48 protein-coding genes, 1 tRNA gene and 5 pseudogenes (1 of these 54 cut by a window edge) are annotated in these 57671 nt (G+C 68.8%); 25 read left to right on the top strand and 29 right to left on the bottom strand.

Annotated features, from left to right (window positions below; genetic code table 11):
- On the top strand, positions 1 to 279 hold the 3' end of the coding sequence (locus tag BN4346_RS44115) for an MBL fold metallo-hydrolase (protein WP_067976564.1). Its footprint begins 498 nt before the window's first position; only the last 279 of its 777 coding nucleotides appear in the window; its start codon lies beyond the left edge, outside the window; the stop codon is at positions 277 to 279.
- Between the two features lie 89 nt (positions 280 to 368).
- Here the strand turns inward: BN4346_RS44115 and crp are convergent, their stop codons facing one another.
- Positions 369 to 1043, bottom strand: coding sequence for a cAMP-activated global transcriptional regulator CRP (gene crp / locus BN4346_RS44110; protein ID WP_013830875.1), 675 nt, complete (start codon positions 1041 to 1043; stop codon positions 369 to 371).
- Between the two features lie 104 nt (positions 1044 to 1147).
- Positions 1148 to 1288 (bottom strand): hypothetical protein, encoded by a 141-nt coding sequence (locus BN4346_RS48295; RefSeq protein WP_167666267.1) that lies wholly within the window; start codon positions 1286 to 1288, stop codon positions 1148 to 1150.
- 132 nt (positions 1289 to 1420) lie between these two features.
- On the opposite strand from BN4346_RS48295, the gene nth reads away from it, so the two are divergent.
- From nth to marP, 4 genes are read left to right on the top strand one after another with little or no spacing between them, the layout of a single operon-like run.
- Complete coding sequence (gene nth / locus BN4346_RS44105) at positions 1421 to 2101, top strand: endonuclease III (protein WP_096867763.1); 681 nt, start codon at positions 1421 to 1423, stop codon at positions 2099 to 2101.
- Positions 2102 to 2125: 24 nt separating this feature from the next.
- On the top strand, positions 2126 to 2749 hold the full coding sequence (locus tag BN4346_RS44100) for a TlpA family protein disulfide reductase (protein ID WP_067976560.1): 624 nt from the start codon (positions 2126 to 2128) through the stop codon (positions 2747 to 2749).
- Positions 2750 to 2787: 38 nt separating this feature from the next.
- Entirely contained in the window at positions 2788 to 3552 is a 765-nt protein-coding gene (locus tag BN4346_RS44095) for an NUDIX hydrolase (RefSeq protein WP_067976696.1), read from the top strand.
- Positions 3549 to 4742 carry an acid resistance serine protease MarP gene (gene marP / locus BN4346_RS44090; RefSeq protein ID WP_067976559.1) on the top strand — a complete coding sequence of 398 codons (1194 nt, stop codon included), beginning with the start codon at positions 3549 to 3551 and terminating at the stop codon, positions 4740 to 4742. Before BN4346_RS44095 ends, marP begins: the two co-directional genes overlap by 4 nt.
- A gap of 1 nt (position 4743) precedes the next feature.
- Here marP and BN4346_RS44085 read toward each other — a convergent pair whose 3' ends face one another.
- Positions 4744 to 5697 (bottom strand): alpha/beta fold hydrolase, encoded by a 954-nt coding sequence (locus BN4346_RS44085; protein ID WP_067976558.1) that lies wholly within the window; start codon positions 5695 to 5697, stop codon positions 4744 to 4746.
- The gene (locus tag BN4346_RS44080) at positions 5697 to 6239 is read right to left on the bottom strand and encodes a phage holin family protein (RefSeq protein ID WP_067976557.1); all 543 of its coding nucleotides are present in this window, start codon (positions 6237 to 6239) and stop codon (positions 5697 to 5699) included. Before BN4346_RS44080 ends, BN4346_RS44085 begins: the two co-directional genes overlap by 1 nt.
- Positions 6240 to 6439: 200 nt before the next feature.
- On the opposite strand from BN4346_RS44080, the gene BN4346_RS44075 reads away from it, so the two are divergent.
- Positions 6440 to 7156: a chymotrypsin family serine protease gene (locus BN4346_RS44075; protein WP_078058834.1), complete on the top strand. Its 717-nt coding sequence runs from the start codon at positions 6440 to 6442 to the stop codon at positions 7154 to 7156.
- Positions 7157 to 7189: 33 nt separating this feature from the next.
- On the opposite strand, the gene acs is transcribed toward BN4346_RS44075, so the two are convergent.
- The gene (gene acs, locus BN4346_RS44070; RefSeq protein ID WP_067976555.1) at positions 7190 to 9151 is read right to left on the bottom strand and encodes an acetate--CoA ligase; all 1962 of its coding nucleotides are present in this window, start codon (positions 9149 to 9151) and stop codon (positions 7190 to 7192) included.
- 41 nt (positions 9152 to 9192) lie between these two features.
- On the opposite strand from acs, the gene BN4346_RS44065 reads away from it, so the two are divergent.
- Positions 9193 to 9939 carry an oxidoreductase gene (locus tag BN4346_RS44065; protein WP_067976553.1) on the top strand — a complete coding sequence of 249 codons (747 nt, stop codon included), beginning with the start codon at positions 9193 to 9195 and terminating at the stop codon, positions 9937 to 9939.
- 436 nt (positions 9940 to 10375) lie between these two features.
- Here BN4346_RS44065 and BN4346_RS44055 read toward each other — a convergent pair whose 3' ends face one another.
- Positions 10376 to 11242: an HAD-IB family hydrolase gene (locus BN4346_RS44055; protein WP_067976694.1), complete on the bottom strand. Its 867-nt coding sequence runs from the start codon at positions 11240 to 11242 to the stop codon at positions 10376 to 10378.
- A gap of 427 nt (positions 11243 to 11669) precedes the next feature.
- Here BN4346_RS44055 and ssd point away from each other — a divergent pair, with 427 nt between their 5' ends.
- The 7 genes from ssd (at position 11670) to BN4346_RS49240 (ending at position 16309) form a co-directional block, all read left to right on the top strand.
- The gene (gene ssd / locus BN4346_RS44050; protein ID WP_067976551.1) at positions 11670 to 12752 is read left to right on the top strand and encodes a septum site-determining protein Ssd; all 1083 of its coding nucleotides are present in this window, start codon (positions 11670 to 11672) and stop codon (positions 12750 to 12752) included.
- Positions 12749 to 13945, top strand: a complete 1197-nt coding sequence (locus tag BN4346_RS44045) for a TadA family conjugal transfer-associated ATPase (protein WP_067976549.1) — start codon at positions 12749 to 12751, stop codon at positions 13943 to 13945. The genes ssd and BN4346_RS44045 overlap by 4 nt, the downstream gene beginning before the upstream one ends.
- Positions 13942 to 14754: a type II secretion system F family protein gene (locus tag BN4346_RS44040; protein ID WP_067976548.1), complete on the top strand. Its 813-nt coding sequence runs from the start codon at positions 13942 to 13944 to the stop codon at positions 14752 to 14754. Before BN4346_RS44045 ends, BN4346_RS44040 begins: the two co-directional genes overlap by 4 nt.
- Positions 14751 to 15341: a type II secretion system F family protein gene (locus BN4346_RS44035; RefSeq protein WP_167666266.1), complete on the top strand. Its 591-nt coding sequence runs from the start codon at positions 14751 to 14753 to the stop codon at positions 15339 to 15341. The genes BN4346_RS44040 and BN4346_RS44035 overlap by 4 nt, the downstream gene beginning before the upstream one ends.
- A gap of 94 nt (positions 15342 to 15435) precedes the next feature.
- The gene (locus BN4346_RS44030) at positions 15436 to 15627 is read left to right on the top strand and encodes a DUF4244 domain-containing protein (RefSeq protein WP_096867736.1); all 192 of its coding nucleotides are present in this window, start codon (positions 15436 to 15438) and stop codon (positions 15625 to 15627) included.
- A 6-nt stretch (positions 15628 to 15633) separates the two neighbouring features.
- Complete coding sequence (locus tag BN4346_RS49245) at positions 15634 to 15981, top strand: TadE family type IV pilus minor pilin (protein WP_067976692.1); 348 nt, start codon at positions 15634 to 15636, stop codon at positions 15979 to 15981.
- 16 nt (positions 15982 to 15997) lie between these two features.
- Positions 15998 to 16309, top strand: coding sequence for an Rv3654c family TadE-like protein (locus tag BN4346_RS49240; RefSeq protein ID WP_067976544.1), 312 nt, complete (start codon positions 15998 to 16000; stop codon positions 16307 to 16309).
- On the opposite strand, the gene BN4346_RS44020 is transcribed toward BN4346_RS49240, so the two are convergent.
- Positions 16306 to 17343: a PAS domain-containing protein gene (locus tag BN4346_RS44020; RefSeq protein WP_067976542.1), complete on the bottom strand. Its 1038-nt coding sequence runs from the start codon at positions 17341 to 17343 to the stop codon at positions 16306 to 16308. The two genes, BN4346_RS49240 and BN4346_RS44020, sit on opposite strands and share 4 nt — an antisense overlap.
- Before the next feature lie 296 nt (positions 17344 to 17639).
- A complete protein-coding gene (locus BN4346_RS44015; RefSeq protein ID WP_067976540.1) occupies positions 17640 to 20003 on the bottom strand; it encodes a DEAD/DEAH box helicase in 2364 nt (787 codons plus the stop codon).
- Between the two features lie 369 nt (positions 20004 to 20372).
- On the opposite strand from BN4346_RS44015, the gene BN4346_RS44010 reads away from it, so the two are divergent.
- From BN4346_RS44010 to topA, 3 genes are all read left to right on the top strand, one after another.
- Positions 20373 to 20576, top strand: coding sequence for a cold-shock protein (locus BN4346_RS44010; protein ID WP_005138711.1), 204 nt, complete (start codon positions 20373 to 20375; stop codon positions 20574 to 20576).
- A gap of 125 nt (positions 20577 to 20701) precedes the next feature.
- Entirely contained in the window at positions 20702 to 21313 is a 612-nt protein-coding gene (locus BN4346_RS44005; protein ID WP_067976691.1) for a hypothetical protein, read from the top strand.
- A 134-nt stretch (positions 21314 to 21447) separates the two neighbouring features.
- Positions 21448 to 24255: a type I DNA topoisomerase gene (gene topA / locus BN4346_RS44000; protein WP_407695155.1), complete on the top strand. Its 2808-nt coding sequence runs from the start codon at positions 21448 to 21450 to the stop codon at positions 24253 to 24255.
- A gap of 1 nt (position 24256) precedes the next feature.
- Here topA and BN4346_RS43995 read toward each other — a convergent pair whose 3' ends face one another.
- Positions 24257 to 25936, bottom strand: a complete 1680-nt coding sequence (locus tag BN4346_RS43995) for an adenylate/guanylate cyclase domain-containing protein (protein ID WP_096867735.1) — start codon at positions 25934 to 25936, stop codon at positions 24257 to 24259.
- Positions 25937 to 25966: 30 nt separating this feature from the next.
- Between BN4346_RS43995 and BN4346_RS43990 the strand changes: the two genes are divergently transcribed.
- On the top strand, positions 25967 to 27193 hold the full coding sequence (locus BN4346_RS43990; RefSeq protein WP_208863308.1) for a DNA polymerase III subunit delta': 1227 nt from the start codon (positions 25967 to 25969) through the stop codon (positions 27191 to 27193).
- 29 nt (positions 27194 to 27222) lie between these two features.
- A tRNA-Thr gene (locus BN4346_RS43985) sits at positions 27223 to 27298 on the top strand.
- 162 nt (positions 27299 to 27460) lie between these two features.
- Here BN4346_RS43985 and BN4346_RS43980 read toward each other — a convergent pair.
- Positions 27461 to 28228 carry a hypothetical protein gene (locus BN4346_RS43980; RefSeq protein ID WP_235653785.1) on the bottom strand — a complete coding sequence of 256 codons (768 nt, stop codon included), beginning with the start codon at positions 28226 to 28228 and terminating at the stop codon, positions 27461 to 27463.
- Complete coding sequence (locus BN4346_RS43975; RefSeq protein ID WP_067976687.1) at positions 28225 to 28926, bottom strand: hypothetical protein; 702 nt, start codon at positions 28924 to 28926, stop codon at positions 28225 to 28227. Before BN4346_RS43975 ends, BN4346_RS43980 begins: the two co-directional genes overlap by 4 nt.
- Positions 28927 to 29201: 275 nt before the next feature.
- On the opposite strand from BN4346_RS43975, the pseudogene BN4346_RS43970 reads away from it, so the two are divergent.
- Positions 29202 to 29963 (top strand): annotated as a pseudogene (locus tag BN4346_RS43970) (class I SAM-dependent methyltransferase); the annotation flags it as partial.
- Positions 29964 to 29969: 6 nt separating this feature from the next.
- On the opposite strand, the gene epsC reads toward BN4346_RS43970, so the two are convergent.
- From epsC to BN4346_RS43950, 4 genes are read right to left on the bottom strand one after another with little or no spacing between them, the layout of a single operon-like run.
- Positions 29970 to 30554: a serine O-acetyltransferase EpsC gene (gene epsC / locus BN4346_RS43965; protein WP_067976685.1), complete on the bottom strand. Its 585-nt coding sequence runs from the start codon at positions 30552 to 30554 to the stop codon at positions 29970 to 29972.
- Positions 30555 to 30562: 8 nt separating this feature from the next.
- A complete protein-coding gene (cysK, locus tag BN4346_RS43960) occupies positions 30563 to 31498 on the bottom strand; it encodes a cysteine synthase A (RefSeq protein ID WP_067976537.1) in 936 nt (311 codons plus the stop codon).
- The gene (locus BN4346_RS43955; RefSeq protein WP_067976535.1) at positions 31499 to 33127 is read right to left on the bottom strand and encodes a family 2A encapsulin nanocompartment cargo protein cysteine desulfurase; all 1629 of its coding nucleotides are present in this window, start codon (positions 33125 to 33127) and stop codon (positions 31499 to 31501) included.
- Positions 33114 to 33932: a hypothetical protein gene (locus tag BN4346_RS43950; RefSeq protein WP_067976533.1), complete on the bottom strand. Its 819-nt coding sequence runs from the start codon at positions 33930 to 33932 to the stop codon at positions 33114 to 33116. Before BN4346_RS43950 ends, BN4346_RS43955 begins: the two co-directional genes overlap by 14 nt.
- A 288-nt stretch (positions 33933 to 34220) precedes the next feature.
- Between BN4346_RS43950 and BN4346_RS43945 the strand changes: the two genes are divergently transcribed.
- Positions 34221 to 35519, top strand: coding sequence for a TQXA domain-containing protein (locus tag BN4346_RS43945; protein ID WP_078058832.1), 1299 nt, complete (start codon positions 34221 to 34223; stop codon positions 35517 to 35519).
- On the opposite strand, the gene BN4346_RS43940 is transcribed toward BN4346_RS43945, so the two are convergent.
- The 8 genes and pseudogenes from BN4346_RS43940 to BN4346_RS43905 form a co-directional block, all read right to left on the bottom strand.
- The gene (locus BN4346_RS43940) at positions 35460 to 36965 is read right to left on the bottom strand and encodes a sensor histidine kinase (protein ID WP_067976683.1); all 1506 of its coding nucleotides are present in this window, start codon (positions 36963 to 36965) and stop codon (positions 35460 to 35462) included. The genes BN4346_RS43945 and BN4346_RS43940 overlap by 60 nt on opposite strands.
- Positions 36962 to 37249, bottom strand: a pseudogene (locus BN4346_RS50105) (winged helix-turn-helix domain-containing protein); the annotation flags it as partial. The pseudogene BN4346_RS50105 and the gene BN4346_RS43940, both read right to left, overlap by 4 nt.
- Positions 37241 to 37945: pseudogene (locus BN4346_RS43930) on the bottom strand (response regulator transcription factor); the annotation flags it as partial. The pseudogenes BN4346_RS43930 and BN4346_RS50105, both read right to left, overlap by 9 nt.
- Positions 37946 to 37972: 27 nt before the next feature.
- The gene (locus tag BN4346_RS43925) at positions 37973 to 39184 is read right to left on the bottom strand and encodes a PPE family protein, SVP subgroup (RefSeq protein ID WP_067976532.1); all 1212 of its coding nucleotides are present in this window, start codon (positions 39182 to 39184) and stop codon (positions 37973 to 37975) included.
- Between the two features lie 106 nt (positions 39185 to 39290).
- Positions 39291 to 40646, bottom strand: a complete 1356-nt coding sequence (locus tag BN4346_RS43920) for a M1 family metallopeptidase (RefSeq protein ID WP_067976530.1) — start codon at positions 40644 to 40646, stop codon at positions 39291 to 39293.
- Positions 40643 to 44417, bottom strand: a pseudogene (locus BN4346_RS43915) (Pls/PosA family non-ribosomal peptide synthetase). The gene BN4346_RS43920 and the pseudogene BN4346_RS43915 overlap by 4 nt, the downstream one beginning before the upstream one ends.
- A gap of 95 nt (positions 44418 to 44512) precedes the next feature.
- Positions 44513 to 45223, bottom strand: a complete 711-nt coding sequence (locus BN4346_RS43910) for a VIT1/CCC1 transporter family protein (protein WP_067976682.1) — start codon at positions 45221 to 45223, stop codon at positions 44513 to 44515.
- Between the two features lie 72 nt (positions 45224 to 45295).
- Positions 45296 to 47089: a hypothetical protein gene (locus tag BN4346_RS43905; protein WP_067976529.1), complete on the bottom strand. Its 1794-nt coding sequence runs from the start codon at positions 47087 to 47089 to the stop codon at positions 45296 to 45298.
- A 32-nt stretch (positions 47090 to 47121) separates the two neighbouring features.
- Here BN4346_RS43905 and BN4346_RS43900 point away from each other — a divergent pair, with 32 nt between their 5' ends.
- Both BN4346_RS43900 and BN4346_RS43895 read left to right on the top strand, forming a co-directional pair.
- Positions 47122 to 48066: an NAD-dependent epimerase/dehydratase family protein gene (locus tag BN4346_RS43900; protein WP_067976527.1), complete on the top strand. Its 945-nt coding sequence runs from the start codon at positions 47122 to 47124 to the stop codon at positions 48064 to 48066.
- A 147-nt stretch (positions 48067 to 48213) separates the two neighbouring features.
- Positions 48214 to 52627, top strand: a pseudogene (locus BN4346_RS43895) (HAD-IC family P-type ATPase).
- A 10-nt stretch (positions 52628 to 52637) separates the two neighbouring features.
- On the opposite strand, the gene BN4346_RS48290 reads toward BN4346_RS43895, so the two are convergent.
- The 4 genes from BN4346_RS48290 to BN4346_RS43880 all read right to left on the bottom strand — a co-directional run bounded on the left by BN4346_RS48290 (position 52638) and on the right by BN4346_RS43880 (position 55188).
- The gene (locus BN4346_RS48290; protein WP_167666265.1) at positions 52638 to 52808 is read right to left on the bottom strand and encodes an Rv1535 domain-containing protein; all 171 of its coding nucleotides are present in this window, start codon (positions 52806 to 52808) and stop codon (positions 52638 to 52640) included.
- Positions 52809 to 52880: 72 nt separating this feature from the next.
- Positions 52881 to 53240 (bottom strand): DUF2304 domain-containing protein, encoded by a 360-nt coding sequence (locus tag BN4346_RS43890; protein ID WP_067976526.1) that lies wholly within the window; start codon positions 53238 to 53240, stop codon positions 52881 to 52883.
- Positions 53241 to 53253: 13 nt separating this feature from the next.
- Entirely contained in the window at positions 53254 to 53952 is a 699-nt protein-coding gene (locus BN4346_RS43885) for a glycosyltransferase family 2 protein (protein ID WP_067976525.1), read from the bottom strand.
- A 27-nt stretch (positions 53953 to 53979) separates the two neighbouring features.
- The gene (locus BN4346_RS43880) at positions 53980 to 55188 is read right to left on the bottom strand and encodes a hypothetical protein (RefSeq protein ID WP_067976681.1); all 1209 of its coding nucleotides are present in this window, start codon (positions 55186 to 55188) and stop codon (positions 53980 to 53982) included.
- Between the two features lie 148 nt (positions 55189 to 55336).
- Between BN4346_RS43880 and BN4346_RS43875 the strand changes: the two genes are divergently transcribed.
- A complete protein-coding gene (locus tag BN4346_RS43875; RefSeq protein WP_067976524.1) occupies positions 55337 to 56329 on the top strand; it encodes a TerC/Alx family metal homeostasis membrane protein in 993 nt (330 codons plus the stop codon).
- Here BN4346_RS43875 and BN4346_RS43870 read toward each other — a convergent pair.
- Positions 56318 to 56755, bottom strand: a complete 438-nt coding sequence (locus tag BN4346_RS43870) for a nitroreductase/quinone reductase family protein (RefSeq protein WP_067976523.1) — start codon at positions 56753 to 56755, stop codon at positions 56318 to 56320. The two genes, BN4346_RS43875 and BN4346_RS43870, sit on opposite strands and share 12 nt — an antisense overlap.
- 69 nt (positions 56756 to 56824) lie before the next feature.
- Between BN4346_RS43870 and BN4346_RS43865 the strand changes: the two genes are divergently transcribed.
- Positions 56825 to 57520 (top strand): TetR/AcrR family transcriptional regulator, encoded by a 696-nt coding sequence (locus tag BN4346_RS43865; RefSeq protein WP_067976522.1) that lies wholly within the window; start codon positions 56825 to 56827, stop codon positions 57518 to 57520.
- Here the strand turns inward: BN4346_RS43865 and BN4346_RS43860 are convergent.
- The coding region (locus BN4346_RS43860) for an inorganic diphosphatase (RefSeq protein ID WP_208863321.1) at positions 57501 to 57671 on the bottom strand (171 nt) is incomplete at its 5' end. The two genes, BN4346_RS43865 and BN4346_RS43860, sit on opposite strands and share 20 nt — an antisense overlap.

Raw genomic sequence — 57671 nt, 5'->3', positions numbered from 1 at the left:
ACGCGCTACCTGGACTCGCTGCGGCGGTTGCGCGGTCTGGGTGGGCGTACGGTGCTGCCCGGGCACGGACCGGAGCTGCCCAACATCGAGGCGGTGGCCAGCGGCTATCTGGAGCATCGCGAACAGCGGCTCGACCAGGTGCGTTCGGCGCTGGCCGTACTGGGTGAGGACGCCACCGCCCGGCAGGTCGTCGAACACGTCTACGCCGACGTGGACGAAGCACTCTGGGGCGCTGCCGAATGGTCAGTGCAGGCTCAGCTGAACTATCTGCGGAGCTGACGGTCGTAGGCCGCAATCTGTAGGCCACGCGAGATCTCGCTCACGCAGGTACCCACTCGCACTTTTCCTGCGTGAGCGGGATCTCGTGGCTACCGCGCGCGGCGGGCCAGCCGCTCGGAGTCGGAGATCAGCACGCTCTTGCCCTCCAGCCGGATCCAGCCGCGGTGGGCGAAGTCGGCCAGCGCCTTGTTCACCGTCTCCCGGGATGCCCCGACCAGCTGGGCGATCTCTTCCTGAGTCAGGTCGTGGGTGACCCGCAGGGCCCCGCCTTCCTGGGTGCCGAACCGTTGCGCCAGCTGCAGCAGCTGCTTGGCGACCCGGCCGGGAACGTCGGTGAAGATCAGGTCGGCCAGGTTGTTGTTGGTGCGGCGCAACCGACGGGCCAGCACCCGCAGCAGCTGCTCGGCGATCTCGGGCCGATCGGAGATCCACGACCGCAGGGCGTCACGGTCCATCGAGACGGCGCGCACCTCGGTGATGGTGGTCGCGCTCGAGGTCCGGGGACCGGGGTCGAAGATCGACAACTCACCGAACATGTCCGACGGACCCATGATGGTCAGGAGGTTCTCCCGGCCGTCCGGAGACCGCCGGCCGATCTTCACTTTCCCGGAGACGATGATGTACAGCCGGTCGCCGGGCTCTCCCTCGGCGAACACGGTGTGTCCACGCGGAAAGTCCACGGGCTGAAGCTGCTTGGTCAGCGCGGCTACGGCGCTGGGCTCAACTCCCTGGAAGATTCCGGCCCTCGCCAGGATCTCGTCCACGATGCCCCTTAAATGTTTTGGATGAAGGTTTGAAATCGTAAGCGCGGGCCGCTACCCGGCCAGCCAACTGAGTCTAGAGCCACGCGTCAAGCGAGGTTACAACGCTACACACGATTGGCATGCCGATTCGGAGGAAACTGCGGATTCCCCTGCTGCTCGCGGCTCAGCCCGGTTTCGATGCGTTCCAGCCCGACCGCTGACAGCATCAGCAGCATCGGGATGGCGGTGATCAGCAACCAGGACACAAGTCGTCAGTAAACATGGGCAAGGTCTCGTTGGGGTCACAAATTAGTACCCTGTCGGAGGTGACAGTGGACAAAGCCTCCCGCGCGGCACGGACGGAGACCCGGACCGGACTGGTCCGGCGCGCTCGCCGGATGAATCGGACACTGGCGCAGGCGTTTCCCGACGCCCACTGCGAGTTGGATTTCACCACGCCCCTGGAGCTCGCCGTCGCCACCGTGCTGTCGGCGCAATGCACCGACGTGCGGGTGAACCTGACGACGCCGGCGTTGTTCGCCCGCTACCCCACGGCGCTGGACTACGCCCAGGCCGACCGCACCGAGCTGGAGGAGCTCATCCGGCCCACCGGCTTCTACCGCAACAAGGCGGCTTCCCTGATCAACCTGGGGCAGATGCTGGTCGAGCGCTTCGACGGGGAACTGCCCCACACCATGGACGAGCTGGTGCGCCTGCCCGGGGTGGGACGCAAGACCGCCAACGTCATCCTGGGCAACGCGTTCGGGGTCCCGGGCATCACCGTCGACACCCACTTCGGCCGGCTGGTGCGACGCTGGGCCTGGACCAGCGAGGAAGACCCGGTCAAGGTCGAGCATGCGGTCGGTGAGCTCATCGAACGCAAGGAATGGACGCTGCTCAGTCACCGGGTGATTTTTCACGGCCGACGGGTCTGCCACGCCCGCAAGCCGGCCTGCGGGGTGTGCCTGCTCGCCAAGGACTGCCCGTCATTCGGGATCGGACCCACCTCCCCGATGGAGGCCGCCGCGCTGGTCAAAGGCCCCGAGACCGAGCACCTGCTGGCCCTGGCCGGGCTGTAGCGGGCCTTGAGCAGGTAAGCGCCGATGAGCCGATCGACCGGATGGACCCTGGCGGTACTGGCGGTGGTGGCCGCACTGCTCACCGGGTTGGTAACCGAACTGCGCCGCGAGCCGGCCACCATGGCGCCGGGACGAAGCGCGGCCGTGTCCGGTGCCGGAGCGGACCTGAGCGCCCTGCGACAGCGCGCCGATCTGCCGCCCTGCCAGGTGGGACCGGGCCAAACCGGGCCGAGCGCCCTGCGCGGCGTCACCGTCGAGTGCGCGGCCGACGGTTCGCCCGTCGACGTCGCGGCGATGTTCGCCGGCCGCAAGGTGGTGCTGAATCTGTGGGCGTACTGGTGTGGGCCGTGTCGGGACGAGCTGCGGGCGTTCGCCGAATACCAGCGCCGGGTGGGGCAGGCCGTGACGGTGGTGACGGTGCATCAAGACGACAATCAAGCCGCGGGATTGGCCCTGCTGGCCGAGTTGGGCGTGCGGCTGCCCACCCTGCAAGACGGCCGCCGGCAGCTTGCGGCGGCGCTGCGGGTGCCCAACGTGATGCCCGCGACGGTGGTGCTGGCCTGGGACGGTAGCGTTGCCCGTATCCTGCCGCAGCCCTTCGCCAATGCCGAAGAGATCGCCGCCGCCGTCGAGAACAGCGGCCGCTGATGTGGGGCGATCAGGATCCGGCATGCAAGGGAGGCGCGGTGAGTGCTGGCGAGTCCCAGCCCTGGGCCCCGTCGCGCGCCCCGTCCTGGTTGCGCCCACTGGTCGACAACGTCGAGAAGTTGCCGACGGCCTACCTGCACCGGTTGCCCGCCGATGTTCGCGCGATGATCACGGCGGCCAACACCAAGGCCAGCGTCACCGGACGGCGGCGCGATGCGGCCGTGCTGGTGCTGTTCTCCGGACCGCCCGGCGGCCCGCCGGAGGCGATATCGGAATCGGCTGACCTGCTGGTCACGGTGCGGGCCGCGACGCTGCGCCATCACGCCGGCCAGGCCGCATTCCCGGGCGGAGCGGTCGATCCCGACGACGACGGGCCGGTTGCCACCGCGTTGCGGGAGGCCAACGAGGAGACCGGGATCGACCCGGTCCGGGTGCACCCGTTGGTCACGTTGGAGAAGATCTTCATCGCCCCCTCGGGGTTCCAGGTGGTGCCGGTGCTGGCCTACTCCGAGGATCCCGGGCCGGTGAGCGCGGTGGACCCGGGCGAGACCGCAATCGTGGCCCGCGTTCCAGTCCGGGCATTCATCAACCCCGAGAACCGGTTGATGGTTTACCGTGATGCGCGCAGTCGGCGTTGGGCTATGCCGGCTTTCCGGCTCAACCAGATGCTGGTCTGGGGATTCACCGCCCAGGTGATCTCGGCGATGCTGGATGTGGCCGGCTGGGCACAGCCCTGGGACACCAGCGAGGTACTTGGCCTGGACGAGGCCATGGCGCAGGTTGGAAGAGAAGGCGGGATATGACGTCGTCGCAGTGGCTGGACATCGCCGTGCTGGCGATCGCCTTCGTTGCCGCAGTGTCCGGCTGGCGCTCCGGCGCGCTGGGCTCCCTGCTCTCTTTCGTCGGGGTCGCCTTAGGGGCGATGGCCGGGGTGCTGCTGGCCCCGCACCTGATCGAGAGCGTCTCCGGTGCTCGACTGAAACTGTTCGCCGCGCTGTTCCTGATCCTGGCCATGGTCGTCATCGGGGAGGTCGCCGGGGTGGTGCTGGGCCGGGCGGTGCGCGGCGCGATCCGCAACCCCGGTGTCCGGGGAGTGGACTCCGTCATCGGGGTGGTGCTGCAGCTCGGGGTGGTGCTGATCGCGGCCTGGCTGCTGGCCACCCCGCTGGCCGCATCCGATCAGCCGAACCTGGCCGCCGCCGTCAACGATTCGCGAGTGTTGCGTCAGGTCGACGATGTCGCGCCGCAGTGGCTCAAGAATGTGCCCCGGCGGCTCTCGGCGGTGCTCGACGATTCCGGGCTGCCCGCCGTGCTGGAGCCCTTCAGTCATGCCCCGATCGCCGCGGTGGATGCCCCGGATCCGGAACTGGCCGCCAGCCCGGTGGTGGAAGCCACCGCGCCCAGCGTGCTGCGGATCCGCGGCGTGGCGCCCAACTGCCAGAAAGTGTTGGAGGGCACCGGATTCGTCATCTCACCGAATCGGGTGATGACGAACGCGCACGTGGTGGCCGGCTCGGACAACGTCACCGTGGAGAGCGGCACCAAATCGTATGAGGCCACGGTGATCTCCTTCGACCCCAAGGAAGACATCTCCATTCTGGCGGTGCCCGATCTGCCGTTGCCGCCGTTGGCGTTCGCCTCCTCGCCGGCGGCGCCTGACACCGACGCACTGGTGCTGGGCTACCCCGGCGGCGGCGTTTTCGAGGCCACCCCGGCTCGAATCCGTGATGTCATCAATCTCGAGGGTCCCGACATTTACCGCAACGCGACTGTCACTCGCCGGGTGTACACCATCAGAGGCACTGTGCAGCAAGGTAATTCCGGTGGTCCCATGATCGACATGGACGGCCGGGTGATCGGCGTGGTGTTCGGTGCGGCGGTCGACGACGCTGACACCGGGTTTGTGATGACCGCCGAGGAGGTGGCGGGTCAGCTCGCCCGCATCGGCGACACCCAGCCGGTCTCGACGCAGACCTGCGTCGGGGGAGAGTGAGCTAGGCGAGAAACCGCATCAGGTGGTCGTTGACCACCTCGGGCGCCTCTTCGTGGGCGAAATGCCCCGCACCGGGCACCGACATGTACCGTCCGTGCGGCGCGTACTGGCGGGTCTTGTTGACCGGGTCGGCCAGCACGTAGGGGTCGTCCTCGCCGCGTAGGTGCAGCAGCGGAATGTTCAGCGTGCGCAGGTCCAGCGCCTTCATGAATCGTCGGCCCTCAGCCCGGAACTGACTGCGCACGGCCCAGCGCTGGTATTCCAGCGCGCAATGCGCCGCCGACGGAATCTGTACCGCGGTGCGCAGGTGCCCGATGGTTTCGGCGAAATCCTCCGTCGCCTGCCACTTCGCCCCGGCTCTACTACGCACCAAGCGCTCAAGCTCGGCTCCGTCGCGGCGGGTCAGGGAGCGCTCCGGCCAGAACGGCACCTGGTACCGCAGCAACCACGGCAACAGCGCTCCGCCCTGATCGGCGTGGGTCAGCGCCGAGCGGCGCAGCGCCGCCGGATGCGGCGAGCTGACCAGGGCGATGTCGCGCACCAAGCGGGGATGCAGGAGCGCGGTCGCCCAGCACACCAGGCCACCGTCGGCGTGGCCGACCAGGGTCGCCGAGGAGTGCCCGAGGGCCCGGATCAGCCCGGCGGTGTCGCCGGCCAGCGTCCAGCCGTCGTAGCCGCGGGGAGGCTTGTCACTGCCGCCGTAGCCGCGTAGATCGACTGCCACGACCCGGGCGTCGTGCAACCCACGCAACTGATGACGCCAGGTCCACCAGAACGAGCCGAACCCGTGCAGCAACATCACCAGCGGCCGCGAGGTCGGCGGGGCATCGGCGTTGGCCGTGTCTTTGCCGACCGTTGTCGCCTCGACGACATGGAAGCGAATGCCGTTGGCGTGGATGTCCCAGTGTCGCCACGGCCCGTCGATGCGGGTGATCGACGGATCCGGTGGCGGCACTACCAGCCCGAGGGATCGGTGGTCGGCCTACCGGGCGAGCCCGCCGACGAGCCGTGCAGGCGGTCCGGGTCGGGACGCAGCGCGTCGCGGGCCTCACGCACCGATTCGATCGTTTGGCGCGGCCCGCGGATACGACGCACCCGCAGGAAACCGAGCAGCGCCAGGGCCACGGTCACCACCAGCATGATCCCGAACACGATCAGGTAGGCGGCCCAATCCTGCAGCCACATGTTGAGCAGCTCGGCGACGAAGAAAAAGAAAAAGAAGGTGGAGTAGAACAGCACGACCAGGGCCGCGATGAAGAACACGCTGCCGGTCAGTCCCCGCTTGACGTCGCGAGTGATCTCGGCGCGGGCCAGTTCGACCTCCGCGCGCACCAGCGTCGACATCTGCGCCGTGGCGTCCTTGACCAGATCACCCAAGGACGGGTCGGCGGGCAGCGCATGCGGGTCGGCCAACGGGATGGTCGCCAAGGTGTTGGGCACGCCGTTGCGGTCCGCCCTGGCGGCGCGTGATGCATTCCTGCGATCGGCCTTGCTCACTGGCTGTCCTCCCGTTCGCCGTCGTCGCGGCTTAATGTTGCCATGCGGTGGCTGACCCCACGAGTGACCCCGGAAAAGCTGCGGCAGATCGCGGGGCCCGATGGCCGTAGTCCGCGGCGTGCCCAGCCCCACCGTGTCTCCCAGCGCGGCTAGGCTGTTTATTACCACCGGGGGTGGGGTTGATCGACGGGAGAACCGCAGTGCAGATCGCACACCACTGGTTGCTGCGTGCCTTACCGGCGCTGCTGGTCTGGGCGAGCTGTACCGCGTTGGCCACGGTCGCCGCACCGGCGGCTCGGGTAGCCGCCGATGACAAGGTGGTGATGGGCGGGGGAGCCGGAATCGTCGTCGACGACGACACGCTGTGCACGCTGACCTCGATCGGCCATGACAAGACCGGTGCGCTGATCGGTTTCACCTCAGCACACTGCGGTGGCCCGGGCGCCCTGGTGGCCGCCGAGGGCTCAGAAGGCAACGGCACGATCGGTCACATGGTGGCCGGCAATGACGGCCTGGACTATGCGGTGATCGAGTTCGACCCGAACAAGGTGACGCCGGTGCCCAACTTCGGCGGCTTCGTGATCGCCGGCATCGGGCCGGACCCCATGTTCGGTCAGATCGCCTGCAAGCAGGGCCGCACCACCGGCAACTCCTGCGGCATGACGTGGGGGCCGGGCCAAGACCCGGGCACCATCGTGATGCAGGTTTGCGGACGGCCCGGCGACTCCGGCGGGCCCGTCGTGGTGAACAACATGCTGGTCGGCATGATCCACGGGGCATTCAGCGACGCGCTGCCGACCTGCGTGATCAAGTACATCCCGCTGCACACCCCCGCGGTCGTGGTGTCGATCAACGCTGTGCTGGGCGACATCAACGCCAACGACCGGCCGGGCGCGGGCTTCGTCCCGATCGGCTAGGCGATCGCAAGTGCGGCGGGTCGCCGCAGTGGCTTAGTCGGCGGCCCGGATCGCGTCGAACACGCTGGGGTCCACCAGGGTTGAGGTGTCACCGAGTTCGCGACCGTCGGCGATGTCGCGCAGCAGCCGCCGCATGATCTTGCCGCTGCGGGTCTTGGGTAGCTCGGGGACGATATGGACGTTGCGCGGCTTGGCGATTGGCGAGATCTCCACGGCGACACGCTCGCGCAGGTGGTCGACGATCGTGCCGCCTACGTGACTGTGGGATGCCGCCAGCACCACGAACGCGCAGATCCGTTGGCCGGTCTGGTCATCGATGGCGCCCACGACGGCGGCCTCGGCCACCGCTTCGTGACCGACCAGCGCGGACTCCACCTCGGCGGTGGAGATGCGGTGTCCGGACACGTTCATCACGTCGTCGATCCGGCCCAGCACCCAGATGTCGCCGTCGGCGTCATAGCGGGCGCCGTCACCGGCGAAGTACCAGCCCTGCTCGGCAAAGCGCGACCAGTAGGTCTCGACGAAACGCTCTGAGTCGCCCCAGATCCCGCGAGTCATCGACGGCCACGGCTGATCAATGACCAGGTAGCCCGACACCGGTTCGCCGGCAGCATCATCCGGCGACAACAGATCGCCGTGATCGTCGACGATACGAGCGGAAATCCCGGGCAGGGGAGTCATCGCGGCACCCGGCTTGGCCGCGGCCACACCGGGCAGCGGGCTGATCATCGCCGCGCCGGTCTCGGTCTGCCACCAGGTGTCCACCACCGGGACCGCATCCGCGCCGATCACCCGCCGGTACCAGCGCCAGGCCTCCGGGTTGATCGGTTCGCCGACCGAACCCAACAGTCGCAGACTGGACAGATCATGGGCGTCGGGGACCTCACGGCCCCACTTCATGAACGTGCGGATCAAAGTGGGTGCGGTGTAATAGATTGTCACACCGTACTTTTCGATGATCTGGAAGTGCCGGTGGTGATCCGGGAAGTCCGGGGTGCCCTCATAGATCACCTCGGTGGCGCCGTTGGCCAGCGGCCCGTACACCGCGTAGGTGTGGCCGGTGACCCACCCGACGTCGGCAGTGCACCAGAAGACGTCGGAGGCGGCCTTGAGGTCGAAGACGTAGTGGTGGGTGTAGGCCGCCTGCGTCAGGTAGCCACCGCTGGTGTGCACGATGCCCTTCGGCTTGCCCGTGGTTCCCGAGGTGTACAGCAAAAACAGCGGCTGCTCGGCCTCGAACGCCTCGCACGTGTGCTGCGGTGACGCCGGATCCACCACGTCGTGCCACCACAGGTCGCGGTCCGGGGTCCAGGACACCTCGCTACCGGTGCGGCGCACCACCAGCACGTGCTCGACACTGCTTTCTTCGGGGGCTGTGCCTAAAGCCTCGTCGACCGCGGGCTTGAGCGGTGCCGGCTGGCCGCGGCGGAACTGCCCGTCGGAGGTGATGACCAGCTTCGCCTCGGCGTCATCGATGCGGGAGCGCAGCGCGTGCGCGGAGAAACCGGCGAACACCACGGTGTGCAAAACGCCCAACCGCGCGCACGCGAGCATCGCGATGACCGCCTCGGGGATCATCGGCAGGTAGATCGCCACCCGGTCGCCGGCGACCAGCCCGAGCCCGGTCAGCGCGTTGGCCGCCCGGGAGACCTCGGCCAGCAGGTCCGCGTAGGTCATGGTGCGGGTGTCACCGTCGGGCTCGCCCTCCCAGTGAATCGCCACCCGGTCGCCATGGCCCGCTTCGACGTGGCGGTCCACGCAGTTGTAGGCGACGTTGAGCTTGCCGTCGGCGAACCAGCGGGCGAACGGGGCGTCTGCGTAGTCGAGCACCTCGGTGAAAGGTGTTGCCCAGCTCAACCGCTTGGCCTGCTCGGCCCAGAATGCGAGTCGATCGGATTCGGCTGCACGGTACAGGTCGGGACCCGCGTTGGCCTGGGCGACGAACTCGGCGGCGGGCGGGTACGACGGCGCTGAAGCGGCTGGGGTTGCGGTCACGGTCTCCGAGCCTAACCACCGCGGCGGTAGTGTCACAGCCCGTGACCACCGCGGAGGATCCACTGGCCCCGTTAGTTCAGCTGCCCGGTGTCTCCGATGCCAGTGAGCAGGTGCGTGACGAGTTGGCGCGGGTGCATCGGCACAAGACCAACATGCGGGGCTGGCCGGTCAGCGCCGCAGAGGCTTCCCTGCGGGCGGCGCGGGCGTCGTCGGTGCTCGATGGGGGCCCCGCGGCCGTGGACGCCGACGCGACCTCCGACCCGGTGTTCGCCGGTGCCCTGAGGGTGGCCCAGGCGCTGGAAGGCGGGGAGACCACCCTGGTCGAGGTGTGGCGGCGTGCGCCGCTGCAGGCCCTGGCCCGGCTGCACGTGTTGGCCGCCGCGGACCTCGTCGAGGAGGAGCGCCTCGGTCGGCCCGAAGGCGGCGCGGCCGTCGGCCGCCGACTGGAGATGCTGGCCGACCTGGCGACCGGCGGTACGTCGGTGGCCGCCCCGGTCTTCGCCGCGGTGGTGCACGGCGAACTTCTGACGCTGGCACCGTTCGGCAGCGCCGACGGCGTGGTGGCTCGCGGCGCCGCCCGGCTGGTCACCATTGCCAGCGGGTTGGACCGCCATGGGCTGGGAGTTCCGGAGGTGACTTGGATGCGCAAGGCGCGCGACTACCGGCGGGCGGCGGAGGATTTCGCGAGCGGTTCGGCCGAGGGTGTCACGGCCTGGTTGCTGCTGTGTTGCGGCGCGATGCGCACCGGTGCGCTCGATGCGCTGGGGATTGCTGAAGCCGGTCGCTAAGGGCCGGTTCGGGCTGCCTGACGACGGCCCAGAACGAACGAAGCGGGCGGCGCTCCGAATGATTCGGCTCGCCGCCCGCTAGCACGGTACACGGTTACCAAGCGTCCAACTTGGGCTGCGTGGGTGGCCTCGGCGCTCCTGCGGGGTTCTTCGGCTGCAACCCCACCCAAAGGGCTGCTGACACCGATCACGTTCCGCAATTACGCAGGCCCGCAACACTTCTGCCATCTTCGCGGCTGTGGCTCCGCGTGGGTACCGCTCTCCGTACTGGGAAGTGCGGTTCGGGAGGTCGATCCTTCTCTTCCGGGTCGACCCTGGCCTTACCGGCTTCCGTGCTTCCTTTGTACTACGTGACGCACGACACAGCAAGGGTCAATCGCATACGGTGTGTGCCGTGTCATCGGATTGTGATCAGCGATGTTTGCTGAAGGCCGTATCACGGCACCAGTCGGCGCAGTAGGGAGTAGGTCAGCGCGCCGGCGGCCAGTGCGCTGACGCCGACCGCGGCCGTGGTGGCGAGCGCGGCACCGGAGGGCGCCGGGATGCGGTCACGCAGCGACACCGGCCGAGAGAAGGTCAGCACCGGCCAGCCGTTGGCGATCGCCTCTTTGCGTAGCGCTCGGTCGGGGTTCACTGCCGACGGATGCCCGACCACCTGCAGCATCGGTAGGTCGGTGATCGAGTCCGAGTAGGCGTAGCAGTGCTCCAGCGGGTAGCCCTCGCGGGCGGCCAGCTCGCGGATGGCCTGCACTTTGCCTTCGCCGTAGCAGTAGAACGCGATCTCGCCGGTGTACTTGCCGTCGGCGACGACCATCCGGGTCGCCATCGCATGGGTTGCGCCCAGTGCCCGGGCGATAGGCGCCACGATCTCCTCTCCGGAGGCCGAGACCACCACCACGTCGCGGCCGCAGAGTTTGTGATCGGCGATCAGCTCGGCCGCCTCCGCGAAGATCAGCGGCGTGACGATGTCGTGCATTGTCTCGTTCACGATCGCCTTGATCTGTTCCACGTTCCAGCCGGTGCACATGTTGGTCAGGTGGGCGCGCATGCGCTCCATCTGATCGTGGTCAGCGCCGGACAGCAGCATCAGGAATTGCGCATAACTCGACTTGAGTACGGTGCGACGGTTGATCAGTCCCTGATCCATAAAGGGTTTGCTGAAGGCCAGCGCGCTGGACTTCGCAATGACCGTCTGGTCGAGGTCCAGAAACGCCGCCGTGCGGGTTCTGGGGGCCGTGAAAGGTGCCGCAGGGTCGGCAGCTGACGTAGGCGCTGACTGTGGCTGCGGAGTGGAGGCGGTCACCGCCACAGCATAGGTCCGAGAGGTCTGCTAACCCGGTGCTACGGGAGAAAGAGCACTTCACACGTAGTGCGAGATATAGGTCGTCATTTCATAGCAACACTTGCAAACACTTGCGCCGGACCACCCTCTCGTGTGTATAGTGGCATCACTCGGCTTATGCTGAGGGTGTATCGGCCCGACCCCCCGGGGTTGATACGCGACGACCTCCGCCTCCTCCCCCCCTGGCGGGGGTCGTCTTTTTTTACCGGTAAGTTGTTCGCCGGAAGCCTCTCGCACTGACTGGAACATGTTACAGATCCGGCTTTCCATACCATTAGTCTGATTTGACCGATAAAGCATAACTTTGAGTTATCCACAGCCGGGAATTTCATCCACACTTGCCGGGAAGCGGAGGCTGTAGCGCGAGTTGTCGCGCCACGATGAGGCGGTGAGTGCAGCCACCGGTCTCTTGGCCCTCGTCACCCAGACGGCGTTGCGCGATGAACTGGACCGGGTGGCCGCGGCGGCGGGTATACGCGTCATCCACCTTGGCGCCGCGATGCCGAACCGCCGGGCCTGGTCGGCTGCTGCGGCCGTGGTGCTCGACGAGGAGGCTGCCGCCCGCTGCGGCCCGGCCCGGCTGCCGCGCCGCCCCTACGTCGTCGTGCTCACCGGCGGCCAACCCACTACCCGCGCCTGGCAAGCCGGCGTCGCCGTCGGGGCGCAACGGGTGCTGGCGCTGCCTGCCGAAGGCAACGACCTGGTTGCTGAGCTGGCCGAGGCTGGTGAGTCGGTGCGGGACGGGGCGCGTCACGGCGACGTCATCGCGGTGATCGGCGCACGTGGGGGAGCGGGCGCATCGCTGCTGGCGACGGCGCTGGCCCAGCAGGCAGGTGAGGCGCTGCTGGTCGACCTCGACGCTTGGGGCGGGGGCATCGATCTGCTGGTGGGCACCGAGAACGCTGCCGGCCTGCGCTGGTGCGACCTGGCGCAGCACAGCGGGCGGCTGACCTGGCCGGCACTGCGTGAAGCGCTGCCCCGTCAGCGCGGGGTGAGTGTTCTGTCGGGCGCCCGGCTGGGTGACGCCGCCCGTGGGGCCACTGAAGTCGACGCCGGAACCGTCGACGCCGTGGTGGACGCGGGCCGTCGTGGCGGGGTCACCGTGGTCTGCGACCTGCCTCGGGTGCTGACCGATCCGGCCGAAACCGCACTGAGCGCCGCCGATCTCGTGGTGGTGGTCAGTTCCTGCGACGTACGGTCGTGCGCGGCCGGAGCCGCCATCGCGCCGCGGCTGCGCGCGGTGAACCCGCAGGTCGGCATGGTCGTGCGCGGACCGGCGCCCGGCGGACTCCGTGCCGCGGAGGTGGCCGAGATCGTCGGACTGCCCCTGCTGGCCGCATTGCGGGCCGAACCACAACTGGCCGAGCGAATCGAACACGCGGGTCTGCGACTGCATCGCCGCTCCGCGCTGGCGGTGGCGGCCGGCCGGGTCCTCGAAGTGTTGCCCCAGCGGAAGGCCTTGGCGTCATGAGGGATTCGCTGATCGACCGGGTCCGGGAGCGGCTGGCGGCTGAGTCTTGGGAGGCCCGGGGGGCGGCCTCGGAGCTGCGCCCACAGGCGGTGGCCGCAGCGATCCGGGCCGAATCCGGCGGGGTGCTCGGCGACACCGAAATGTTGTCCAGCCTGCGGGTGCTGCAGACCGAACTGACTGGCGCCGGCGTGCTGGAACCACTGCTGTGCGCCTCGGGCACCACCGACGTCCTGGTCACCGCCCCCGATGCGGTGTGGGTCGACGACGGGGCGGGACTGCGGCGCACCGAGATTCGGTTCGCCGACGAAGCCGCGGTACGACGGCTGGCCCAACGACTGGCGGTGGCCGCGGGGCGCCGGCTCGATGATGCGCAGCCCTGGGTCGATGGGCAGCTGCACGGCTTCAGCGCCGGGGGCACCGGCGACTTCACCGTGCGCCTGCACGCGATCCTGCCGCCGGTTGCGGCCGACGGGACCTGCCTGTCGCTGCGGGTGCTGCGGCCGGCCACCCAAGACCTCGCCGCACTGACCGCCGCCGGCGCCATCGCGCCGCAGGCAGCCGCCCTGCTGTCCGACATCATCACCGCCCGGCTGGCGTTTCTGGTCTCCGGCGGCACGGGCGCCGGCAAGACCACCCTGCTGGCCGCCCTGTTGGGCGCAGTCAGCGAAAACGAGCGGGTGGTCTGCGTCGAGGATGCTCCCGAACTGCAACCGCGCCACCCGCATCTGGTCCGGCTGGTGGCGCGCGCGGCGAACGTCGAAGGCGCCGGCGAGGTGGGCTTGCGCGAGCTGGTCCGGCAGGCGCTACGGATGCGGCCGGATCGGTTGGTGGTCGGCGAGGTCCGGGGCGCCGAAGTGGTCGACCTGCTGGCCGCATTGAACACCGGACACGACGGCGGCGCCGGAACGGTGCATGCCAACAATGCGGCCGAGGTGCCGGCTCGCCTGGAAGCGCTTGCCGCACTGGGTGGTCTGGACCGTACCGGCCTGCACAGCCAGCTGGCGGCGGCCGTCCAGGTGCTGATGCACGTCGCACGCGACCGCGACGGCAAGCGGCTGCTCACCGACATCTCGATGCTGCGCCGCACCGACGCTGGACAGGTGCGGGCCGCGCCGGTGTGGCAGATCGGGCGTGGATTGACCGGCCACGCCGTCGAATTCCGCGCCCTGCTGCGCGATCGGATGCCCGCGTGAGCGGCCCCGCGGCCGCCGCACTGGCGTTGGCCGCGGCGGTACTGCTCGGTGCTTCGCCGCGCCGCCGCATCGCACCGATCGGCCGTCCGCTCCGCGGTTCGGTCGCCGGGTGGGCCGGACGTTGGAGTGTCGTCGGCGCGGTGGCCGGTGCCGCTGCGCTGGCCGCGCTGGTTCTGCCGCGGAGCACGTGGCTGGCCGGAGTCGTGTTGGGGGCCACTGCAGTCCTACGTCGCCGGGGTGGGCTGCGCCGCCGGCGGGCCGTCGCGGAATCGCGCGCCCTGGAAACCGCCCTGGACGCCCTGGCCGGTGAGCTGCGCGTCGGAGCACATCCGGTGCAGGCCTTCGCTCTTGCGGCTGCAGAGTCGAATCACCCCGCGGTGGCCGCTGGCCTGGGTGGCGTCGCCGCTCGGGCACGACTGGGCGCCGATGTCGCGACCGGCCTGCGTGACGCAGCCGCATCCTCGGCACTGCTCACGCGGTGGGAGCGCCTCGCCGCCTACTGGGAACTCGGGGGACAACACGGCTTGGCGATCGCCACCCTGATGCAAGCCGCGCAACGCGATATCGCTGCCCGGCACAGATTCTCGGCGCAGGCCCAAGCCGGTATGGCCGGCGCTCGGGCCTCGGCGACGGTCTTGGCTTGTCTACCGGTACTGGGTGTGCTGCTGGGTCAATTGATCGGAGCTCGGCCGGTCGCCTTTCTGCTGGGCGGAACGGGGGGCGTGCTGTCGCTGATCGGGGTGAGCCTGGTCTGCGCCGGGCTGCTGTGGTCAGACCGGATCACCACAGCGGCGGGGGGTGTCATATGACCGCCACCGCGTTGTTGCTGGCTCTGGCAGTGCTCGCCGCAGCAGGACCGGCGACGGTGCGGTCGCGGGCCGGGCTGCCGCGGCCAGATCGTCCGCCGACCCGCCGCGCAGTCCCGGGCACCGACACGCTGGCGCTGGCCGCCGACCTCGAGGTGTTTGCGCTGTGTCTGACCGCGGGAATGTCCGTCTCCGGCGCGGCCACGGCCACCGCCCGGCACGCGCCGCCGGTGCTGGCGGCGCCATTGCGCCGAGGCGCCGAGCTGCTGGCGCTGGGTGCCGAACCGGGCATTGCCTGGTCGGCGCCGAATGGCCCGGCATCCGCGGAGCTTGACCCGACAACCACCGCGGTACTGCGTCTGGCCCGCCGTTCGGGGTCCTCGGGTACCGCACTGGCCGCCGGGCTCGGCGAACTTGCCGCACAGTGCCGAGACGAGGCCGCGCATGCGGCCACGGCCGCCGCGGAGCGGGCCGGGGTATTGATCGCCGGCCCGCTCGGACTGTGCTTTCTGCCCGCATTCGTGTGCCTGGGCATCGTGCCGGTCGTGGCCGGATTGGCCGGCGACGTGCTGCGGTCGGGACTGCTGTGAGCGGGCGGTGCTTCGCGGACCGACCGCAAGAACACCGAAGAAGGTTACCGATGAAGGAGGCTGTATGAGAATTAAGGTATTACAGGCGCGCAACATGTTTCGTGTCCTTTCCCTGAAGATGGTGCTGCTGGCAGCCGACGACTCCGGGATGTCCACGGTCGAATACGCAATCGGGACGATCGCTGCCGCGGCCTTCGGCGCGATCCTGTACACGGTGGTCACCGGTGATTCGATCGTGTCGGCACTGAACCGCGTCATCGGACGTGCGCTCAACACCAAGGTCTGACGGGTGGTGAGCGGTCGTGCACGACTTGTCGAGGACTCCGGCGCCAGCACGGTCGAAGCGGCGTTTGCGCTGGCTGCCCTGGTCTCGGTGCTGGTGCTGTGCCTGGCCGGGATCACCGCGGTGTCCGCCCAACTCCGCTGCGTTGACGCCGCGAGAGAAGCCGCCCGGTTGGCGGCCCGCGGAGATGCCGCCGCGGTCACCGCGGTGGTGGGACGAATCGCACCTGACGGTGCGACGGTCCGGCTGCGCTCCGAAGGTGACTTGGTGGTTGCCCGCGTCACCGCTCGACCGGCTCTGTTGCCCGGCATGGCGATCACCGCCGAGGCGGTCTCGGCGCTCGAGCCGTCACGGTGAAGCCGGCGGGGCCACCGTGGCCGCTGCCGCGATGGTCGCGGCGCTGCTGAGCGTTACCGGTGGCGGCTTGGTACTCGGTGCGGCGGTCATCGCCCGACACCGTGCCCAGGCCGTCGCCGACCTGGCGGCTCTAGCCGGTGCGGGCCGGGTTCCAGCCGGGCCTGCCAGCGCCTGCGCGTACGTCACGATGCTGGGCTCGCGGATGCACGCCGGTGAAATTAGCTGCACGGTCGACGAACTCGATGTGGTGATCACCGTCGCCATGCCCGTGTCAGGCTGGCGGCTCGGCCCCGCCCGGGCGACGGCGCGCGCCGGGCCGGTGAGCTAAGGAGCTTCGACGGCGGCCGCCAACCCCGACTCGGCGAGTTCGGCCTCGGTGGGCAAACGCAGTGCGATCAGCCCAGCTACGGCGCCCTCGTCGAGCTCCACCCGGTTGACCGTCACGTGGACCGGCGCCCAGCCGCCGTCCATCTGGCGCAGCCGCAGCACCCCGCTCGCCGGGGCCTGGGAATGGGTCAGGTCGTTCTCCATCCGGGCGATCTGCGCCTGGTCGTCGGGATGGACCCGCGGTACATCGGCCGGACTGCGCCAGTCGTAGAACGGGCACGGCTCATCCAGCCACTTCAGCAGCCGCCGGTTGGCCAAATCCACCATGGCCCGGTGCACGCCCGGCTGGGCCAGCGCGCGCAGGATCTGCTGCGCCAGAAAGTCGGGGCGCTGCACTGCGCCGTCGAACTGGCCCCGCCAGTTCATCCCGCGCGTCACCAAATGCTCACGCCCGCCGGGAACGGACTCGCGAGCCGTGCGGACCACGAAGCCCACCCGAATGGTCTCACCGTTGAAATCGGTGACATCCCAACTGCTGCAGATGGTCTGTCCGGGTTCGGCCCGGATCGCCAGGGCCAGCACTTTGTTCTCGTTGGGGCTGAACTCGCGGGCGGGCAACTCTTCGACGAACGCGCGGCCGTGAGTGGCCTCCACCTCCGGATTCTTACCGCTGTTGGTCAGCGACTCCGTGGTGTCGGTGGCCACTCCCAGGGTCAGGTCCCACTTCAACGGGCCCGGGATGGGGCGCTCGGGTGGTTCCATGTCGGCCGGCCCGGTCCAGACGTGCACGCCGTGCACTCGGCCATCCGACATCACCACGGGCTCGGTCCGGATCACCCGATCGCGGCGCGCAGTGATGCTGGCCAGGCTCTGCCCGGTCCGCACCGATTCGGCGATCGCGGTCTGAATCGCCGCGAGGTGTGGGCTGCGTCGCAGGAACTGGGGGAGTGGCACGAGGTTCTTCAGCTGGCGGCCCTGCGCGACGACTACCGGTTCACCCCCGAGGGTCTCTACTAGCAACCAATCGTGCGCCACAAGTCGGGATATTACGGTCACCGCCCTTCTACCAGCGTCAACACCGAATAATTTCCTGGTTCTGACGCTCGTTTCTCACAGTCTGGCGCGCTGCCAAGTTGCAGAGGATCCGGTGTAGCCGGTAACTTACGGCCGCATCCGGTCATGTATCGGGTTGGGAACGGATCGCATCTCTCGACCGTTCGTCTTACTGTCCCGCGTGTTTTGTTGCGCGGTGACACCGGTCACTGCGACGCAGTTGCCGGGGTAAGGGCTCGGGGGAGTCGGCCGTTCGGGGGGTCGGCCGACTCCCGCAGTCATTCAGTGGCCGGGTGCGAGCCGTCGAGTTTGCCGAGCACCAATCGCAGCACTCGCACCGCGCCTTCCTTATCCAACGGGTCATTGCCGTTACCGCACTTGGGCGATTGCACACACGAGGGACAGCCGTGCGGGCACTCGCAGGATTCGATCGTCTCCGCCGTGGCGGTAAGCCAAGTAGCCGCCGCGCGGAATCCCCGCTCGGCGAAGCCGGCGCCGCCGGGGTGGCCGTCGTAGACGAAGACGCTGGGCAGGCTGCCTAGGGCTTCCGGACCCGCCGCGGTGGACAGGCCGCCGATGTCGCCGCGATCGCAGCTGGCCACTAGCGGCAGCAGCCCGATGGCCGCATGCTCGGCGGCGTGTAACGCCCCGGGGATCGCAGGCTCGGCGACCCCGCAGGCCGCCAGTGCGTCGGCGGTGACGGTGTAGACCACTGCCATGGTGGGCAAGGTCGCCGGTGGCACATCCAGGTCGATGAAGTCCAGCACCTCCCCGGTCGGCAGCCGCCGCAGATAGCCGATGATCTGGCGGGTCACCGTCACCGGCACCAGCCCGAGACTGACCGGACCGAACCAGGCGCGTTCGCCTTCCCCCGTCACGTCGATGTCGGTGATTTCGCGTGCGAACGTGGCGTAGCCGGGATCCTCGGCGTGCACGAACGCGATCTGACGCTCGATATCCAGCGAATCGACCACATAACTCTCGCCCTGATGCAAATACACCGCGCCGGTATGCACGGTGGCCGGCGCTTGCCCGGCGTCGACGCTGCCCAACAGCCGGCCGGTGTCGGCTTCCACGATTACCACCTGCCCTCCGGCTGACCCGCGGATCTCCACTGTCGCGTGGGGGTCGAGCCCGGGCGCCGGGAAGTACCGGTCGGACCGCCGTCGCAACAATCCGTCGTCGACCAGGGCGTCGGCCACGTGCTTGGCGCCCAGCTGCGCCACTTCGGCAACGGTCAGCGGCAGTTCGGTGGCCGCGCACAGCAGCTGCGGCCCGAGCACGTAGGGGTTGCCGGGGTCGATCACCACCTGCTCGATCGGCTTGTCCAACAGTGCCGCGGGGTGATGGACCAGATAGGTGTCCAGCGGGTCGTCGCGAGCGACCAGCACGATCAGTGCCGTCTGGCCTCGCCGTCCCGACCGGCCGGCCTGCTGCCAGAACGAGGTCACGGTGCCGGGGAAGCCGGCCATCACCACCGCGTCCAGCCCGGCGATATCCACTCCGAGTTCCAGGGCATTGGTGGTGGCCAGGCCATAGAGCTCACCGTCGGCCAGCGCGCGCTCCAAGGCGCGGCGATCCTCGGCCAGGTAGCCCGCCCGGTAAGAGGCAACCTTGTCGACCAGGGTCGGGGCGACCGATTCCAGCCGGGAGCGGGCGGCCAGCGCGGTGAGTTCCGCGCCCCGACGCGAGCGCACGAAGGTCAGGGTGCGTGCCCCCTCGGCGATCAGGTCGGCCATCACCCGGGCCGCCTCGGTGCCGGCGGCGCGGCGCACCGGTGCGCCGTTCTCGCCCGTCATATCGGTGCGCAGGGCCGGCTCCCACAGGGCCACCGTCCGGGCCCCGTGCGGCGAACCGTCCTCGGTGACCTCAGCGACGGGCCGGCCGATCAGCGCCGACGCGCTGGCGCCCGGTGAAGCGGTGGTAGCGCTGGCGAAGATCACGGTGGGCCCGGCAGTCAGCCCCGGCGCCGCATAACGCTCACACAATCGCAGCAGCCGTCGCAGCACCATCGCCACGTGCGAGCCGAAAATCCCCCGGTAGTAGTGGCATTCGTCGACGATCACGAAGCGCAGTCCGCGTAGGTAGGCCGCCCAGCGGGCGTGGTTGCGTAGCAGCGACAGGTGGATCATGTCCGGGTTGGAGAACACCCAGCGGGACCGTTCCCTGGCGAACCGGCGGATCTCGGCTGCGCTGTCGCCGTCGTAGGCGGTGGGTGCCACGGCTCCGGCCGCGCCACCCAGGCGTGGCACCGCCGCGGTCAGCGTGTGCGCCGCGCGCAGCTGATCGTGCCCCAGCGCCTTCGTCGGTGATAGGTAGAGCACCCGGGCGCGCGGATCGGTCGCCAGTGCTTGGAGCACCGGGAGTTGATAGGCCAGCGATTTTCCCGACGCCGTACCGGTGCTGATCACGACGTGACGCCCGGCGTGCGCCAATTCGGCGGCGGCCAGCTGATGTGACCATGGGACCTCGATCCCACGCCCGGTGAAGGCGCTGATCACATCCGGCTCAGCCCAGTCCGGCCAGGCGCCGGTGCGGCCCACTGATGCCGGCAGATCGGCGACGTGGCGCAGCGGATCTTCACCGGATTCGACCCCGGCGAGCGCGGCGGACAGCAATTCGCCGCCGAAATTCGCCGTCATTGGTCCCATCCTCAATTGCCTGCTTTATGCGGCGGTCCCAGCTTCGCCTCTACTACGTCGAGCCTCGCTGAACCGCCGGCCTTGAATGTCCGCCGCCGTATTGTTCACCCTTTGGCCGAGATTTCGGCACCGCAGTCTGTCCTCGGGGCGACGAACATGGTTGACTGATGGACGGTCGTAGCTTCTGTGTTTGTGTTAAGCCTTCGCAGGATCTGTGGTTGCGGCTGCAGTGCCCGCGGAGTGTGTCGGTGTCAGCACCGACCGACCGCCAGGGTACGGCGGTCGGAACAGGCCCGGGGTAGCGAAATGCGGTGCCCCGAACAACGGTGCGCACTGCACCGGGCATGAAGAGTAAGGAAAGATCGACAAATGCCACAGGGAACTGTGAAGTGGTTCAACGCGGAAAAGGGCTTCGGCTTCATCGCACCAGAGGACGGCTCGGCTGACGTGTTTGTCCACTACACGGAGATCCAGGGAAGCGGCTTTCGCACCCTCGAGGAGAACCAGCGGGTGGAGTTCGAGGTTGGGCAGAGCCCCAAGGGCCCCCAGGCCACGGGCGTCCGCGCCGTCTGAGCCACGGAATTTGACGTACCCCCCGGGCAGCTCCCGCCAACGGAGCTAAGCCGGGGGGTTTCGTTTCGGGCGGGTAAGACCGCCCCGGATGCCGCCGGATGGTGGACCGGCTTACTGTCGATGACGTGAGCCAGCTTTCCTTCTTTTCGGCAGAGTCGGTGCCGCCCAGCGTTGCCGACCTCACCGGGGTGCTGGCTGGCCCGGGACAGATCGTCGTGGTGGGCGACGGAGCGCGACTGTCGGTCGTGGTCGACGACCCATGGCGAGCTGTGGCACTGGCCGAGCTGATCGGCGAGGCCGGTCTGCTGTCCGAGGTCACTCGCACCGAGGAAGACACCCCGCTGGTGCGGACCGCGGTCGACGCGCGCCTGCGGGTGCTGGCCCAGGCCTGGACCCGCGGGGCGGTGAAGACTGTTCCGCCGGGGTGGTTGCCGGGTCCGCGTGAACTACGGGCGTGGACGCTGGCGGCGGGAACCGCCGAGGACGATCGATACCTGCTCGGACTCGACCCGCACGCGCCGGATACCTACGAGCCGCTGGCCTCGGCCATGATGCGGGTGGGAATCGCGCCTACGCTGATCGGGACCCGCGGAGGCCATCCGGCGCTGCGGATCACCGGCCGCCGCAGGTTGTCACGGCTGGTCGAAAACGTCGGGGAACCACCCGCGGATCCCGAGGCGTTGAGTCAATGGCCGCGTGTCGGAGGCACGATCCCAGGCCATGCGGACGGTCTTTGAGAGAATGTACTGCTGAACGCCGGTTTGCATCGGTACAGGCGTGAGTGCGAGATTGTCAGGTGTCCGCTGGCGGCGTGACGCGGCGGTGCGGACAGAAGTGGAGTGGTAAGCGCAAGGTGGCTGACTCTAAGACGGTGAGCGCCCGCAATGGCGATAAAACACCCGTGCGGCGGCTCGTCATTGTCGAGTCGCCGACCAAGGCACGGAAAATTGCGGGTTACCTAGGCCGCAATTACGTCGTCGAGTCCTCCCGGGGGCATATCCGGGACCTGCCGCGTAATGCCGCCGACGTACCGGCGAAGTACAAGACCGAAGCCTGGGCGCGCCTCGGCGTCAACGTCGACGCCGACTTCGAGCCGCTCTACATCGTCAGCCCCGACAAAAAGAGCACCGTTGCCGAGCTCAAGGATCTGCTCAAGGACGTCGACGAGCTCTATCTCGCCACCGATGGTGACCGGGAGGGCGAGGCGATTGCCTGGCACTTGCTGGAGACCCTGAAACCGCGCATTCCGGTCAAACGGATGGTGTTCCACGAGATCACCGAGCCGGCGATCCGCAATGCCGCCGAGAACCCCCGTGACCTGGACATCGACCTGGTGGACGCGCAGGAGACCCGGCGCGTCCTGGACCGGCTGTACGGCTACGAGGTCAGCCCGGTGTTGTGGAAGAAGGTCGCGCCGAAGTTGTCGGCGGGCCGCGTCCAGTCGGTGGCCACCCGCATCATCGTGCAGCGCGAACGCGAGCGGATGGCGTTCCGCAGGGCTTCCTACTGGGACGTGGTCGCCCAACTGGACGCCAGCGTCTCGGACCCGACGGCTTCCCCGCCCAACTTCACCGCCCGACTGGTCGCCGTCGACGAGCTGCGGATAGCCAGCGGCCGCGACTTCGACTCGCTGGGTGCGGTGCGCAAGCCCGCCGGGGGCGCAGGGGTGCGGGTGCTCGACGAAGCCGCGGCTACCGCCCTGGCGGCCGGACTGCAGGGCGCGTCGTTGTCGGTGACCTCGGTGGAGGAGAAGCCCTACACCCGGCGGCCCTACGCGCCCTTCATGACCTCGACGTTGCAGCAGGAAGCCGGCCGCAAGTTGCGGTTCTCCGCCGAGCGGACGATGAGCATCGCCCAGCGGCTCTACGAGAACGGCTACATCACCTATATGCGTACCGACTCGACGACGCTGTCGCAGTCGGCGATCGACGCCGCCCGTACCCAGGCGCGCCAGCTCTATGGCGAGGAGTATGTGTCGCCGTCGCCGCGGCAGTACACCCGCAAGGTCAAGAACGCCCAGGAAGCCCACGAGGCGATCCGGCCGGCCGGCGAGACGTTCGCCACCCCCGACGCGGTGCGCAACGAGCTGGGCAGTGACGAGTTCCGGCTCTACGAGTTGATCTGGCAGCGCACCGTGGCCTCGCAGATGGCCGACGCGCGCGGCACCACACTGAGCCTGCGGATCGGCGGACAATCCGGGGCTCAGCAGGTGACGTTCGCCGCCAGCGGCCGCACCATCACCTTCGCCGGCTTCCTCAAGGCCTACGTGGAGACCGTCGACGAGTTGGCCGGCGGTGAAGCCGACGACGCCGAGCGGCGGCTGCCGCAGCTGACCCAGGGCCAGCGGGTGGACGCCACCGAGCTGACCCCGGACGGGCACGCCACCAACCCGCCCGCGCGCTACACCGAGGCCTCGCTGGTCAAGGCGCTCGAAGAGTTGGGCATCGGCCGGCCGTCGACGTACTCCTCGATCATCAAAACTATCCAGGACCGCGGCTACGTCTACAAAAAGGGGAGCGCGCTGGTGCCCACCTGGGTGGCCTTCGCGGTGATCGGCCTGCTCGAGCAGCACTTCGGCCGGCTGGTCGACTACGACTTCACCGCGGCCATGGAGGACGAGCTCGACGGGATCGCCGCCGGGCGTCAGCGCCGTATCGACTGGCTGCACAACTTCTACTTCGGTGGTGACTACGGGGTCGAGGATTCGATCGCCCGGGCCGGCGGCTTGAAGAAGCTGGTCGGGGTCAACTTGGAGGGCATCGACGCCCGCGAGATCAACTCGATCCGCCTGTTCGACGACGCCGAGGGCAGGCCGGTTTATGTGCGGGTGGGCAAGAATGGGCCCTACCTGGAGCGCATGGTCACCGGTGACGACGGCGAGCCGACCCCGCAGCGGGCCAACCTGGATGACTCGCTGCCGCCGGACGAGCTGACCCTGGCGCTGGCCGAGGAACGCTTCGCTACCCCGCAGGAGGGCCGTTCGCTCGGTGTCGACCCGGCCACTGGGCACGAGGTTGTCGCCAAGGACGGCCGCTACGGCCCGTATGTCACCGAAGTGCTGCCGCCACCGCCGGACGACGAGTCGGGCGCGACGGCCAAGAAGGGCAAGAAGCCGACCGGCCCGAAGCCGCGCACCGGTTCACTGCTGCGCAGCATGAGCCTGGAAACGGTGACGCTCGATGACGCGCTGAAGCTGCTGTCGCTGCCGCGGGTGGTCGGCGTCGACCCCGAGTCCGGTGATGAGATCACCGCGCAGAACGGCCGCTATGGGCCATACCTGAAGCGCGGCACCGATTCTCGGTCGCTGGCCACCGAGGAGCAGATCTTCGAGATCTCCCTCGAAGAGGCGCTGAAGATCTACGCAGAGCCGAAACGCCGCGGCCGTCAAGCAGCTGCGACTGCGGCGCTGCGGGAGTTGGGTGCCGACCCGACCAGCGGCAAGCCGATGGTGATCAAGGACGGCCGATTCGGTCCGTACGTGACCGACGGCGAGACCAATGCCAGCCTGCGTAAGGGCGATGAGGTGGCCACGATCACCGATGAGCGTGCCGCCGAGCTGCTCGCCGACCGGCGGGCGCGGGGACCGGCCAAGAAGGCCGCCAAGAAGACTGCCCGCAAGGCGCCCGCGAAAAAGGCACCGGCGAAGAAGACTGCCGCGAAGAAGGCTGCGAAGAGCTGAGTCAGTCGGCTGCGACCGCAGTCTCGGCGTCCTCGGCGTCCTCGGGGATCTCGGCCGGGATCGCCTCCAGCGCTGCGAGATGCAGCGGCCGCGCCAACTGAGTCGGAACGGTGCGCCCGCGCAGCTCGACGATCTCGCCGACCTCCCAGCACAGCGCCTCGGCGTCGACCGCGCCGCTGACCGCCACCGCCGAAGCCAACACGTGGCCGTCCTCCAATTTGGCCAGCTCGGTCAGCCGGGCGGCCTCGTTGACCGGGTCGCCGATCACGGTGTATTCGAACCGGGCCCGGGCACCGATGTGGCCGGCGATGGCCCGCCCGGCCGACACCCCGATGCCGAACTCTTCGGAACCCAGCACCGGCAGCAGGCCGTCGTGCAGTTCGCGGGCCGCCGCCAAGGCCGCGCTTGAGGCGTCCGGGTGTTCGATGGGCGCCCCGAAGATGGCCAGCGCGGCGTCACCCTGGAACTTGTTGACGAAACCGCCGTGGCGTCCGACGGCCTCGACCACGACCCGGAAGAACTCGTTGAGCACGTTGACGACCTCGCTGGGCGGTCGCGTCGCGGCCAGCTGGGTGGAACCCACCAAGTCGATGAACAGCACCGCCACGTCGCGCTCCTGGCCACCCAGCTCGGTGCCGCGCTCCAGTGCGCGCCGGGCCACGTCCTCGCCGACGTAGCGGCCGAACAAGTCGCGCAGCCGCTGCCGCTCGGCCAAGTCACGCACCATGTCGTTGAACCCGGCCTGCAGCAGGCCCAGCTCACTGGCATCGTAGATCTGCATGTGCGCGTTGTAGTTACCGCGCTGCACCTCGCCCAGCGCCCAGCGCAGCTGGCGCAGCGGGTCGGCGATCGACATCGACACCAGCACGGTGCCGGCCAGCCCGATCACCAGTGCGGCCAGTGCCATCAGCAGGATCGGGGTGAAGAGCTTGTCCGGTGAGGCGTTGAGCAACGACGCCTTGCCGGCCAGCACCGACAGCACGATCGCCAGCACCGGGACGCCGGTCGACAGCAGCCAGGTCAGCAATTGGCGCAGGATCACGCCGGGCGCCCGCAGTTTCTCCGGGGTGCCGTCCCGCAGGGCCGCGACGGCCACCGGCCGCAGCACCCGCTCGGACTGCAGATAACCGATGATCGCGGTGGCGGCGGCGCCCAGTGCGGTGGCGGTGACCACCACCGGCACCACGTCGTGCACCACCTGCCAGCTGAGGGCGACGAACACCACCCCGCCCACCGCCCAGTAGCAGATGCTGATCAGGGAGCGGTAGAACGGCATCCGCAGCGCCCGGGACCGCGCCAGCTCGGTATCTGCGGGATCGGAGTCCGGGGCGTCCGCGTCAGCCAGCAGCGCCTCTCGGCGTTGCCAGCGGAACACCGGCATCAGCAGTGCGGTGCTGATCGAAAAGCCGAGGCCGAACAGGCACAGCAGCACGACGCCGAACAGTGCCAGGTTCAGCCGCGGCAGGTCCTGCAGGTTGATCCGGTCTTCCTCGGGCAGGCCGAACCGCAGGAAACCGAACACGAACAGCGACCCGATGATGTCGGCCTGCAGCATGCTCAGCGTGAAAACCGGCCAGGGAGTGCGCACGACCCAGCGGACGAATCGGTTGATCCGCCCGACCAGGGTCGTAGTGCTCACCAGCACACCGTATCGGGCGAGGCGACAAAGCCCGAGCCTGATTGTCCGGTCAAGCCGCTACTGTGACCGATGATGTCCGGGGTTTTCGCGCGTTTGGTGGGCCAGCAGTCGGTGGAAGCCGACCTGCTGGCTGCCGCGCGGGCGTCTCGGCGTGATTCAGCACACAGTGGCACGACAGCCGGCGGTATGACACACGCCTGGCTGATCACCGGCCCGCCCGGTTCGGGCCGGTCGATCGCGGCGGTGTGTTTTGCCGCGGCGCTGCAGTGCACGGCCGACGAGTCCGAGGGGGGACCCGGCTGCGGTCAATGCCGGGCCTGCACCACGACAATGGCCGGCACCCACGCCGACGTGCGGCGGGTGGTGCCGGAGGGACTGTCCATCGGCGTCGACGAAATGCGGGCCATCGTGCAGGCCGCCTCCCGGCGTCCCGGCACCGGCCGCTGGCAGATCGTGGTGGTCGAGGACGCCGACCGGCTCACCGAGGGCGCGGGCAACGCCCTGCTGAAGGTCGTGGAGGAGCCGCCGCCCTCGACGGTGTTCCTGTTGTGCGCCCCCTCGGTCGATCCCGAGGACATCGCCATCACGCTGAGGTCCCGGTGCCGCCACGTGGCACTGGTGACGCCGCCGCCGGCGGCCATCGCCCAGGTGCTGATCGAGGCCGACGGGCTCGACCGCGAGACCGCGGACTGGGCGGCCGCGGTCAGCGGCGGCCACGTGGGACGGGCCCGCCGGCTGGCCACCGATGCAGAGGCCCGCCAGCGCCGCCAGCGGGCGCTGTCCCTGGCCCGCGACGCGGCGACCCCGTCTCGGGCGTTCACCGCGGTCGACGAGTTGGTGGCCGCGGCCGAATCCGAGGCCCGGGATCTGACCGCCGAACGCGCCGAGGTCGAGACCGAGGAACTGCGTACCGCTTTGGGGGCCGGCGGCACCGGCAAGGGCACCGCCGGAACACTGCGCGGCACCGCCGGGGTGATCAAAGACCTGGAGCGCCGGCAGAAGTCTCGCCAGACCCGGGCCTCGCGCGATGCGCTGGATCGGGCCCTGATCGACCTGGCCACCTACTTCCGCGATGCTCTGCTGGCCGCCACGGCGTCGGCCGACGTCGCCCGGCCCAATCACCCGGACATGACCGATGCGGTGGCGGCCATCGCTGCCCACGCATCGCCGGATCGGCTGTTGCGCTGCATTGAGGCGGTGCTCGAATGCCGCGACGCACTGGCGGCCAACGTCAAGCCCCGCTTCGCGGTCGGCGCCATGGTGGCCACCGTCGGACAGGCCCTGCGAGACGACCTGTAGACTGACCCGGCCCGGTTTAGGCCGGGCGCGCCACCTTAGCTCAGTCGGTAGAGCAATTCACTCGTAATGAATAGGTCAGGAGTTCGATTCTCCTAGGTGGCTCCATACGTGGCTCCATACGTGCAGGTCAGGTGGGGTGTATCACCTCGCCTCTTGCGTGCTCTACGCAAACACGCGGTTCCCCTGACCGTCGGGGTCACGTCGGACCTCACCACCGATATCCCACGTTGTGCTGATCAACGCCCAGCGCGGGGAGTGCGTCATCTGTTAGTCATCACCTACCAGTACCTTCAGTGCAGCGTGGCCTTTGCGGGTGTGCGTCCCTGTCGCGATCCACGACCGGTGATTGAGGTCTTGCAGCACCTTCCACAGTGCGCAGATGCGCTTGCGATCGCTTCCGATCATGCGGGAGCGGTCGGTGATCGGATCCGTCATTGCACATGCCAGCACTGCGGCGTCGTCGAGGTGCCGCTCCCGGTCTCGGTTGTCCTCGACGTACGCAGCGCCTTTGAGTACCAGTGCCCCGAGAACATCGGGGATGCTCAGCATGACGGTGCCCTCGTCTGTGGTGATCTCACAGTTCACGGTCTTGCGCAGCGCTGAAGTTCCTCCAGGGACAGCGAACACCTTGCGGCGCAGTGCCTCCGGCCTCCACTTCGGAGACAGGTGATCGGCAACCATCACATCAACTATCTCAACGGCGTCATCAGGGCCGCGCGCGAATCGATGCACCGGCCCCCTGCCGACAGGTTTCCGTAACTTGTACCCGAGGCGCTCCAGCTCTTGGCTCACACCGCTGAAGGTCGCTGCACCAGTCTCGATGTGCAGGATCATGTCCACATCGCGAGTGGGTCGGGTCACCCGCACTCCCGCGTGCGCGGCGTGGAGCTGCACCATCAGCCCGCCGACCAGCGTCCATTGCGTGTGCGGGATTGTTCGCACGATCTCGGTGACCTGCGGCCACGGTGGCGGCCATCCCCCCGGCGGGGCGCTGATCTTCCACACCGGGCGTTCGGCAGTCGTAGGTGTGCTCATCGGACGCGATTTGACTTAACGTCGCCAGCGCGGAAATTCGCGAGCAATCCTCCCAGCACCCGTTCGCCCGCAGCGGCTTCCCGGGTGTCGAGGGACTCCGACAGGTCCACGGCGATAGCGGCGAGGAGCGGACGGTCCACTGTGTACCCTGCGTCGTCGGGGACGATGCGCACCACCACTTCTCCTTCGAGGTCGTCGTACAGTCCGAATTTGTTGACCAGACCGTCGAATTCGCTTGCCAGGACGTAACCATCGGACCCACGGTCCACCGGGGACAGGTCGAACAGTGCGGCCATCTGGGGCTCGCGCAGCGCGCTCACACCGGTGGGCAGCAGGCCGCTGTCCTTGCCCCACCCCTGCATCTGGCGCACCGTTGCACGGCGGCGGGCCAGCCATGCAACCTCGCGGGGATTCGCTGCGCGCAGACGGTGTCGCAACCGGGACAACGCCGAGGCGTCCATCCACCGCGGCTGCTCTCCCGACAGCAACGCGAGTGCAGCCCAGGCCGTCGCAGCGGTCCACGGTCGCCCGTTGTGCCGGACTCTGTTGGCTAGGCGGTGCACGGAGGCTGCGTCGAGCAGCAGCGTGCGCCCGACGACCCGACTCACCGTCAGCACCTTCTGACGCGCCAGCCTTGCCACCTGGCGTTCGCTTACCTCCAGCTGCGCGGCGGCGTCAGCGGCAGTCATCTCTGCCATGCGCATATGGTCTTTCAAAAGACCTATTAAGTCAATAGTGGCAGTTCAAGCTCGGAAAACTGGCGTCGCATGGCTGCAGCTGCCGCAGGTCTCAATTGACGGTCGGGTCATCATGAATGGTGTCGACCATGCAGACGGTGGAGCCGGAGCGGTCGATGCCGTGTCTGACCTCGCCCCCGCTAATAGCAATGATTTTCAATAAGCGGCTAGTCTAGTCGCACCAGACCGCGCCGATGAAGTGAGCAATCTTGTTGCCCAACAACGCCAAACCCACCGTCTCAGCACTCTTTCGTCACGTGGAGACCCTGCACGGCGATCGAGAATGGGGTGCCATGTTGGATTCCGGCGCTGGGGTGAAATCCCTGCAATGGATCCAGGCGCTGCCGACCGATCGTTGGACGGCGATCACCGCCGCACCCAGCATGGCCGACGAGACCCGTGCGGCGCTGGGCGACGGAATTCGGCCACAAGACCGGCTGCTGGTCGGCAACTGGATCGATGACAGCCTGCTCGCCGGCGAAACATTCGACACCGTGCTGGTCGACTATCTCGTCGGCGCAATCGAGGGCTTTGCCCCGTACTGGCAGGACCGAGTGTTCGAAAGGCTGCGCCCCTTGGTCGCCGAACACGGCCGACTCTATGTCACCGGGCTCGAACCCTATGTTCAGTACCAGCCCACCACCGAAAGCGGCCGCATCATTTGGGAAATCGGTCGGGTCCGCGATGCGTGTCTACTGCTGGCCGGTGAACGGCCCTACCGGGAATATCCCCTTGAATGGATGCTGCGGCAGCTCGAACGAGCTGGGTTCCAGATCGTGGAGAGCCGGCGGTTCCCGATTCGCTACGGCACGCGGCATATCAACCGCCAGCTCGAGATGTGCCGCGGGCGACTTCAACGCTTCGGGTCCGCGGCACTCGGCAGCGGGATGCTCCAGTATGTCGAAGAACTGCGGATTCGAGCGATGCTCATCCTCGCCCGCGAAGGTGGCCTCAGACACGGCCACGACTACGTGATCGCCGCCGAACCCATGCCCTGACAGGCCTCAGATGTACATCGCCGGGTCGATGTAACTGGTCGGGTCCACCAGCGGCTCGCGCTGCTTCTCGGTGCGGTGTCGCACCGCAGCGGGAATTCCGGTGGCGATGCAATCCGCCGGAACATCCTGGGTGACAACGGCATTGGCGCCGATCGCGCTGCCGTCGCCAATGGTGATCGGGCCGAGGACCTTCGCGCCGGCGCCCACCGTGACACCGTTGCCGATGGTCGGGTGACGCTTGCCGTGACTCAGCGAGCGCCCGCCGAGGGTGACACCGTGGTAGACCATGACGTCATCGCCGATCTCGGCGGTCTCACCGATCACCACGCCCATGCCGTGGTCGATGAAGAACCGCCGCCCGATGATCGCGCCCGGATGGATTTCGATACCGGTGGCGAACCGGGTGGCCTGAGCCAAGATTCGGGCTACCCCGCGCAGTGCCGGTCTGGCCCACAGCCGGTGCGCAAGGCGATGCGACCAGATCGCGTGCAGGCCGGAATAGACCAGCGCGTTCTCGAAGTCGCCGCGCGCGGCCGGGTCATGGTCGCGCGCGTTGCGCAGGTCCTCGCGCAGCGCCGTCCACACGCTCATGAGGGCGATCACTGGCGAATGTGTTCGAACAGCGGCGTCGAGATGTAGCGCTCGCCGAAGTCGGGAACCACCACCACGATCAGCTTCCCGGCGTTCTCCGGGCGCTTGGCGAGCTCAAGGGCGGCCCACACGTTGGCACCGGCCGAGATTCCGCCGAGGATCCCCTCCTCGGTGCCCAGCGCACGTGCCACTCGGATGGCGTCGTCGAACTGCGCGTCGATGATCTCGTCGTAACAGTCGCGGTCGAGCACTTCGGGGACGAAGTTGGCTCCCAGGCCCTGGATCTTGTGCGGACCGGGGTCGGCGCCGTGCAGGATCGCGGAGTCCTTGGGTTCCACGCCGACGATCTGGACTTCGGGCTTGTGGGCCCGCAGGGTGTGCGAGACGCCGGTCAGCGTGCCGCCGGTGCCGATCCCGGCGACGAAGAGGTCGACGGCGCCGCCGGTGTCCTTCCAGATCTCTTCGCCGGTCGTCCGTTCGTGGATGGCCGGGTTGGCCGGGTTGGCGAATTGGTCTGCGGACAAAGCGTTGTGGGTGTCGGCGACGATCTGTTTCGCCTTGGCCACCGCGCCGGCCATGCCCTCGGAGCCGGGAGTCAGCACGATCTCGGCGCCGTAGGCGCGCAGCATCACCCGGCGCTCGGTGGACATGGTGTCCGGCATGGTCAGGATTACCTTGTAGCCGCGGGCGGCGCCGACCATGGCCAGGGCGATGCCGGTGTTACCGCTGGTGGCCTCGACGATGGTGCCGCCGGGGCGCAGCTGGCCGGATTTCTCGGCGGCGTCGATGATCGCGACACCGATCCGGTCCTTGACGCTGTTGGCGGGGTTGTAGAACTCGAGTTTGGCCACCACCTGGGCGCCCAAGCCTTCGGTCAGCCGGTTGAGTCGCACCAGCGGGGTATGACCGATCAGCTCGGTGACGTTGTCGTAGATCCTGCCCACCTATGCGCTCCCTTCGGCGATGCGCCGTACGGCCTTGATGAAGACGTCGATCTCTTCGAAAGTGTTGTAGAACGCGAACGACGGTCGCACGGTGGCCTCCAGGCCGTAGCGGCGCAGGATCGGTTGCGCGCAGTGGTGACCGGCGCGCACCGCGATGCCCTCGGAGTTGAGCGCCTTGCCCACTTCTACCGGGTCGTGGCCGGCCAGCACGAACGACAACACACTGGCCTTCTCGTCAGCGGTGCCGACGATCCGCACCCCGGGGATCTCGGCCAGGCGTGGTGTGGCGTACTCCAGCAGGGCGTGTTCGTAGGCGGCGATGCGTTCGATGCCCACGCGCTCGACATAGCGCAGGGCTTCGCCCAGGCCGACCGCGTCGGCGATGTTTCCGGTGCCCGCCTCGAACTTGTTGGGCGGTTCTTGATAGAGCGAGCGTTCCAGGGTGACGTCGGCAATCATGTTGCCTCCACCCTGCCACGGTGGCGTCTCGGCCAGCGCCTCGGCGGTGCCGTAGAGCGCTCCGATCCCGGTGGGACCGAAGATCTTGTGTCCGGAGAACGCGAAGAAGTCCGCGCCCAGCGATTGCACGTCGATGGGAATGTGCGGGATCGACTGTGCCCCGTCGATCAGCACCCGCGCGCCGTAGCGGTGTCCGAGTTCGACGATGTCGTGCACCGGGGTAACGGTGCCCAGTGCGTTGGAGACATGGGTGGCCGCAACCAGTTTGGTCCGCGGACTCAACAGGTCCTCGAACTCGCCCAGCAGCAGATTGCCGGCGTTGTCCACCGGTGCCACCCGCAGAATCGCACCGGTCTTCTTCGCGATCAATTGCCACGGAACGATATTCGCGTGGTGCTCCAGATGGGTGATGACGATCTCGTCGCCGGGCCCCAGATGCTTGCCGCCCCAAGCGTACGCAACCAGGTTGATGACGATGTCCTCGCTGCGCGGTGCCCCCAGGAACCGCCGCACGGTGTCGCGGGCGTCCTCATAGGCATCGGTGGCGCGGGCCGCGAGTTCGTGTGCGGCCCGGTGGATGTTGGAGTTCTCGTGGGCGTAGAAGTACGACAGTCGGTCGATCACGGCCTGCGGCTTCTGCGTAGTGGCGGCATTGTCGAACCAGATCAACGGCTTGCCGTTGACGGTCTCGCGCAGGATCGGAAAGTCAGCGCGCACCGCGTTGACGTCGAAAACCTCATACGAGTCCGGCACCGTCGGAGCCGGGTCGGCCGCCGGCACCCGATGGGACAAGAAGGCGTAGTTCGCCTCGTCGCCGCCCACCGCCGGCGCGGGGGCGTCGTGCCAATCCAGCTGCGGAACCGTGGGGGCGCCGCCCGGCCAGCCGGGGGCCGACCCACGCGGGGCAACCGGGACAGCCCCGGCCGGGGAACCGGCCAGCACCCCGGGCACGGTCGGCACGATCCCGCTCGGCACCGCGAACGCCGACAGGTCGGCTACCCCCGGCGGCAGCAGCCCGGACGGGTCGGGCGCACCGCCGCGCGGTGCCACCGCGGTGGTCTGCGGCGGGGAATCCGGTCCGGGCCGGGCGGCATACAGCTGGTTAGCCAAAACCTCCAGCTCAGCGGCGCTGAACGGCAGGTTTACCGGCCCCGGATCACTTGTACTCATGGAAACGGTCCACCGAGACATCGTCGAGCACAGCGAGCGCATCGTCGGTGAGCACGGCCAACGAGTTGTACAGCGTGACCAGGTAGGACGCGATCGCCGACCGGTTGATGCCGGTGAACCGCACCGACAGGCCCGGCGCCTGCTCGCCGACCAGGCCGGGCTGGAACAACCCGACGACGCCTTGGCGCTCCTCGCCGGTGCGCACCAGCAGGATCTTGGTCTTGGAGTCCTCCACCGGAACCTTGTCGCTGGGCACGATCGGGATGCCGCGCCAGGTGATGAACTGGGCGCCGAACAGGTTCACCACCACCGGCGGCACGCCGCGGCGGGTGGCTTCACGGCCGAAGGCGGCCACCTCCGGGGTGACCTGCGCCAACAGGCCGTACTCCGGGTTGTTGACCAGCTCGAACTCCTGGCGTTCCTTGATGGTCTCGATGGTCAGGCGCAGCTGCTGTGCGACCTGGTCGTGCGGGCTGGAGTACAGGTCGGAGACCCGGGTGTGCACATCAAGCAGTGTCGAGATCGACCGCAGGGTGTACTCCCGCGGACTGGTCTCGTAGTCCACGAACGTCTGCGGCAGCGGCTCCTCTGAACCGGCGCCCTGCTCAGCCGCGATGGCGACCTGGCCGGGGTTGACCACCCGGTTGACCCGGTAGATACCGGCTTCGACCGGGACCCAGTTCAACAGGTGCAGCAGCCAGCGCGGCGTGATGGTGGCCAGCTGCGGGACAGTCTTGGTCGCATTCGCGAGTTGCCGTGCGGCGAGGTCTCCGAGCGCCTGAGATTCGTTCTGAGCGGACGTCATTACTTTCCTCCTGATGAGTGCCGGCGCCAATCATGGACTATCGTCCGGGTTTGCCCACCAGTTGCGCTCAGGGCGAATTGAATCCCTCGCAGTTCGCGCCGCTGCGGTGCATGTCGTAGGGTATGTGCATGTCGAACATCACGCTGCCACAGCCGCACGCTTTGTGCTGCCTTGCCGCGTGTTGTTGTTGTTGATTCTCTGACGCCCTGATTCCTTAGCGTCGCAGCCCGCCCCCTTTGCTTGGCGAGGTGCTGCCGTGCGCGCTTCAGACCAGAAAGTCGACTCGGCATGACCGTTTCAACCTCCGTTTTTCCTCGTCTCGACACCGAGCCCACGGTGACCGTCCGTCGCAGGGTGCAACCCCGCCCGGCCGTCGACATCGACCGAATGACCCGCTATCACGGCGGCACCTATTCGCACACCGTCGACAGGATCGTGTTCACCGACGGAACGAGCGCGCGCACCGATCTGATTCGCCTGAATCCCGGCATCGCGGCGTACTCGCTGGACTTTCACGGCATCGCGCCCACTCGGCCGTCGGCGTACCGGATCGACACCTGGTCTGCGGTTCCGAACCTGCACAGCCCCGGACAGGGCACCCGCGACCCCCGCGAAGTTCAGGTCGACTGGATCCTGCGCAACTCGGTCCCGCGGCTGACCACCGTCGAATTGAGCCGTCGGCTTCGGGAGGCCGGCCACCGGCTGGGCCACGGCAACATCACCGAGCACGAGGCGATAGCCGCCACCCAGGCCGCGATCTGGCGGTTGACCAACGGTCTGGAGCTGGACACCCGTGCCCGCACCGAGCCGGCCCGGGTGCGGCGCGACGCCGACGGGGTGACGGTTGAGTTCGACGAGGCCCTTGAGTTGGGCGGCTACACCCTGGAACTGGTCGCCGCGCAGCCGGTGACGGTGACCCTGCACAAGTCCGACGACGGCCGTACCTGGCGGGAGGTGCCCTCGTCACGGCTGGCCATTGAGGCCGACGGCGCTCATCGCAAGGCGCTTGGCGTGGGTGCCACCGTCGGGGGCCACCGGTTCTACCGCCTGGCGGTGACCGGGGCGGGGGCCACCCTCGGCGACGTCGATTTCTGGCTCGACGGCACCAGCACCTATCGCAACGCCGACCGCATCGTGGCCCTCTACCGGTACCTGCTGGCCGGTGCGGCACGGGCGCGCAGCACCACACCCGGGTTGGACGTGTCGGCGGCCACCGTGGCCGACGGTCTGGTGGGGCCGCTGCGCCTGTCCGTTGCAGACTCCGCCGCGCTGAGCGCCGAGGGTGCGGTGTTGCTGGACGCCGACGGGAACGCGTTGACCGGCCCGGTGGAGCCGGGCGGCGCCTTCTACCTGCGTCCGAGGCCGGGGGCGATGTCGGCTCGGGTGCGCGTCACGGTGCCCGGCACCGAAGACGGCTACGGCGGCCGGGTCCTCACCGGCATCGCCGGAGACCAGGACTCGCCGACGTTCACCCCGGTGGCGCTGGCGGTTCCGGCCGCGCTGGTCGTCGATTTCGACCTCACCTGGTCACGCCGACGGATTCGCCAGCGGCAGTCGCACCCGAAACACCGTCCAGCCTTCGGTTGACTCCACACTCACCGAGCCGCGGTGCGCGCCGACGATCGAGGAGACGATAGCCAACCCCAGCCCGGTGCTGCCCACTTCGCCGGAGCGGGCCTTGTCCGCCCGGACGAACCGCTCGAAAAGGTGCGGCAGGAGATCGGCGTCGATACCGGGTCCGTCGTTGGCCACCGTCAACTCCGCGGTCGGCCCACCGATTCCGTCGTGGTCCGCACCGATGGCCGTCGTCACCGTCACCCCGGGCGGCGTGTGCACCCAGGCGTTCTTCAACAGGTTGGTGACGACTTGGTGCAGCCGCGCGCGATCGCCGCGAACCCACACCGGGGCATCGGGCAGGTCTTTGATCCAGTGGTGACTCGGTGCGGCCGCGGCCGCGTCGTTGACCGCGTCGAGCACCAGGTCAGCCAGGTCAACGTCTTCGAGCTGCAGGTCCTGGCCTTCCCCGAGCCGCGACAGCAACAACAGCTCGTCCACCAGCGAGGCCATCCGCTGAGCCTCGGACTCGATACGGGCCAGCGCGTACTCGGTGGTCGGTGGCAGGGCCGCGCTGTCCTGCCGCGTCAGTTCGGCGTAACCCTGGATCGCCGCGAGCGGTGTACGCAGTTCGTGGCTGGCGTCGGTGATGAACTGCCGCATCCGCCGGTCGGCGTCACTGCGGTAGGCAAGTGCGCTGTCGACGTTGTCCAGCAACCGATTCAGGGCACCGGCCACGATTCCCACCTCGTTGCCCGGGTCGACGTCGCCGGGGGCCACCCGGACGGTGATGCGTTCGTCGCCCTCGGCCAGCGGCATCGCGGCCACCGACGCCGCAGTCGCCGCCACCCGACGCAGTGGCCGCAACGCGTAGCTGACGACGGTGATGGTCAACCCGGCCGTCACCAGCAGCGCCAACGTGTAAAGCGCTGAGGCAGCCGCCATTCGGCGATCGACAGCACGGTTCGCCAGGTGCATCGATCCGCCGATGAACAACAGGTCGTCGTCGACCACCCGGGTGCTCACCCGATAGGCGCCCAAGCTGCCCAACTCCACCGTCTGCGGCGGACCACTGGTCCAGTGCCTTTCGGCGATGGTGGCCACCACGTCGGCGGGTGCGGGATACGGGTCTCGCTTGGTGAACACCACTGCCCCGATCACCACGCCGTTGCGCAGCACCGCGAGTACGTTGCCCGGGGTCTGATCGCTGAAACTGAGCATGGCCGTGCCGATGTTCGACTGGCCGTCGGGCCCCACCACGTTGTCGACGTGGCGGTAGTCGGCGAAGTAATGGCTGAAGGCGTTCAGCGACTCGTAGAGGTCGGCGTCGATCGTGGCGATGACGTAGGTGCGCAGGCTCAGCACTGACACCGTGCCCACCGCCACGAACACCGCGGTGACGACGGCCGATACCCCCAGCACCAACTGCCGGCGTAGACCGCGCGGACGCCACCGAGGCGGCTTGGGGGTGGAGGTCATTCGCCAGGCTTGCACATGTATCCCACCCCGCGCACGGTGTGGATCATCGGCGCCCGGTCGGCGTCGACCTTCTTGCGCAGGTAGGAGATGTAGAGGTCGACGATGCTGGTGCGGCCGGCGAAGTCGTAGTTCCAGACCCGGTCCAAGATCTCCGCACGGCTGAGCGCCCGCCCCTGGTTGCGCATCAAAAAGCGCAGCAGCTCGAACTCGGTGGTGGTCAGTGCGATCGCGGCGCCGCCCCGGGTGACCTGGCGGCTGGCGCCGTCCAACGTCAGGTCGCCGACGATTACATGACCAAGCCGTTCAGCCTGGANGTCGACGATGCTGGTGCGGCCGGCGAAGTCGTAGTTCCAGACCCGGTCCAAGATCTCCGCACGGCTGAGCGCCCGCCCCTGGTTGCGCATCAAAAAGCGCAGCAGCTCGAACTCGGTGGTGGTCAGTGCGATCGCGGCGCCGCCCCGGGTGACCTGGCGGCTGGCGCCGTCCAACGTCAGGTCGCCGACGGTCAGAACCTCGTTCACCGGTGGGGTCAGCTGATTCGACCGGCGCAGCAGTCCCCGCAGCCGGGCCACCAACTCTTCCAGGCTGAACGGCTTGGTCATGTAATCGTCGGCGCCCGAGGTCAATCCGGTCACCCGGTCGGTCACCGAGTCGCGGGCGGTGAGAAACAGTGTCGGCGTGTAGGGGTCGGATTCGCGGACCCGCTGCAGAATCCGCAGCCCATCGATATCGGGCAGCATGATGTCGAGAACCAGCAGATCGGGCGTCCCGCCGTGGAATTTGGCGACGGCATCGCGTCCGTTATGGGCGACGTCGACCACCCACCCCTCGTAATGCAGCGCCATGGTCACCAGGTTGGTCAGCGCCGGCTCGTCGTCAACCAATAGCACCCGAATCGGTGATCCGTCGGGGCGATAGATCCGCGGGAGCTGCCCGAGGATCGCCTTGCGCGGAGGTTGACCGTCCCTATTACCCGCCATCGGTCGCCATTTTCCACCGAGTCGTGGTCATTCGCCGAGCAGACGTTGCTTCCGCTGGGTGAATTTCTCCGGCGTCAGAATGCCCGAGTCCCGCAATTCGACCAGCGCGCGTAGCTCGGCGACGACACCGATGGTTTTCGACTTGTCGGCTTTGTCGACCCGTACCGAGGTGTCCGGAGCATCGGGCTCCCGCTTGGGCGCTGCGGTGAGATGGAGCCCGGTGGCTGCCGGGGAACGGCGTTGCGTGCCGGCTGAGTTGGTCAAGGCGCCCCCGGCCGCGCCGGCCACGGCCATCTGGGAGTACGGGAGCTTGGCCGCGGCCGCCATCGGCCCCGCTGCCGCGGCGGCAGTACCGGATTGTGCTGACGCCAAGGTGGCTTCGCGCAGCGTCGACGGCGCGGCCGCGGCCCAGGCCCGCGGCACCGACATGCCGCCCATCGGTATCGCCTTGCCGGTGCTGGCCCACGCCGTGCCGGTTCCCGCCAGGCTGGCCGTCGGGACCAAACCGCCTAGGGCGGGTGCGGTTTCACCGATCAGACCCAGCGCCCCCAGCTCGGCTCCTTCGGGAAGGGCGAGTTCTCCCAGGGTGATCGCCAGGCCGCCGAACGCGCCGCCCAGTCCGATGGCCCCGAAGGGCCCGACGCTGCCCACCTCGAAGACCGCGCTGACCATATCGAACAGCAGGCCGGGCGACACCGAGCCGTCGCCGCTGTCGGCGGCGGTATTGGGTGCGGGTGTGGTGAAGGTGGACAGTTGGGTGGCTGCTGCGGCGTTGGTGGCGTAGGTGTACATGGCGGTGGCGTCTTGGGCCCACATTTCGCTGTAGTGGGCTTCGGTGGCGGCGATGGCTGCGGTGTTGGTGCCCAGGAAGTTGGTGGCGATCAGGGTGGCCAGTTGGGTGCGGTTGGCGGCGATGACGGCTGGGGGCACGGTCATGGCGTAGGCGGTTTCGTAGGCGACCGCGGCGGCGGCGGCTTGGGTGCCGGCGTGGCTGGCTTTGGTGGCGGTGGTGGCCATCCAGGTGGTGTAGGGGGTGGCGGCGGCGGCCATGGCTGTTGCGGAGGGGCCTTGCCAGCTTTGGGTGAGTGCGGTGATGACGGTTCGGTAGTTGTTGGCGGCTGTTTCGAGTTCGGCGGCCATGGTTTTCCAGGCGGTGGCGGCGGCGCGGATGGGGCCTGAGCCCGCTCCGGTGTACATCAGGCCAGAGTTGACTTCAGGTGGCAGCGCTGCAAAATTCATCGGCCACTCCTCGATCGCCGATATTTGACGCTATTTAGGGCCGCTACGACCGGGCAACTCGGCAGCGATGACTCATACGAAACACATATCTACCGAGCCAGTTTGGTTAACTGGGCACTGCCAGCGGTGGAACAGCGGCGGAATACAGCCAGGCTTGCCACAACGATTGCAGCGACTCCGCCGTGTAGCTGGCGGCCAGCGCGGTGAAATCTTCGGTGCCGGCGTTGCCGTGGCGGTAGCGCGACGTCCAGTCGCGCAGCAGCGCGAAGAAGGCGTCGTCGCCCAGCCGGCCGCGCAGCAGATGCAGGGTGATCGCGCCGCGCTTGTACACCCGGTCGTCGAACATGTCGGCCGGCCCCGGATCGGCCAACAGCAGATCCTGCGGCAGACCCGCCAATTGTCGGTGATAGCGCTGCGCGAGCTGGTCGGCACTCGGCCCGCCGGAATGCTCCGACCACAGCCATTCGGCGTAGCAGGCGAACCCCTCATGCAGCCAGATATCGCTCCAGCGCCGCAGGGTCACGCTGTTGCCGAACCATTGGTGCGCCAGCTCGTGGGCGATCAGCCGATTAGATCTCCCGGTGCCGTCGCAGTGGTTGGCGCCGAAGATCGAAATCCCCTGTGCTTCAAGGGGGATCTCTAGGTTGTCGTCGGTAACCAGCACTGTGTAGCCGGCCGCCAGCGGGTAGGGCCCGAACAGTTGCACGAACAGCTCCATCATCTGCGACTGTTGCGCGAAATCCCGCTCGAACGCGGTCTGTAGGCGGGCCGGTAGCACCGCACGAATTGCCACCGCCGATCCCGGCACCCGGCGGGTCACGTACCGGCCGATCTGCAGGGTGACCAGATAGGTCGGTGTCGGCTCGGGCTGCTCGTAGGTCCAGGTGGTGCGGGTGGCCCGGGCCCGCCGCGAGATCAGTTCGCCGTTGGCGACCGCGTAGTACGGGCTGTCGGTGCTGATCTGGATTCGGTAGCTGGCCTTGGCGTAGGGGTGGTCGTCACAGGGGAACCACGACGGCGCGCCGTTGGGTTGCCCGGAGACCAGCGCGCCGTCGGACAATTCCTCGAAACCGACTTCACCCCAAAGGGTTTCGCTGGGTCGTGGTGACCCCGAGTACCGGACGACGATCACCAGTGCGGCACCGGGCGGTGCCGTGGCGGCCAGCGTGATCCGCAGCTTGGCCGCCGAGGTGGCGAATCGGCTGGGTGGGCGACCGTTGATCCACACCTTGGCCACCGACAGGGTGTCGGCAAGATCCAGGGTGATGTCGCGCAGTGCGACCAGTGCGACCGCGGTGATGGTCGCGGTGCCCGAGAGCCGGTTGCTGCTGACCTTGTACTCCAGATCGAGCTCGTAGCGCGAGACCCGGTAACCGCTGTTGCCGTTGTCGGGCAGATAGGGGTCCAGTACCGGCGCCGGGGCCTTGACCGCCTTCGGGGGAATCTTTCCGGGTTTGCTCATGCCGCGGGCTCCTGACTCGCGGCAGCCGAAGAGCCGCGCTTCTTGCCCGACACCAGCCACGGCGCAATCGGATTGCCCTGCCAGCGGGTCGCCGCCGGCACCTCGTCACCGCGCATCACCAGTGAGGCCGGCCCGACGGTGGCGCCGGCGCCCAGCCGGGACGCGGGCAACGCCACGCAGTTGGGCCCCAGGGTGGCGCCGGCCTCCAGCGTGACGGTGTCCATCTGCATGATCCGATCGTGGAACAGGTGGGTCTGCACCACGCAACCGCGGTTCACCGTCGCGCCGGCGCCCAGCGTCACCAGGTCGGCTTCGGGCAGCCAGTACGTTTCGCACCACACGCCCCGGCCGATGGTGGCGCCGAGCGCCCGCAACCACAGGTTCATCACCGGGGTACCGGTCGCGGCGCGGGCGAACCACGGAGCGGCCACGGTTTCGACGAAAGCGTCGGAGACCTCGTTGCGCCACACGAACGACGACCACAGCGGGCGCTGTGACGCCCGGATCCGGCCCACGATCAGCCATTTCGCCACCACCGCGCTGCCGCCGGCCACCGCCCCCGCGGCCAGCAGCGTCACGCCGCTGCCCAGAGCGGTCCAGCCGTAGCCGAACCGCGTTGCCCCCCACTGCAACACGCCCAAAACCGCAGCTCCGATCGTAAAGGTGACGATGACCGGGATCAGCCGGAAGGTCTCCATGACGGCGCGCATCAGCTTCAACCGCAGCGGCGGTTCGAACGTGCGCTCGGCATCGAGGTCGGCGGCCTTGCGCCGTAGTCGCACCGGCGGGCTGCCCAGCCACGACGAGCCGGTCTTGGCCTTGTGCGGGGCGGTCGACAGCACCGCCACCAAGGAGTTGTCGGGGACCCGCCTGCCCGGCTGGGTGATCCCGGAATTACCCAGGAACGCGCGCTTGCCGATGGTGGCCGGTGCGACGTGGATCCAGCCGCCGCCCAACTCGTAGGAGGCCACCATGGTGTCGTCGGCCAGAAAGGCGCCGTCGGCGATCGTGGTGAACTTCGGGATCACCAGCGCGGTGGAGATCTCGGTGCCATGGCCCACCGTGGCCCCGAGCAATCGCAGCCACCACGGCGTGATCAGGCTGGCGTACACCGGAAAAAGATAGTCCCGCGCGGCGTCCATCAGACGTTCGGTGGCCCACAGCTGCCAACCCACCCGGCTGCGCACTGGGTGGTAGCCCTCCGTCAGCCCGATCGACAACAACCGCACCCCGATCACGGTCAGGGCGGCATAGCTGAGCATCGCGGCCAGCGCGGCCGGCGGGGTGGCCAGCACCGCCGGGCGGATCGCCTCGGCCAACGTGGCGCTGTCGCGGACGGCCCGGCCCAGCACTGCCAGCCCGACACCCAATGCCAACAACGGCAGGCCACCCAGCAGGATCGACGTCAGCCCGTACACCGCCGCCCACACCGGGCGCGGCGGCGGCCGGTGATCCGGCCAGGGATGGTGTGCCTTACCGGATTTCACTGCCGGCGAGCCGGTCCAGTACTGGCCCTTCTTCACCTCGCCGACTACTCCGGAGCCGGGAGCCACATCGGCGTCCTTGCCGACCGCAGCGCCGGGCAGCAGCGCGGTGCGGGCACCGATGGTGGCATCGTTGCCGACCGTCACGGGACCGACGTGGAACGCATCGCCATCGATCCAATGCCCGGCCAGGTCCACCTCCGGTTCGATGGAACATCGGTGCCCCAGCGTCAACATCCCAGTCACCGGCGGGGCGGAGTGCAGATCCACCCCCTCGCCGATCTTGTTACCCAGCGCTCGCGCGTAATACACCAGCCACGGTGCGCCGGAAAGATTCTCGGCGCCGCTGGCGGTGGCGAGCCGTTCGGCGATCCAGACCCGCAGGTGCTCGGGACCGCCGCGCCGATAGGTCCCCGGCGCCAGGTTGGAAAGCAGTGCTCGCGCCCCCAGTGCGGCGATGCCCATCCGGCCCAGCGGGGTCACGAACAGCACGAAGGCGGCGATCACCCACCACCAGTCGAGCCGCACCAGCCAGGGCAGCGGATGCACCGCCGACACCACGTTGTTGATCAGCGCCAGCCAGGTCACCCACTGCAGCCCGGTCAGCGTGGCCAGCGGCACCGACAGCAGCACTTGTGCGGCCTGGGTCTGCCACGGAGTGGGCTCAACCGCGCGGGACGCAGCCTCGGCTCCGGGGTCACTGCGGCCCATGTCGTCGAGAAACCCGGCGAGGGAGCCGAGCCGTGGACGGTCGTAGAGCTGGGCGACGGTGGTCTGCGGGTAACGCTGCCGTACCGCGGCCACCAGCTGGGCGGCTTGCAGCGATCCACCGCCGAGGGCGAAGAAGTCGGCCTGCTCGTCGTCGATCGGGGCGCCCAGCACGTCGCGCCACAGTCCGGCCAGCCAGCCCAGGGTGCTGTCCGGGTCGTCGGCGAGAACTCCGCCGCCGGCCAGGGCACCCGGCTCCGGCCCCACCGGCCACGGCAGCGCATCGCGGTCCACCTTGCCCGAGGTGCGGGTGGGCAGTTCGTCGACCAGCACCAGCCGGGGTACCAGCGCGGCGGGCAGTCGCCGGCCCAGCTCGGCGCGGGCGGCTCCCAGATCGAACTCCGGATCGGCGCTGACCAGGGAACCGACCAGCAGTGGGGTCCCGGCGGCGCTGGTCCGCACCGCCGCCGCACCGCCGCNGGGAGCGGCCCAGCCCGGCGCCGCCGAGCGCCAGCTCGCCGACCTCGCCGGGGGCCACCGGCGCCCCGTCGGGGCCGAGCACGGCCAGGTCCCAGCCCAACAGCGGCAGCCCGATCTGAATCGGGCCGGTGCCGTCGAGCTGCGCCGCGCAGGCCACCACGGTGGTCTCTGTGGGGCCGTAGGTGTTCCACACCTCGCGGCCGTCCACCGCCAGCCGGGCCACCAGCTCCGGCGGGCAGGCCTCGCCGCCGAAGATCAGCAGCCGGACCGCCTCGAGCGCTTCGGCCGGCCACAGTGCCGCCAGGGTGGGCACGGTGGACACCACCGTTACGTCGCGCGCCACCAGCCACGGCCCCAGGTCCATGCCGCTGCGTACCAGCGACCGCGGCGCCGGCACCAGACAGGCGCCGTAGCGCCACGCCAGCCACATCTCCTCGCAGGACGCGTCGAACGCGACCGACAGCCCGGCCAGCACTCGGTCGCCGGGCCCGATCGGGTTGTCCTGCAAGAACAGCTGGGCTTCGGCGTCGACGAAGGCCGCCGCGTTGCGGTGTGTGATGGCCACGCCCTTCGGGGTGCCGGTGGACCCCGACGTGAAGATGATCCAGGCGTCGTCGCTGGTCTGCGGTGCCGTTGCCCGCCAGCCGCGTGACGTGCCGGGACCGCGCGTCAAACCCGCCTCGGTGATCACCGCCGCCACCTGAGCCTCGTTGAACACCAGCTCGGCGCGCTCGGCCGGATCGTCGGCGTCCACCGGCACATAGGCCGCGCCGGTGGCCAGCGTGGACAGGATCGCCACGTACAGCGCGTAATTGCCCGACGGCATCCGAATGCCGATGCGATCGCCGCGGCCGAGACCGCGGGCGGCCAGCCATGCGACGCTGTCGGCGATGTCTTCGATCAGCTCCCCGTAGGTCAACACCACGTTGCCGTCGTCGATGGCGGGAGCGTCGGGGTAGCGGGCAGCGGTCTCTTGCAGAATGTCGATCAGGGTGCGGGGCTGCGGCGCCGACGAGCCGCGCAGATAGTGCGCGGGGACTTGCAGTGAGGGCACGACTGTAGAACGTACCCAGCACGGTCCGGGTGTGCAGCGCGTCATCGTCAGCTCGGCGCGTTGTAGCCCGGGGTTGCGCAGCCCACCAAGCCGACGACCAGGATCAGGCCCCGCGTGATCCGCCATCAACCCGGCACCGTCTAGCTGATTGTGTGGCCGACCAGCTGGCCGATCAGGTACGTGGTGCCTAGTGCGAGCGCCCCGCCGGTGGTATTGCGGATCAAGGCGTTTCGGACGCTTGCCCCACCCAAGCGTGCTGAGACGACACCGGTGAGCATCAGCGCCAGCAGCACGACCAGGACGGTCACCGGGACCCGCCAGGTCGTTGGCGGCAGCAGGATCGCGACCATCGGCAACAGCGCTCCCACCGTGAACGCCAGGGCTGACGCCGCCGCAGCCTGCCACGGGTTGGTCAGATCGTCTGGATCGAGGCCCAGCTCGACCTCGGCGTGGGCGGCGAACGCATCGTGATGGGTCAGCTCTTCGGCCACCACACGGGCCGTTGCCGCCGACAGTCCTTTGGCCTCATACAAATCCGCAAGTTCATCGAGCTCGGCGGCGGGGTCTTCTTGCAGCTCGCGACGCTCCTTGTGAAGCACAGCCTGTTCGGTGTCACGCTGGGTACTCACCGATACGTACTCCCCGAGCGCCATCGAAACTGCGCCGGCCGCCACACCGGCGATACCGGCGGTGAAGATCGGACCCCGCTGCACGGTGGCGGCGGCAACACCGACCACGATGCCCGCAATCGAGACGATGCCGTCGTTGGCGCCCAATACCCCGGCGCGCAACCAATTGAGTTTCGACGCCAGTGAGCCGTCATGGGGCTCGGCTGAGTGCGGTGAAAGCATCGGCATGCGCGACACCGTAACGTCCACCCCATCGCTGTGAACAGCAATTACCTACAGGTGACTTGAGAAGCGCTACCGGGGTGCGAGGTAGCCGACCGGGCCGACCGCGATGCACACCGACAGCGCTGCGGTGTCGGCGCGCGCGGACACCTGGTAGCCGGCGCCGGGCAGCCGTACGAAGACCCGGTTGAGGCCCGGCCGAACCCGCACCCGCACGTCGGGACCCTCCGACAGCGACAGCGTCATCGCACCGTCGACGTTGGCCAGGTAGTTGATCTCAGCGGTCCAGTCCGCGGGCAGCAGCGGGCCGTCCAGCGGCAGGGTCGCCGGCCGGTCCGGCTGGATCAGATAGCCGCAGTGCGGCACCGGTCCGGGCACCAGGGAGCGGACCCACGTCACCTGGGCGTCGGTCACGGTCCCCGAGTTGGTCAGCATCCGCAACTGCGTGGTCGCCGAGGCGAATTCGGGGCGGTCGCGCAGCAAGGCGAACATGTGGCTGGCCAGGTTCTCCGGGTAGACGACCCGTTGCAGCACCAGCGGGTCGACTTCCTGATCCAGCATCGGCGCATCGGAGGCGGCGTGCGCGGCGGCCAGGCCGCGCTGGGCGTTCTGCAGATAGGCGCGAGCCGGATCGTCACGCCAGCAGGTCAAGAACGTCCCCGTCGAGTACAGGCTGCTCGCGGTGAACGCCGCGGCCAGGCCGGTCACTGCCACGGTGCGCAGCGGTGCGGCGTCCAGCCAGTGCGAGGAGGCCCGGTTCGGGGCGCACAACCCGACGGCGCCCAGAATCGCCAGCACCACGACGAGGTCGGCCAGGTAGCGCAGGGTTTGAGCCAGCTCCAGCGCGGTGAACGCCGAGGACCGCATCAGATAGATCGGCACCTGGCAGGCCGCCGCGTAGCCGGCCGCGGCCAGCCACACCGGCGCCAAGCGGTGCTTGCGTGCCAGCGACACCGCCAGCAGCCCGGCCAGCACCAGAGCGCCCAGCGTCATCACCACCGGCCCCGGCAACGCCCACGGCGAAGCCGGCGCCCAGCGCGCCCATCTCCACGGGCCACCGGCCAGGCTCGGCACGATGCCGTGGGTGATCGAGCGCAGCAGCAGGTCGCGGGTCATCTCGAGGTCGAAACTCCACCGCTTCTGATTGACCACCGCCAGGTAGACCCCGATCCACCCCGCGGTCACCGCCAGCAGCGCCGTCCACAGCCGGGCACCGGCCCGCCATGCCCCGGCAATCGCGCCGGTCAGCGACTCACCGGAGATGTAGCCCAGCAGTGCCGTCACCGCGAATGCGACGAAGGGGATCACCGCGGACTTCTCGAAGAACAACAAGGCGCCCAGGAAGGCCAGGGTTGCGGTGACTGCGTAGCGCCGATTCCCGGTGCGTGCCAACAGGATCGCGTCGGCGCATACCCAGGACAGCGCGGCGCACAGCGGCAGCGAGTTCAGCGCCGCCGCCCACCAGGCGAAGGCCGGCAGGCCCAACGGGGTCCACAACGCGAAGGTCAGTGGTATCAGCAGCACCGGGCGCCAGCCCAGGATCACCCACAGCACGCGCAGCAGCGCGCACGACGCCAGCAGCTGCAGCACCACCAGGCTGACCGCCGGCGCGGCCCACTGCAGCGGCCACAGTTTGGTGAGGGCACCCGCCACCAGATACGCGCCCGGCATGACATGACCGTCGTGGTCGTCGAACAGGTACGCCAGCGACAACAGCGGGTGGGTGCCGGCCCGGCCGACCAGGATCAGGTCGTCCCAGTAGAAGTAGCCCCCGAACGCCACAACCGCCCGGACCACCAGCTGGGCGGCGATCAGGGCCACCGCCGCCCAGCAGACCCAGGGCAGGGCGGCGATCCGGGTGCGCATCCGTCTTTCTTACCTGTCGGTATGGTGGGCCGGTGCGAGCACTGGTCACCGGGGCAGCCGGGTTCATCGGATCGACGTTGGTCGACCGCCTGCGGGCGGACGGGCACCAGGTAGTCGGGCTGGACAATTTCGCCACCGGCCGGGCCCTCAACATCGAGCATCTGGCCGATGACGCCGGCTTCAGCTTCGTCGAGGCCGACATCGTCTCCGCCGACCTGCAGGCGATCCTGGCGCAGCACCGCCCGGAGGTGATCTTCCACCTGGCCGCCCAGATCGACGTACGCCACTCGGTGGCCGACCCCGTCTTCGACGCCTCGGTCAATGTCGTCGGGACGATCCGGCTGGCCGACGCCGCGCGGACGGCCGGGGTGCGCAAGATCGTGCACACCTCCTCAGGCGGGTCGATCTACGGCACCCCGCAGCACTATCCGACCGGTGAAGACGTCCCGACCGATCCGGCCTCGCCCTATGCCGCCGGGAAGGTAGCCGGTGAGATCTACCTCAACACCTTTGGCCACCTCTACGGGCTGCAGTGCTCCCACATCGCGCCGGCCAACGTCTACGGCCCCCGCCAGGACCCGCACGGCGAGGCCGGGGTAGTGGCGATCTTCGCCCAGGCGCTGCTGGAAGGCAGGCCCACCAAGGTGTTCGGGGACGGCTCCAACACCCGGGACTACGTGTTCGTCGACGACGTGGTGGACGCGTTCGTGCGGGCTTCGGGTGAGCGTGGCAACGGGCAGCGGTTCAACGTGGGCACCGGGGTGGAGACCTCCGACCGGCAACTGCATACGGCGGTGGCGGCCGCCGTCGGCGCACCCGACGACCCGGAGTTCCATCCGCCGCGCCTCGGTGACCTGAAACGGTCCTGCTTGGACATCTCGCGGGGCGGGGACGTGCTGGGCTGGCGCCCGCAGGTCGCGCTGGCCGACGGGGTGACACGCACCGTGGCGTACTTCCGACAGACTAAGCCCGGCTGAGGTTTGTGGCATACTGGCCGGTCGGAGGGGAGTATTCCCCAATTCGCAGTCTCGTCATCACGTCGCCCGTCATCGGGTGACCGGGGCTGTGGGCCGGGAAACCGGCGGAAGAGACCTCCAGCGCTGCTATGACGCTGGAGGCAATCCATGGATGTTTTCGCAATCGGCCGTTTCGGACTGGACGCCGTCGGCGCCGTCGCATCCGCGAGCCTGGACCTCGCTGCCATCCCGCTGCGCGAAGGCGCCAAGATCCTGGCCGGTGAGCGCTCCGATCTGACCAGCCGACGCAGCTGGCGCGGCGCCGGACGGGCCTGGATCGAGGTGCACGGGCTCGACGACCTCGACGACCCCGACGGCGTCGATGTCGGTGCCGAGGTGCTGGAAGCCCTGCGGGCCCAGCCGGGCGTCACCTCGGTGCGGCTGAATCGTCCGCTGTCGCGGGTGGTCGTCGAGATCGGCGACCAGGTTTCGCTGGCTGAGCTGTGCGCCACGGTGGAAGCGGCCGAAAAGAATGTCGAATTGACCGCGACCGAGTCCGCGGCGCTGCCGGGCGACGGACTGCTGCTGGCCACCAAGGGCGCGATGGTGGGCGCCAACGCGGTGGGGCTGGCGATCGCAACCGTGGGCAGCGCGATGCGCCTGCCGGCCGCGCCCAAGATCTTCGACGCCGCGGCGTCGGTGGCCCGCTATCAGCCGTTGGTCCGCAGCGCATTGGAAAGCCAGATCGGCCCGGCAAAGGCTGACCGGGTGCTTTCCCTGCTCTCGCTCGGGTCGCACGTCATCACCATGTCCCCGGCGATCCTGGCGGTGGACCTGATGGTGGAGGGGCTCAAAGCCGCCGAGACCCGGGCCGGGGCGTTGGCCTGGAATCGCTACGAGCCGGAGCTGGCCCGTTACGCCGAACACCCGGACGTACACACCACCGCGCGGCCGGTCCCGCGGCCGGACGGTGCGGCCGAGCGCTATCTGAAGCGCACCGCGGTAGCGCAGGTGGTCGCGGCCGGGGCGGTGGGCGCGCTGACCCGCAATCTGGACATGACGTCGAGCGCGATTCTGGCCACCTCGCCGAAAGCGGTGCGCACCAGTTGCGAATCGTTCGCCGCGACCCTGGGACAGGGGCTGGCCGACGCGCACGGGGTGCTTCCGCTGCGACCGGAGAGTCTGCGCCGCCTCGACAAGATCGACACCGTGGTCATCGACCCGCGGGCGCTGACCGGCGAACAACGCCGCGTGGTGCAGATCCGCGGTGCGAGCGAGCACGAGCTGCCGAAGGCCTGGAACAGTGCGCAGAGCCTGCTCGACGAGCCTGGCCTGCGCCCGGGCTGGCACCGGGTTCCCGGCATGACGGTCCGTGGGTCGACCCGCAAGGAGCCGGTCGACGCGCTGATCCTGCCCGCGCACCATGCGCTGGCCTCGGCGGTGGTCCTCGAAGCACGTGCCTCCGGCGCGGAGCTGGTCACCGTCGACACCGAGATCCTCGGCGAGCTGCGACCCGGTTTCGACGACATCCGCCCGGTCTCCGGCGAAGATTTAGACGGCGCGCTGGCCGCGGCCGTGACCGACCTGCAGCAGGCCGGCCGCACCGTCGCGGTGCTGTCCACCTCGGCAGCTCAGGCGCTGGCGTCGGCGGACCTGGCGCTCGGAGTCATGCCGACGAGCGAGCACACCGATGCTCCACCACCCTTTTATGCCGACCTGCTGCTGGCCGACCTCGCCGGCGCATGGCAGGTGCTGCGCGCGCTGCCGGCCGCCCGGACGGCCACCGAGCGCGGGGTCGCGATCTCGATCGGAGCGTCGTCCATCGCCGGGCTGCTGCTGGTCCACCATCCCCGGGCTGGGGGCGGGGCCGAGCCGCGGCCCGGGACCGGTGACAGTCGGCGCCGGCGCCGGAATGCTGTCGGGATATCTGCTGGCCCGCCGGGTGCTGCGTGCGCACGCACCCAAGCCGGCACCGGCCTACGAGTGGCACGCCATGACCGTCGAGCAGGCGCGCGCGTTGTTGAGGTCGCCGGACAGCGCGGAATCGCAACAGCCACTGGCCGACCGCGCACCGGTCGACGCGGAAACGCAAGGCATGTTCTGGCCGTACTTCCACGCCGTGCGTGAGGAATTGTCCGACCCGATGACGCCGATCCTGGCGCTGTGCTCGGCGGCGACCGCCATGCTGGGCTCGCCGATCGACGCCGTGATGGTGGGCACCGTGCTCACCGGCAACGCCATGCTGGCCGCCTACCAGCGGTTGCGGGCCGAGAGCCGGCTCAACACCCTGCTGGCCCAGCAGGCCCCGCCGGCCCGGGTCGTGGTGCTGGGGGCCGACGGCACCCCGACCTACCACGAAATCCCCGCCGAACAACTGCTGCCCGGCGACCTGATCGAGGTGCGCAGCAACGAGGTGGTGCCCGCCGACGCCCGCACGATCGAGGTGTCCGACGTGGAGGTCGACGAATCCTCGCTGACCGGCGAATCGCTGTCGGTTGGCAAACAGCTGGACCCGACTCCCGGCGCCGAACTGGCCGAGCGCAGCTCCATGCTCTACGCGGGCACCACGGTGATCGCCGGCAAGGCGCTGGCTATGGTGACCGCCGTGGGCGCCGACACCCAGGCCCGCCGGGCCTCCGAACTGGCCGCCGGCGAGCTGCCCGAGGTCGGCCTGCAGCACCACCTGTCCCAGCTGATGTACCGGACCTTCCCGTACAGCGCTGCCGGCGGTGTGGCGGTCGGCGCGCTCGGCCTGCTGCGCCAGGGCGGGCTGCGGGTAGCGCTCGGCAACGCGATCGCGGTCGCGATCGCCGCCGTCCCGGAGGGCATGCCGCTGATGGCTACCCTGGCCCAGCACGCGTCGTCGCAGCGGTTGACCAAAACCGGTGCGCTGGTGCGTATCCCGCGGTCGGTGGAGGCGCTCGGCCGGGTTGACGTGGTCTGCTTCGACAAGACCGGAACGCTGTCCGAGAACCGGCTGCGGGTCGCCACGGTGCGCCCGCTGGCGGGATATTCCGACGACGACGTACTTGGCACCGCCGCGCAGGCGGCGCCGGCCCCCGACGGTGCGGCGCACGCGCACGCCACCGACCAGGCCATCGTCGAAGGTGCGGCGGCCGCAGCCGGCGCCCGGCCGTGGACCGAACCCGACGCGCACCTGCCCTTCCGCTCCGGCCGGGCCTTCTCCGCGTCGGTGCTGGGATCGGAGCTGCTCGTCAAGGGCGCACCGGAAGTGGTGTTGGACGCCTGCAAGAACGCTGACACCAAGGTCGAGCAGCAGGTGGCCGCGATGGCGGCCCAGGGGCTGCGAGTGATCGCGGTCGCCCGCGGCAAACTGACCGCCGCCCAGGTGCGTGATGTCCGGGAGGATTCCGATCGGCTCGTGGAGGTCAGCGCCTCCGGCCTGACGCTGCTCGGGTTCCTCGGCCTGGCCGACACCCCCCGGGCCGACGCTCCGCAGCTGCTCGCCGATCTGGCCGCCCGCGGCGTGGACATCCGGATGATCACCGGCGACCACCCGATCACCGCCACCGCGATCGCCGCCGAGATGGGTGTGACCGTCAGCGCCGACCAGGTCATCACCGGCTCGGAGTGGAATGCCTTGAACCGCAAGGAACAAGAGCGGGTGGTCTGCGAGCGGGTGATCTTCGCCCGGATGTCACCGGAGAACAAGGTGCAGATCGTCCAGACTTTGGAGCGCGCCGGCCGGGTATCGGCGATGGTGGGCGACGGCGCCAACGACGCCGCCGCGATCCGGGCCGCCACGGTGGGGCTGGGTGTCGTTGCGCACGGCAGCGACTCGGCACACGCCACCGCCGACGTCGTGCTGACCGACGGCAAGATCGGTGCTCTGGTCGACGCGATCGACGAGGGCCGACGACTGTGGCGGGGCGTGCAACTGGCCATCTCCGGGCTGCTGGGTGGCAACGCCGGCGAAGTGATGTTCTCCGTCATCGGTACCGCGGTCACCGGGAATTCACCGCTGAACACCCGGCAGTTGCTGTTGATGAACACGCTGACCGACGCCCTGCCGGCCACCGCCGTGGCGGTGAGCACGCCGGCCGGCCCGATCGGTGACGCGGTGCCCGGACTCGACGAGCGCAAGCTGTGGCGCGCGGTGGCGTTCCGCGGCGGCGTCACCGCCGCGGCGGGCACCGCAGCCTGGGCGATGGCCAGTCTTTCTGGGTTCACCGGACCCTCGCAGCGGGCGTCGACGGTGGCGCTGATCTCGCTAGTGACCACCGAACTCGGTCAGACCGTGGTCGATTCGCGGGCGCCGATGGTGCTGGCCACCGCGGCCGGATCGTTCGCGCTGTTCGCGGCGATGGTCTCCACCCCCGGGGTCAGCCAGCTGTTGGGTTGCACGCCGGTCGGCCCGATCGGCTGGGCGCAGGGCCTGGGCACGGCCGCGGCGGCCACCGCCGCAGTGGCTGTGGCGAGCCGGTTCTCGGCCCCGGCCAAGGAGATCGCGGCCCCCACCAAGGAGATCGCGGCCCCGGCCAAAAAAGCCCCGGCCAAAAAGGCCCCGGCCAAAAAAGCGACCGCCAAGAAGTCTTCCGCGAAGCTGGAACTGGTGCGCTGAGGCTGCCCCGTTACGCCGGCTGAAGCACTGTCGCCCACGACAGTGGTTGCTTGGCCGCGGGAAGTCGCACCTCGAGCAGACCAGCGCGCCAGAGCACTGCGTACAACTCGACCACCGGCACGGTCAGCAGTGCCGCCGTCGCGTCGGCCAGAGGTTCTGCCAGGACTTCGGTCGCCCGCATACCTGCAACGGTGCGGGCTGGAATCGGACGAGCGGCAAACCCGCTGTTACCGCTGGGACAATTGTTGCCGAATTAATGTGGTTCGGCCGGCTCAGGCGGCTCAGGCGGTTGGGCTTGCCCGAGTGCTATCACCCTTGCCAGCCGGGCGTAGCGCAGCTCCAGATCGCGGAACCGCATGTAGGTGCTCAGCGTGGTGAACGCGAAAACCATGACCAGCACGTAGAGCATCAGATCGGTGCCGCGGCGCACCCCGAGCCAGTTGGCCACCACGGTGGTGTCGTCGGGGCGCAGTACGGCGTAGATGCCGGCCACCACGAACACCAGGTAGCCGACCTTCACCCAGGCCCGCGACTGGGCGGAACGGCGCGACAACAGCAGGTAGATCAGCAGCACCAACACCGCCGCGATCAGCAGTACCTTGATCCAATTCAACGAACGATCCTGTTCATCGCGACATCCTCTTGCGCAGCAACCCGTCGAACAGGATGTTGACGCCGTTGAGCAGCGGCTGCCCCTTCGCCTTGGAGTAGTCGGTGTAGAGCACCTCGACCGGCTCTTCGCCCACCCGCCACCGGTTCTCGGCGATCAGGGCGATGAATTCCCCGGCGTGGCTCATCCCGTTCATGGTGAGGTCGAGGCCATCGGCCACCCGTCGGTTGAACACCCGCAGGCCGTTGTGGGCGTCGGAGAGCCCAAGTCGGCGAATGCGCGGGTTCAGGTACACCGCGGCCCGCAGTACCGCTCGTTTGAGTGGCGGCACCGTCGCGGCGGCTTCGGGTGCGGCGAATCGCGTGCCGATGACGATGTCGAGGTCGGAGGTGTCGAGGCGGTCGATCATGTGCACCAGGTCGGCCACCCGATGCTGGCCGTCGGCGTCAAAGGTCGCGAGCAGCCGGGCGTCGGGCTGGCTGCGGGCGAACTCGACTCCCGTCTGAATGGCCGCGCCTTGACCGAGGTTGACCGGATGGCGCACGACGTAGGCGCCCGCGCGTCGGGCCGTGCCGGCGGTGTCGTCGGCGCTGCCATCGTCCACACAGACCACGTGGTCGAAAACCGAACGGATCCCGGCGATCACGTCACCGATGACGGTCGCCTCGTTGAACGCCGGGACGATGATCCAGACATCGGGGTAGCGGGTATCGATGTTTTAGAAAATACACGCTTGCCCGGGCTACGAATCGGCGCGCAACGCGGCCAGATGCACGGCGATTCCCACCAGTGGACCGCACAGCAGGGCCACGACGGTTCGAGTCGGCAGCTCCAACGGCAGCAGCAGGAGCAAGGTCGAGGCCACCGTGGCGCCCACCCAGCCCAGCGCATACGCGCGATGCAGCGCCGCGGCGACCGTCGCCGCCCCGGTCAGCGTCAACAACGCGATCGCGGTGGCTGCCGTCGTCAGTCCGGCCAACAGCAGCCCGTCGGCACGGTAATCCGGGCCGAACACGGTGCGCAGCAGCCAGGGACCGAGCAGGCCCGCCGCCACCGTGCCCAGCGCTCCCAATGCGGCGACCGCCGCCACCGGCGTGCGTAGCGCTCGAAGCCGGCGCCCTCGCTGGTCGACGAAGTGCGCGATCAGGTTGCCCTGCATGGCGGTTAGCGGCACCAGCAGCGGTGCCCGGGTCACCGTGACCGCCAGGATCACCACACCTCCCGCGGCGCCCAATTCGCCGTAGGTGGCCTGCAGCAGCACCGGGAATCCCATCACCAGGATCGCGCTGGCCCCGGCTGCGGTGATCGAATGCGCCGCACCGCGCAGGAATCCCGCCGTGCTCACCGGAGTCATCAGCCGCGCTGCTGAGCGGGCGGTGGGTGAGGCGGCCAGCAGCAGCAGCCAGGCCAGCGCGCCGGCCACGGTGGCCCACAGAAACCCGACCAGACCCCAGCCAATGACGAACGTCGCGCTGGCCACGGCCACCCGGATGCCCGCATCGGTCACCATCAGTGCGCCATACTGCGTCCATCGGTTGGCGCCGGCCAACATGCCGAGCAGGGTGGCGTGCACCGTGAAGTTGGCCAGTCCGAAGCACAGCAGCCCCACCGACAGCCAGCGAGCCTCGACGAACACGTGGCCGCTCCACAGCGGCGAGCTGGCGGCAACCACCGCGGCCGCCGCCAGTCCGCTCAGACCGGCAACACGTAGCGGGCGGGTGTGCGGCGTGGGGGCGCGCCCGGGCGCGGATACCGGGCGCTCTCTGGCGAACCGGACTTCCCGGGTGGTCTCCTGCAGCAGGCCGTTGGCGGCGCCGTTGACCAGCCCGAAGGCACCCCAGAACACGCCGAACACCGAGAAACCTGCCGGGTCCAGGTCCCGTGCCGCCAGATACAGCACCGCGTAGCCGCACAGGGCGCTGAGCAGCGTTGCGGTGCCGACCCGGGCCATACTGGCGCGGGCGACAGGACCGGTGGCCAGCCCACGGGGGAACCCGGGGGTTCCGGTACCACCGACATCGGTCACCACGGCGAAAATACTAAGCGGGCCGCGGGGTACGGTCGGGCAGCCCGCCAAACCACCGACCGGAGGCCCACCGTTGGACGCGTCGCTGTTGGAATGGCTGGTGACGTTCGCCGTCCTGGGCGCGGTGCTCGGGTTCGACCTGTTCCTGGTCGCTCGCCGGGTGCACGAGCCCTCGATGCGCGAAGTCGTGACCCGGCTGGCGTTCTACATCACCCTGGCGGTGGCCTTCGGCATCTGGGTGTGGGGGCATTACGGCGCGAAGTACGGCATGCAGTTCTACGCCGGCTGGCTGACCGAATACAGCCTGTCGGTGGACAACCTGTTCGTGTTCGTGATCATCATGAACAGCTTCAACGTGCCCAAGAAATATCGGCAGGAGGCGCTGTTCGTCGGCATCGTCCTGGCGCTGTCGTTCCGATCGGTGTTCATCGCGCTCGGCGGGGTCGCCGTGCAGCGGCTGTCCTGGACGTTCTATGTGTTCGGCGTATTCATGGCCTACACCGCGATCAAACTGCTGCGTCACGACGACCCCACCGGGGAGGGTGCGGGCGAGGGCGGCAACAACGCCGTGGTGCGTTTCGCCCGCAGCCACCTCAACGCCACCGAGGGCTGGGGTTCGGGCGTGCGGTTCTTCGTCCGGGATAGCGCCGGAGCGTGGGCCATCACCCCGATGTTTCTCGTCGCGCTCGCGTTGGGCACCACCGATCTGGTGTTCGCGATGGACTCCATTCCGGCCATCTACGGGCTGACTCGCCAGCCCTACCTGGTGTTCACCGCCAATGTGTTCGCCTTGATGGGATTGCGGCAGTTGTTCTTCATCCTCGGCAAGCTGCTGAGCCGGCTGGTGTATCTGTCCCAGGGACTGGCGGTGATCCTGGGTTTCATCGGGGTGCGGATGGTGTTGCACGCACTGCGCACCAACGAGGTGTGGTTCATCAACTCCGGCCGCCCGCTCAACGTCCCGGAGATCCCCACCCCGGTCAGTCTGGCGGTCGTGGTGGGGGTGTTGCTGCTGACGACGGGCGCCAGCCTGTACCGGACCCGCGGGTCTACGTCAGTCGAGTGAGAAGACCGGAATCGACGGCGCCGCGATCCGCAGTTCGTCGTCGCTGGAATCCGGCGTCAGCCCCGCCACGTAACCCTTGACCTGCCAGTACCACCGTTGTAGATAGCGACGCAGCACCTCTGGTTTGTCGTCGTCGGGTACCTCGGTGACCCGAGCCGGCCGCGGACGCCACCGCGGCCCGATCTCGATCTCGCCGGCCGCTCGCACATTGCGAACCCACTCGGTGTTCCCGCGCGGCGAAACCAGATAGTCCGCCCCGTCGACGGTCAGCAGATTGATCACGACGCCGCGGCGCTTGCCGCTCTTGCGGCCGCGCACGGAGATCGCGCGGGTGCCGGCGATGCTGATGCCCGCCTCGGCCAGCCTGCGGATCACCGTATTGGCGAACCGGGCGGCTGCGTTGGGTCGGTCGTATCCGGCGGCCATGGACTTGAGCGTGACACACCACTCCGCCCAAAACAAGAGCAGTGCTCTCACATCTGTCAGACTGCTGTCATGGGCAAACGGCAAGAGACGCGGGAACGCATCGAGGCGCAGATCATCGAGGTCGGACGGCGTCATCTGCGCACCCACGGGGCGGCCGGGCTGTCGCTGCGCGCCGTGGCCCGCGATGTGGGCATGGTGTCCTCGGCGGTCTACCGGTACGTGGGCAGCCGCGACGAATTGATCACCCTGCTGCTGGTCGACGCCTATAGCGATCTGGCCGACGCAGTGGACCGGGCTCGGGTATCGGCCCCGTGGCGCGAGGACATCGTCGCGATCGCCCGCGCAGTGCGGGACTGGGCATTAGCCCATCCGGCCGGGTGGGCGCTGCTGTACGGCAGCCCGGTTCCGGGCTATCACGCGCCGGCTGAGCAGACCGTGGCCCCAGGTACCCGGGTTGTCGGTGCGTTCTTCGAAGCGATCGCGGCGGGCATAGCGGCTGGCGATATTGCGTCCGGGCAAAACGGTGCAGCGCAACCACTATCGGCAGACTTCGCACGACTCCGCGACGAGTTCGGTTTCCCGGGCGACGATGCCGTCATCGCCAAATGCTTCCTGCTGTGGGCCGCCCTCGTGGGCGCGGTCAGCCTGGAGGTATTCGGCGGGTACGGCGAGGACACCCTCTCGGCACCGCGGGCGGTGTTCGACGCCCAGCTCGCGCTCCTGCTGGACGTGCTGATGACGGGCGTCAGTGACCGGAGGTCTTGAACCGCTCGATCGACGCCTGGATCTCGGCCTCGGCTTCGCCGCGGCCCACCCAGTCGGCGGCCTTGACGAACTTGCCCGGCTCCAGGTCCTTGTAGTGCACGAAGAAGTGCTTGATCGCGTCCAGCTCGTAGTCGGGCACGTCGCTGATGTC

This window comes from Mycolicibacter icosiumassiliensis, assembly GCF_900078685.2.
GTDB lineage: Bacteria > Actinomycetota > Actinomycetes > Mycobacteriales > Mycobacteriaceae > Mycobacterium > Mycobacterium icosiumassiliensis.
The sequence above is the reverse complement of the archived record's forward strand: the minus strand, read 5'-3'. Positions and strand labels throughout refer to the sequence as shown.

Coding starts and splice junctions, on each gene's coding strand:
- BN4346_RS43865 (WP_067976522.1), top strand. CDS start 56,825: ATGGGCAAACGGCAAGAGACGCGGGAACGCATCGAGGCGCAGATCATC.
- BN4346_RS43955 (WP_067976535.1), bottom strand. CDS start 33,127: ATGAGTACAAGTGATCCGGGGCCGGTAAACCTGCCGTTCAGCGCCGCT.
- BN4346_RS43910 (WP_067976682.1), bottom strand. CDS start 45,223: ATGCTTTCACCGCACTCAGCCGAGCCCCATGACGGCTCACTGGCGTCG.
- BN4346_RS44015 (WP_067976540.1), bottom strand. CDS start 20,003: ATGACGGCGAATTTCGGCGGCGAATTGCTGTCCGCCGCGCTCGCCGGG.
- BN4346_RS43950 (WP_067976533.1), bottom strand. CDS start 33,932: ATGACGTCCGCTCAGAACGAATCTCAGGCGCTCGGAGACCTCGCCGCA.
- marP (WP_067976559.1), top strand. CDS start 3,549: ATGACGTCGTCGCAGTGGCTGGACATCGCCGTGCTGGCGATCGCCTTC.
- BN4346_RS43975 (WP_067976687.1), bottom strand. CDS start 28,926: ATGGCAGAGATGACTGCCGCTGACGCCGCCGCGCAGCTGGAGGTAAGC.
- BN4346_RS44030 (WP_096867736.1), top strand. CDS start 15,436: ATGTTTCGTGTCCTTTCCCTGAAGATGGTGCTGCTGGCAGCCGACGAC.
- BN4346_RS43980 (WP_235653785.1), bottom strand. CDS start 28,228: ATGAGCACACCTACGACTGCCGAACGCCCGGTGTGGAAGATCAGCGCC.
- BN4346_RS43905 (WP_067976529.1), bottom strand. CDS start 47,089: ATGCGCACCCGGATCGCCGCCCTGCCCTGGGTCTGCTGGGCGGCGGTG.
- BN4346_RS43920 (WP_067976530.1), bottom strand. CDS start 40,646: ATGAGCAAACCCGGAAAGATTCCCCCGAAGGCGGTCAAGGCCCCGGCG.
- epsC (WP_067976685.1), bottom strand. CDS start 30,554: ATGAGCGTGTGGACGGCGCTGCGCGAGGACCTGCGCAACGCGCGCGAC.
- BN4346_RS43870 (WP_067976523.1), bottom strand. CDS start 56,755: ATGGCCGCCGGATACGACCGACCCAACGCAGCCGCCCGGTTCGCCAAT.
- BN4346_RS43940 (WP_067976683.1), bottom strand. CDS start 36,965: ATGACCTCCACCCCCAAGCCGCCTCGGTGGCGTCCGCGCGGTCTACGC.
- BN4346_RS43925 (WP_067976532.1), bottom strand. CDS start 39,184: ATGAATTTTGCAGCGCTGCCACCTGAAGTCAACTCTGGCCTGATGTAC.
- BN4346_RS44045 (WP_067976549.1), top strand. CDS start 12,749: ATGAGGGATTCGCTGATCGACCGGGTCCGGGAGCGGCTGGCGGCTGAG.
- BN4346_RS43990 (WP_208863308.1), top strand. CDS start 25,967: ATGTCCGGGGTTTTCGCGCGTTTGGTGGGCCAGCAGTCGGTGGAAGCC.
- BN4346_RS44035 (WP_167666266.1), top strand. CDS start 14,751: ATGACCGCCACCGCGTTGTTGCTGGCTCTGGCAGTGCTCGCCGCAGCA.
- nth (WP_096867763.1), top strand. CDS start 1,421: ATGAATCGGACACTGGCGCAGGCGTTTCCCGACGCCCACTGCGAGTTG.
- BN4346_RS43945 (WP_078058832.1), top strand. CDS start 34,221: ATGACCGTTTCAACCTCCGTTTTTCCTCGTCTCGACACCGAGCCCACG.
- BN4346_RS44100 (WP_067976560.1), top strand. CDS start 2,126: ATGAGCCGATCGACCGGATGGACCCTGGCGGTACTGGCGGTGGTGGCC.
- BN4346_RS48290 (WP_167666265.1), bottom strand. CDS start 52,808: ATGCGGGCGACCGAAGTCCTGGCAGAACCTCTGGCCGACGCGACGGCG.
- BN4346_RS43880 (WP_067976681.1), bottom strand. CDS start 55,188: ATGGCCCGGGTCGGCACCGCAACGCTGCTCAGCGCCCTGTGCGGCTAC.
- BN4346_RS44010 (WP_005138711.1), top strand. CDS start 20,373: ATGCCACAGGGAACTGTGAAGTGGTTCAACGCGGAAAAGGGCTTCGGC.